Origin of the sequence: Streptosporangium subroseum, assembly GCF_900188345.1 — a bacterium.
GTDB classification, from domain to species: domain Bacteria; phylum Actinomycetota; class Actinomycetes; order Streptosporangiales; family Streptosporangiaceae; genus Streptosporangium; species Streptosporangium subroseum.
Genome location: NZ_FZOD01000065.1, coordinates 1 through 55,354, shown reverse-complemented (window position 1 = coordinate 55,354; position 55,354 = coordinate 1). Strand labels below are relative to the sequence as shown.

Annotated in this window: 54 protein-coding genes and 1 pseudogene; 36 read left to right on the top strand and 19 right to left on the bottom strand. The window is 69.3% G+C overall.

Annotated elements, in window-relative coordinates:
• Positions 1-544 (top strand): LVIVD repeat-containing protein (locus CHC08_RS38960; RefSeq protein ID WP_476718289.1); only part of this gene is annotated, 544 nt, incomplete at its 5' end.
• A gap of 238 nt (positions 545-782) precedes the next feature.
• Here CHC08_RS38960 and CHC08_RS38955 read toward each other — a convergent pair.
• Positions 783-1,883 (bottom strand): RDD family protein, encoded by a 1,101-nt coding sequence (locus tag CHC08_RS38955; RefSeq protein ID WP_089212408.1) that lies wholly within the window; start codon positions 1,881-1,883, stop codon positions 783-785.
• A 91-nt stretch (positions 1,884-1,974) separates the two neighbouring features.
• Between CHC08_RS38955 and CHC08_RS38950 the strand changes: the two genes are divergently transcribed.
• Positions 1,975-2,970: a stage II sporulation protein M gene (locus CHC08_RS38950; RefSeq protein ID WP_089212407.1), complete on the top strand. Its 996-nt coding sequence runs from the start codon at positions 1,975-1,977 to the stop codon at positions 2,968-2,970.
• A gap of 144 nt (positions 2,971-3,114) precedes the next feature.
• Here the strand turns inward: CHC08_RS38950 and CHC08_RS38945 are convergent, their stop codons facing one another.
• The 5 genes from CHC08_RS38945 to CHC08_RS38925 form a co-directional block, all read right to left on the bottom strand.
• Entirely contained in the window at positions 3,115-4,482 is a 1,368-nt protein-coding gene (locus CHC08_RS38945) for a DUF58 domain-containing protein (RefSeq protein WP_089212406.1), read from the bottom strand.
• Positions 4,483-4,485: 3 nt separating this feature from the next.
• Complete coding sequence (locus CHC08_RS38940) at positions 4,486-5,496, bottom strand: AAA family ATPase (RefSeq protein ID WP_089212405.1); 1,011 nt, start codon at positions 5,494-5,496, stop codon at positions 4,486-4,488.
• A 121-nt stretch (positions 5,497-5,617) separates the two neighbouring features.
• Positions 5,618-6,799 carry a DUF4350 domain-containing protein gene (locus CHC08_RS38935; RefSeq protein ID WP_179282465.1) on the bottom strand — a complete coding sequence of 394 codons (1,182 nt, stop codon included), beginning with the start codon at positions 6,797-6,799 and terminating at the stop codon, positions 5,618-5,620.
• Positions 6,796-7,452, bottom strand: coding sequence for a DUF4129 domain-containing protein (locus CHC08_RS38930; RefSeq protein ID WP_245878838.1), 657 nt, complete (start codon positions 7,450-7,452; stop codon positions 6,796-6,798). Before CHC08_RS38930 ends, CHC08_RS38935 begins: the two co-directional genes overlap by 4 nt.
• Positions 7,437-8,804, bottom strand: coding sequence for a DUF7847 domain-containing protein (locus CHC08_RS38925; RefSeq protein ID WP_089212404.1), 1,368 nt, complete (start codon positions 8,802-8,804; stop codon positions 7,437-7,439). The genes CHC08_RS38930 and CHC08_RS38925 overlap by 16 nt, the downstream gene beginning before the upstream one ends.
• A 344-nt stretch (positions 8,805-9,148) precedes the next feature.
• Between CHC08_RS38925 and mtrA the strand changes: the two genes are divergently transcribed.
• The 6 genes from mtrA to CHC08_RS38895 all read left to right on the top strand — a co-directional run bounded on the left by mtrA (position 9,149) and on the right by CHC08_RS38895 (position 16,290).
• A complete protein-coding gene (gene mtrA, locus CHC08_RS38920; RefSeq protein ID WP_030907316.1) occupies positions 9,149-9,826 on the top strand; it encodes an MtrAB system response regulator MtrA in 678 nt (225 codons plus the stop codon).
• Between the two features lie 27 nt (positions 9,827-9,853).
• Positions 9,854-11,587 carry an MtrAB system histidine kinase MtrB gene (mtrB, locus tag CHC08_RS38915; protein ID WP_089212403.1) on the top strand — a complete coding sequence of 578 codons (1,734 nt, stop codon included), beginning with the start codon at positions 9,854-9,856 and terminating at the stop codon, positions 11,585-11,587.
• Between the two features lie 40 nt (positions 11,588-11,627).
• Positions 11,628-13,361: an LpqB family beta-propeller domain-containing protein gene (locus CHC08_RS38910; RefSeq protein ID WP_179282464.1), complete on the top strand. Its 1,734-nt coding sequence runs from the start codon at positions 11,628-11,630 to the stop codon at positions 13,359-13,361.
• A 247-nt stretch (positions 13,362-13,608) separates the two neighbouring features.
• Positions 13,609-14,304, top strand: coding sequence for a ComF family protein (locus tag CHC08_RS38905; protein WP_089212401.1), 696 nt, complete (start codon positions 13,609-13,611; stop codon positions 14,302-14,304).
• Between the two features lie 529 nt (positions 14,305-14,833).
• A complete protein-coding gene (gene hpf, locus CHC08_RS38900; protein WP_089212400.1) occupies positions 14,834-15,490 on the top strand; it encodes a ribosome hibernation-promoting factor, HPF/YfiA family in 657 nt (218 codons plus the stop codon).
• 95 nt (positions 15,491-15,585) lie between these two features.
• Positions 15,586-16,290 (top strand): response regulator, encoded by a 705-nt coding sequence (locus CHC08_RS38895; RefSeq protein ID WP_089212399.1) that lies wholly within the window; start codon positions 15,586-15,588, stop codon positions 16,288-16,290.
• Between the two features lie 51 nt (positions 16,291-16,341).
• On the opposite strand, the gene CHC08_RS38890 is transcribed toward CHC08_RS38895, so the two are convergent.
• A complete protein-coding gene (locus CHC08_RS38890; protein ID WP_089212398.1) occupies positions 16,342-17,541 on the bottom strand; it encodes a winged helix-turn-helix domain-containing protein in 1,200 nt (399 codons plus the stop codon).
• Positions 17,542-17,681: 140 nt separating this feature from the next.
• The gene (locus CHC08_RS38885) at positions 17,682-17,951 is read right to left on the bottom strand and encodes an HGxxPAAW family protein (protein ID WP_089212397.1); all 270 of its coding nucleotides are present in this window, start codon (positions 17,949-17,951) and stop codon (positions 17,682-17,684) included.
• 254 nt (positions 17,952-18,205) lie between these two features.
• On the opposite strand from CHC08_RS38885, the pseudogene secA reads away from it, so the two are divergent.
• Positions 18,206-20,722, top strand: a pseudogene (gene secA, locus CHC08_RS38880) (preprotein translocase subunit SecA); the annotation flags it as partial.
• Between the two features lie 3 nt (positions 20,723-20,725).
• The gene (locus CHC08_RS53070) at positions 20,726-21,037 is read left to right on the top strand and encodes an SEC-C metal-binding domain-containing protein (RefSeq protein ID WP_420823604.1); all 312 of its coding nucleotides are present in this window, start codon (positions 20,726-20,728) and stop codon (positions 21,035-21,037) included.
• 288 nt (positions 21,038-21,325) lie between these two features.
• Here the strand turns inward: CHC08_RS53070 and CHC08_RS38875 are convergent, their stop codons facing one another.
• The 4 genes from CHC08_RS38875 to CHC08_RS38860 form a co-directional block, all read right to left on the bottom strand.
• A complete protein-coding gene (locus CHC08_RS38875; protein ID WP_089212395.1) occupies positions 21,326-21,856 on the bottom strand; it encodes an Rv3235 family protein in 531 nt (176 codons plus the stop codon).
• A 346-nt stretch (positions 21,857-22,202) separates the two neighbouring features.
• On the bottom strand, positions 22,203-23,609 hold the full coding sequence (locus CHC08_RS38870; RefSeq protein WP_089212394.1) for a PTS transporter subunit EIIC: 1,407 nt from the start codon (positions 23,607-23,609) through the stop codon (positions 22,203-22,205).
• 117 nt (positions 23,610-23,726) lie between these two features.
• Positions 23,727-25,199 carry a PTS transporter subunit EIIC gene (locus CHC08_RS38865; protein WP_245878837.1) on the bottom strand — a complete coding sequence of 491 codons (1,473 nt, stop codon included), beginning with the start codon at positions 25,197-25,199 and terminating at the stop codon, positions 23,727-23,729.
• Positions 25,200-25,495: 296 nt separating this feature from the next.
• Positions 25,496-26,236: a GntR family transcriptional regulator gene (locus tag CHC08_RS38860; RefSeq protein ID WP_089212393.1), complete on the bottom strand. Its 741-nt coding sequence runs from the start codon at positions 26,234-26,236 to the stop codon at positions 25,496-25,498.
• 159 nt (positions 26,237-26,395) lie between these two features.
• Between CHC08_RS38860 and CHC08_RS38855 the strand changes: the two genes are divergently transcribed.
• The 10 genes from CHC08_RS38855 (at position 26,396) to CHC08_RS38810 (ending at position 35,052) form a co-directional block, all read left to right on the top strand.
• Positions 26,396-27,430, top strand: a complete 1,035-nt coding sequence (locus tag CHC08_RS38855; protein WP_089212392.1) for an SIS domain-containing protein — start codon at positions 26,396-26,398, stop codon at positions 27,428-27,430.
• A 65-nt stretch (positions 27,431-27,495) separates the two neighbouring features.
• On the top strand, positions 27,496-27,732 hold the full coding sequence (locus tag CHC08_RS38850; protein ID WP_089212391.1) for a PTS sugar transporter subunit IIB: 237 nt from the start codon (positions 27,496-27,498) through the stop codon (positions 27,730-27,732).
• An 87-nt stretch (positions 27,733-27,819) separates the two neighbouring features.
• A complete protein-coding gene (locus CHC08_RS38845) occupies positions 27,820-28,266 on the top strand; it encodes a PTS sugar transporter subunit IIA (RefSeq protein ID WP_089212390.1) in 447 nt (148 codons plus the stop codon).
• Positions 28,267-28,457: 191 nt separating this feature from the next.
• On the top strand, positions 28,458-29,129 hold the full coding sequence (locus CHC08_RS38840; protein WP_245878836.1) for an HAD family hydrolase: 672 nt from the start codon (positions 28,458-28,460) through the stop codon (positions 29,127-29,129).
• Between the two features lie 46 nt (positions 29,130-29,175).
• The gene (locus tag CHC08_RS38835) at positions 29,176-29,433 is read left to right on the top strand and encodes an HPr family phosphocarrier protein (protein WP_089212389.1); all 258 of its coding nucleotides are present in this window, start codon (positions 29,176-29,178) and stop codon (positions 29,431-29,433) included.
• Positions 29,430-31,136 carry a phosphoenolpyruvate--protein phosphotransferase gene (gene ptsP / locus CHC08_RS38830; RefSeq protein WP_089212388.1) on the top strand — a complete coding sequence of 569 codons (1,707 nt, stop codon included), beginning with the start codon at positions 29,430-29,432 and terminating at the stop codon, positions 31,134-31,136. The genes CHC08_RS38835 and ptsP overlap by 4 nt, the downstream gene beginning before the upstream one ends.
• A 142-nt stretch (positions 31,137-31,278) precedes the next feature.
• Positions 31,279-32,607: a beta-N-acetylhexosaminidase gene (gene nagZ, locus CHC08_RS38825; RefSeq protein WP_245878835.1), complete on the top strand. Its 1,329-nt coding sequence runs from the start codon at positions 31,279-31,281 to the stop codon at positions 32,605-32,607.
• 262 nt (positions 32,608-32,869) lie between these two features.
• Positions 32,870-33,514: an HAD family hydrolase gene (locus CHC08_RS38820; protein WP_089212386.1), complete on the top strand. Its 645-nt coding sequence runs from the start codon at positions 32,870-32,872 to the stop codon at positions 33,512-33,514.
• A 269-nt stretch (positions 33,515-33,783) separates the two neighbouring features.
• The gene (locus CHC08_RS38815) at positions 33,784-34,290 is read left to right on the top strand and encodes a DUF6912 family protein (RefSeq protein ID WP_089212385.1); all 507 of its coding nucleotides are present in this window, start codon (positions 33,784-33,786) and stop codon (positions 34,288-34,290) included.
• 108 nt (positions 34,291-34,398) lie between these two features.
• On the top strand, positions 34,399-35,052 hold the full coding sequence (locus tag CHC08_RS38810) for an HAD family hydrolase (protein ID WP_089212384.1): 654 nt from the start codon (positions 34,399-34,401) through the stop codon (positions 35,050-35,052).
• A gap of 254 nt (positions 35,053-35,306) precedes the next feature.
• On the opposite strand, the gene CHC08_RS38805 is transcribed toward CHC08_RS38810, so the two are convergent.
• A complete protein-coding gene (locus tag CHC08_RS38805; RefSeq protein WP_143653522.1) occupies positions 35,307-35,570 on the bottom strand; it encodes a hypothetical protein in 264 nt (87 codons plus the stop codon).
• A gap of 371 nt (positions 35,571-35,941) precedes the next feature.
• Here CHC08_RS38805 and CHC08_RS38800 point away from each other — a divergent pair, with 371 nt between their 5' ends.
• Together CHC08_RS38800 and CHC08_RS50060 are read left to right on the top strand one after the other, a co-directional pair.
• On the top strand, positions 35,942-36,658 hold the full coding sequence (locus CHC08_RS38800) for an HAD family hydrolase (protein WP_089212382.1): 717 nt from the start codon (positions 35,942-35,944) through the stop codon (positions 36,656-36,658).
• A 183-nt stretch (positions 36,659-36,841) separates the two neighbouring features.
• Complete coding sequence (locus tag CHC08_RS50060) at positions 36,842-37,222, top strand: hypothetical protein (protein ID WP_089212381.1); 381 nt, start codon at positions 36,842-36,844, stop codon at positions 37,220-37,222.
• A gap of 370 nt (positions 37,223-37,592) precedes the next feature.
• Here the strand turns inward: CHC08_RS50060 and CHC08_RS52605 are convergent, their stop codons facing one another.
• Both CHC08_RS52605 and CHC08_RS38785 read right to left on the bottom strand, forming a co-directional pair.
• Positions 37,593-38,213 (bottom strand): class F sortase, encoded by a 621-nt coding sequence (locus tag CHC08_RS52605; protein WP_089212410.1) that lies wholly within the window; start codon positions 38,211-38,213, stop codon positions 37,593-37,595.
• Between the two features lie 139 nt (positions 38,214-38,352).
• Positions 38,353-38,703: a hypothetical protein gene (locus tag CHC08_RS38785; protein ID WP_089212380.1), complete on the bottom strand. Its 351-nt coding sequence runs from the start codon at positions 38,701-38,703 to the stop codon at positions 38,353-38,355.
• Positions 38,704-38,889: 186 nt separating this feature from the next.
• On the opposite strand from CHC08_RS38785, the gene CHC08_RS38780 reads away from it, so the two are divergent.
• From CHC08_RS38780 to CHC08_RS38770, 3 genes are all read left to right on the top strand, one after another.
• Positions 38,890-39,585 (top strand): response regulator transcription factor, encoded by a 696-nt coding sequence (locus tag CHC08_RS38780; protein WP_089212379.1) that lies wholly within the window; start codon positions 38,890-38,892, stop codon positions 39,583-39,585.
• Between the two features lie 208 nt (positions 39,586-39,793).
• On the top strand, positions 39,794-41,425 hold the full coding sequence (locus CHC08_RS38775; RefSeq protein WP_245878833.1) for a sensor histidine kinase: 1,632 nt from the start codon (positions 39,794-39,796) through the stop codon (positions 41,423-41,425).
• A complete protein-coding gene (locus tag CHC08_RS38770) occupies positions 41,422-42,024 on the top strand; it encodes a hypothetical protein (protein WP_089212378.1) in 603 nt (200 codons plus the stop codon). Before CHC08_RS38775 ends, CHC08_RS38770 begins: the two co-directional genes overlap by 4 nt.
• Positions 42,025-42,057: 33 nt before the next feature.
• Here CHC08_RS38770 and CHC08_RS38765 read toward each other — a convergent pair whose 3' ends face one another.
• Positions 42,058-43,584 (bottom strand): penicillin-binding transpeptidase domain-containing protein, encoded by a 1,527-nt coding sequence (locus CHC08_RS38765; protein WP_089212377.1) that lies wholly within the window; start codon positions 43,582-43,584, stop codon positions 42,058-42,060.
• A 109-nt stretch (positions 43,585-43,693) separates the two neighbouring features.
• On the opposite strand from CHC08_RS38765, the gene CHC08_RS38760 reads away from it, so the two are divergent.
• The 3 genes from CHC08_RS38760 to CHC08_RS38750 all read left to right on the top strand — a co-directional run bounded on the left by CHC08_RS38760 (position 43,694) and on the right by CHC08_RS38750 (position 47,543).
• Positions 43,694-44,614 (top strand): LysR family transcriptional regulator, encoded by a 921-nt coding sequence (locus tag CHC08_RS38760; RefSeq protein WP_089212376.1) that lies wholly within the window; start codon positions 43,694-43,696, stop codon positions 44,612-44,614.
• Positions 44,611-45,462, top strand: coding sequence for a serine hydrolase (locus tag CHC08_RS38755; RefSeq protein ID WP_089212375.1), 852 nt, complete (start codon positions 44,611-44,613; stop codon positions 45,460-45,462). Before CHC08_RS38760 ends, CHC08_RS38755 begins: the two co-directional genes overlap by 4 nt.
• A 74-nt stretch (positions 45,463-45,536) precedes the next feature.
• On the top strand, positions 45,537-47,543 hold the full coding sequence (locus tag CHC08_RS38750) for an acetoacetate--CoA ligase (RefSeq protein WP_089212374.1): 2,007 nt from the start codon (positions 45,537-45,539) through the stop codon (positions 47,541-47,543).
• Between the two features lie 143 nt (positions 47,544-47,686).
• On the opposite strand, the gene CHC08_RS38745 is transcribed toward CHC08_RS38750, so the two are convergent.
• Positions 47,687-48,091 carry a VOC family protein gene (locus CHC08_RS38745; RefSeq protein WP_089212373.1) on the bottom strand — a complete coding sequence of 135 codons (405 nt, stop codon included), beginning with the start codon at positions 48,089-48,091 and terminating at the stop codon, positions 47,687-47,689.
• Between the two features lie 75 nt (positions 48,092-48,166).
• Positions 48,167-48,469: a hypothetical protein gene (locus tag CHC08_RS38740; RefSeq protein WP_089212372.1), complete on the bottom strand. Its 303-nt coding sequence runs from the start codon at positions 48,467-48,469 to the stop codon at positions 48,167-48,169.
• A 408-nt stretch (positions 48,470-48,877) separates the two neighbouring features.
• On the opposite strand from CHC08_RS38740, the gene CHC08_RS38735 reads away from it, so the two are divergent.
• The 6 genes from CHC08_RS38735 (at position 48,878) to CHC08_RS38710 (ending at position 52,743) form a co-directional block, all read left to right on the top strand.
• A complete protein-coding gene (locus CHC08_RS38735; RefSeq protein WP_089212371.1) occupies positions 48,878-49,720 on the top strand; it encodes a hypothetical protein in 843 nt (280 codons plus the stop codon).
• A 252-nt stretch (positions 49,721-49,972) separates the two neighbouring features.
• Complete coding sequence (locus CHC08_RS50055; protein ID WP_179282463.1) at positions 49,973-50,128, top strand: hypothetical protein; 156 nt, start codon at positions 49,973-49,975, stop codon at positions 50,126-50,128.
• Between the two features lie 76 nt (positions 50,129-50,204).
• Positions 50,205-50,450, top strand: coding sequence for a hypothetical protein (locus CHC08_RS38725; RefSeq protein ID WP_089212369.1), 246 nt, complete (start codon positions 50,205-50,207; stop codon positions 50,448-50,450).
• A gap of 295 nt (positions 50,451-50,745) precedes the next feature.
• Positions 50,746-51,582, top strand: a complete 837-nt coding sequence (locus CHC08_RS38720; RefSeq protein ID WP_089212368.1) for an alpha/beta fold hydrolase — start codon at positions 50,746-50,748, stop codon at positions 51,580-51,582.
• Entirely contained in the window at positions 51,575-52,189 is a 615-nt protein-coding gene (locus tag CHC08_RS38715) for a TetR-like C-terminal domain-containing protein (RefSeq protein ID WP_089212367.1), read from the top strand. Before CHC08_RS38720 ends, CHC08_RS38715 begins: the two co-directional genes overlap by 8 nt.
• A gap of 113 nt (positions 52,190-52,302) precedes the next feature.
• Positions 52,303-52,743 carry an SRPBCC domain-containing protein gene (locus CHC08_RS38710; protein ID WP_089212366.1) on the top strand — a complete coding sequence of 147 codons (441 nt, stop codon included), beginning with the start codon at positions 52,303-52,305 and terminating at the stop codon, positions 52,741-52,743.
• A 59-nt stretch (positions 52,744-52,802) separates the two neighbouring features.
• On the opposite strand, the gene CHC08_RS38705 is transcribed toward CHC08_RS38710, so the two are convergent.
• Positions 52,803-53,072 carry a WCX domain-containing protein gene (locus CHC08_RS38705; RefSeq protein ID WP_245878832.1) on the bottom strand — a complete coding sequence of 90 codons (270 nt, stop codon included), beginning with the start codon at positions 53,070-53,072 and terminating at the stop codon, positions 52,803-52,805.
• 383 nt (positions 53,073-53,455) lie between these two features.
• Here CHC08_RS38705 and CHC08_RS38700 point away from each other — a divergent pair, with 383 nt between their 5' ends.
• Positions 53,456-53,635: a hypothetical protein gene (locus CHC08_RS38700; protein WP_143653520.1), complete on the top strand. Its 180-nt coding sequence runs from the start codon at positions 53,456-53,458 to the stop codon at positions 53,633-53,635.
• A gap of 195 nt (positions 53,636-53,830) precedes the next feature.
• Positions 53,831-55,354, top strand: a 1,524-nt coding sequence (locus tag CHC08_RS38695; protein ID WP_179282462.1) for a tetratricopeptide repeat protein, incomplete at its 3' end; no start/stop codon positions are given.

Below are 55,354 nucleotides of genomic sequence, written 5' to 3'. Positions count from 1 at the left end.
GAACTTCGCGTTCTGGCACTCGGCGACGTTCAACAACGAGGGCACCAAGGTCATCTTCACCGACGAGCTCGGTGGCGGCGGCGCGGCCACCTGCAACGAGGCCACCGGCCCGAACCGCGGCGCCGACGCCATCTACGACCTCAAACGCGGCCGGTTCGTGTTCAAGAGCTACTTCAAGATCCCCCGCTACCAGGCCGACACGGAGAACTGCGTCGCGCACAACGGCTCGCTGGTCCCGGTCAAGGGCAGGGACATCCTGGTCCAGGCGTGGTACCAGGGCGGCGTCTCGGTCGTGGACTTCACCGACTCCGCACATCCGAAGGAGATCGGCTTCTTCGAGCGCGGACCGGAGCCCAACGGCGGCGGGGGCGGCATCTGGTCGGCTTACTACTACAACGGTTACGTCTACGGCAGCGACTTCCACAACGGATTCGACGTCATCAAGATCAATGACAGGCGTACGGATCCGGCCAGGAGCGTCCGCCTAGACCGGCTGAACGTGCAGACCCAGGCCTCCTACGGAGAGCGGGGGCACGGCCACTGATCACCGGCGAAGGGGTGGCGGGTCGTCCCGCCGCCCCTTTTCGTGTCCGTACGGCGTGTCCTCTATCCGAGGAGTCCGTGTCCGTAAGCCGTGCGCTCCATCTGAGGAGTCCGTGTTCGTACGCCGTGCGCTCTATTGGAGGAGTCCGTGTTCGTGCGGTGCCGCCTATCTCGGGTGTCCGTGCCGTGCGGTGTGGCGCTGTCTCAGGCCTCCGTGTCCGTACGGCGTGCGCCTTATCTCAGGCCGGAGGGACGAAGCCGCCGGAGGTGGGGCCGGGCGCCGGCTCGGACGGCCGCGGCGCGGGCGGCGGGGCCGCGGGACCGGGCATCGGGCGGGCGACAGCGGGGGGTGACGGGTGAGAAGGCGGCTGCTGCGGCGCGGGTGGCTGGAACCGCGGCCGCTGGGAGTTCGAGTTCGGATAGGGCTGGGGCGCATGGGGCTGAGACGACGGGTACGGCTGGGGTGCGTAGGGCTGGGATGACGGGTAGGGCTGGGGCGCATAAGGCTGGGACGGGTAGCCCTGAGACGGATAGGTCTGGGGCGCGTAGGGCGGCTGCTGTGCCGGCCACTGCTGGGAGGGCCGGCGCGCACCGGCCTGCTGCGCCAGCCGTACCTCATCCCGGCGGCGGCGCTCGGCCAGGACGGCGGTCAGGTAGGCGAAGGGCGGCACGCCCGGCGGTGAGGGCGGAGACACGAAGGCCGACATCTCGGTGGCGATGCGCACACCCATCTCGTACTGGACGGCAGGAGCCAGGTCGTGCCAGCGCATGAGGTACTGCCTCGCGGTGTCCGCGACCCCCTCGGGCAGCCGCGACAGCTCCAGCGTCGCCGCCCACGTGGCGAGCTGCGGCGGCATGTCCAGTATCGGACCGTAGTTCCGGGGCGCACGCTCGGAGATCACCATGGTGCCCGCGAAGATGTCGCCGAGCCGCTTGCCCTTCTCCGAGATCAGCGAGCTGATCAGCGCGGGGGCGCCGCCGAGCGTCCAGAACTCCAGGATTCCCGCCAGCCCGCGGAACAGGGCCTGCCGGAACCGCTCAGGGCTGCCGTCGTCGCTGACGACCCGGAGCCCGAGGGCGAGTTTGCCCAGGCTGCGGCCGCGCGAGAGCGTTTCGAAGGCCACCGGATAGCCGACGATCACGAGCACGGTGAGCACGAGGTAGATCACCGCTGTCAGGGCCGGATCGGAGGTGAAGGACACGACGCCGACCAGGTAGGACGCGCCGAACAGCGTCACGAGCTGGACCACAATGTCGATCAGCAGCGCCGCGGTCCTGCTGGCCAGCTGAGCGACCCGGACTTCGACGACTACGGCTTCGCCGGTTACGACATCGGACACACTTAGCACCTTACCCATTCGGGACAGATTCCCGTCCTGGCCGCCCACCCATCGTGGGTCCCTGCCGCGATGCAGTGGATACGCTTTCCGCGTGGACATCGACGCTTTTGTCAGCGCGCACCGCCCGGTCTGGGACCGCCTTGAGGACTTGATCCGGCGGCGCAGGTCGCTGGACGGCGCCGAGGTCGACGAGCTGGTGGACCTCTATCAGCGGGTCGCCACGCACCTGTCCCAGGTGCGCTCCGCGTCCGCCGATCCGATCCTGGTGGGCCGTCTGTCGGCGCTGGTCGCCCGTGCCCGTTCGGCGGTGACGGGGGCGCACACCCCGGCCTGGCGGGAGTTCATCCGCTTCTTCACGGTCTCCTTCCCGGTGGTCGCCTACCGGGCCCGCTGGTGGTGGCTCGGTACCACCGCCGTGTTCATCCTGGTCTCCACCGTCGTCGCCGTCTGGGTGGCGAGAGATCCCAGCGTTCAGGCGTCGATCGCCACCCCGGCGGAGATCGACCAGCTCGTCAACCATGACTTCGCCGACTACTACTCGGAGCATCCGGCGGCCTCGTTCGCCGGTCAGGTCTGGACCAACAACGCCTGGATCGCGATGCAGATGATCATCATGGCCATCCTGCTCGGCCTGCCGATCCCGTACATCCTCTGGCAGAACGCGCTCAACGTCGCCGCCTCCGCCGGGCTGATGGCCTCGCACGGCAAGCTCGACGTCTTCTTCGGCCTGATCACCCCGCACGGCCTGCTGGAGCTGACCGCGGTGTTCCTCGCCGGGGCCGTCGGCATGCGCCTCGGCTGGACGGTCGTCGACCCCGGTACGCGCAAGCGCGGCGAGGCCCTCGCCGAGCAGGGCAGGGCCGTGATGAGCGTGGCCCTCGGCCTGGTCGTGGTGCTGTTCGTCTCCGGCCTGATCGAGGGTCTGGTCACCCCTTCGAGCCTGCCCACCTGGGCCCGCATCGGCATCGGGGTGATCGCCGAGGTCGCCTTCCTCGCCTACGTGACCTTCTTCGGCCGCCGGGCCGTGGCCGCCCGGGAGACCGGGGACCTGGAGCGAGCCCCCGACCTCGCCCCGACCGCCGGTTAGGGCACGTCCCGGCTCCGGGAGCCCCCGGATACGGGGTTGTGGTCGATCCCCATTTGGCCGGAGCGTGTCCTGAAAAGAAAACGGGTCCCCGGCGGAAAGGGGTGTCCCCGGCCGGAGCCGGGTCCTCGGCCGGGGACACCGAGGTCAGAGGCGGCCCGCGGCCTTCAGGGCCAGGTAGGCGTCGGCCAGGGCGGGGGCGATCCGCTCGGGAGAGGCGTCCACGACCTCCACGCCCTGGCGGCGCAGCCGGGTGGTGATCCTGCGCCGGTCGGCGTTCTGGTGCTCGGCCGCCGCGGCGTTGTAGACCAGCTCGGAGGTGCCGCGCCCGGCCGCCATCGCGGCCACCTGCGGGTCGGAGACGGCGGCCAGGAGCACCAGGTGCCGTGAGGACAGCTGGGGAAGCACCGGCAGCAGCCCCTCCTCCAGCGACGCCGAGTTGAGATCGGTCAGCACGACGACCAGGCAGCGCCGCCTGGCACGGGTCATGACGGCCGCGACCATGCCGGCCGGGTCCGCCTCGATCAGCTCGGCTTCGATCGGGGCCATGCTGTTGACCAGCGACGACAGCAGTTCCGTACGGTGCGCGCCGGGGAGCCAGGCGCGCACCGTACGGTCGTAGGCCAGGAAGTCGACCCGGTCGCCGGCGCGGGAGGCCAGCGCGGCCAGCAGCAGCGCCGCGTCCATCGACCAGTCCAGGCGGGGCCACCCGGGCACGATCGCCGCTCCGCCGTACGGGCCGGAGCGCCGGGGCGTCTCGCCGGCGAGGGGGATCGGGGCCGTGCCCACCCGGCCGGCCGAGGTGCGGCCGGTGTCCAGGACGATCAGCACCCGCCGGTCGCGCTCGGGCCGCCAGGTGCGGACCACGACGTCGTTGCGGCGCGCGGTGGCCCGCCAGTCGATCGAGCGGACATCGTCGCCGACCACGTACTCGCGCAGTGAGTCGAACTCGGTGCCCTGTCCCCGGACCATCGAGGGATGCTGTCCTTCGAGCTCTCTGAGCCGGGACAGTTTGGCGGGCAGGTGCTTGCGGCTGAGGAAGGGCGGCAGCACCCGGACCGACCACGGCACGCTGTGCGAGCCCTGGCGGGCCGCGATGCCCATCGGACCCAGCGTGCGCACCGTGACCGTGACCGCCTCGCGGTCGCCCCTGCGGGTGGGGGACAGCGTCGTGACGAGGCGGCGGCGCTCTCCCGGGGGCACGTCCAGCGGCAGATGCCGTGGCGTGGCCCCGGCGGAGGGCGGCCAGGAGTCCCTGAGCACGCCCCGGGCCCGGCGGGATCCGGGATTCTCCACGATCAGCTCGACCGTGGCCGATTCGCCGAGCCGTACCAGCCGGTCGCCCGAGCGGGTGAACCGCAGCGGTCGCACGCTCCCCGCCAGCAGCAGGTCGACCGTGACCAGCGCCACGATCAGCAGCGCCACCCCGGCCACGGCCAGCCCCGGCCGGGGGGCGAAGAGCACGACCAGGGTGCCCAGCAGGGCCAGCAGCGCGGCCCGTCCTGTCAGCGCCATGGGTCAGCGGGGGACGGGGACGGAGGCGAGGATGGCGTCGATGAGGCCGTCGGCGGTCGCGCCCTCCAGCTCGGCCTCGGGGCGGAGCTGGATCCGGTGTCTCATGGACGGCCTGGCCAGTGCCTTGACGTCGTCGGGGGTCACATAGGAGCGGCCGGACAGCCAGGCCCAGGCGCGGGCCCCGGCCAGCAGCGCGGTGGCGCCGCGGGGCGAGACACCGAGCTGGAGCGAGGGCGAATGGCGGGTGGCCCTGGCGATGTCCACGATGTAGCCGAGCACCTCGGGGCCGACGTGCACCTGGCTGACCGCCGCACGGCCCGCCGCGAGGTCGTCGACGGTCGCCACGGCCTTGATGTGGGACAGGTCGCGCGGGTCGAATCCCAGTGCGTGCCGTTCGAGCACCGTGATCTCCTGGTCGCGGGGCGGCAGCGGCACGGTCAGCTTGAGCAGGAACCGGTCGAGCTGAGCCTCGGGAAGCTGGTAGGTGCCCTCGTACTCGATCGGGTTCTGGGTGGCGGCCACGATGAACGGGTCGGGCAGGCCGTGCGGCGTGCCGTCCACGCTGACCTGACGCTCCTCCATCGCCTCCAGCAGCGCGGCCTGCGTCTTGGGAGGGGTGCGGTTGATCTCGTCGGCGAGCAGCAGGTTGGTGAAGACCGGCCCCTTGCGGAACTCGAACTCCGACGTCTTCGCGTCGTAGATCAGTGAGCCGGTGATGTCGCCCGGCATCAGGTCGGGCGTGAACTGCACCCGCTTGAAGTCCAGCGAGAGCGCGGCGGCCAGGGTCCTGACGAGCAGGGTCTTGGCGACGCCGGGCACGCCTTCGAGCAGCACGTGGCCCCGGCAGAGCAGTGCGATCACCATCCCGGTGATCACGGCGTCCTGACCGACGACCGCCTTGGAGACCTCGGTGCGCAGCGCTCCCAGTGCCTCCCGCGCGCCGGTCGCGCCGGCTTCGGGTCTGCCGGCGGAGGTCGTCCCCGCGAGCTCGCCGTTCTCCGGTGGTGTGGTCATGAGGTCTCCTTCCCCTGCCTCGGGACCGGAGTGGTTCCGAGGGATCCGCCGGTGCCACAGATGCTGTGGATCCCGGGGAAGCTATGAATTCCGGGGATCCCGAGGGGCCCGGCTCGCTCGCTCACGACTCTCCAACCTGCCTTTCCAACATGTCTAGAAATGCGGCCAAGGCGACCAGCCCGGCCTCGTCGGCCGGCGGCGGGCCGTACAGGGCCGTGCCCACACGAGCGGCCGCCTGGCCGGTTCTCTCGGCGATCGCGTTGACCGTCGCGTCCGGCCCGGCCGCCGAGGGCAGCCCGAGCCGGGGGGTGACCCGGTCGGCGAAACCTCCGCGAAGGGCGGCGGCGGCCCGGTCACGGGCTCGCCTCGCACGGTAGAGCCTGGCACGGCCCTCGACCGTCTCGGCCGCCCTGACCACGACCGGCAGCCGTTCGGCCACCACCGGGCCGAGCCTGCGACCTCTCCAGAGCGCCAGCAGGAACACCGCGACGCCTACCTGCACCACGGCCCATTTGACCCCGTCGGGGATCAGCTCGTAGAGACTCGCCTCGCCCGCGGCCTGCGGGACGGACTCGGGGGCCACCAGCCAGATCAGCATCGGGTGGGCTCCGGCCAGGTTCATCGCCAGCGCGGCGTTGCCGTCCTCGGCGAGCCGCAGGTTGGTCATGAACTCGCCGTCGCCCACGACCGTGACCGTCCGCTCCCCGTCACGCGCGCTGACCAGGGTGGATCCCCCGTCGGCGGGGTAGCAGCCGATCGCCCCCGAGGGCCCGGTGAGGGCCACGCCGCCCATGTAGGCGCTGCCCGCCCTGATCGCGGCCGGGAGCGCGCACTCGGGCTCGCGGGAACGCGACCGGGCCGGCCCGTTGACGGTCACGCCCGGCGCGAGCACGTCCAGATGGGTCGCCTCGCCGACCAGGAGCCGGTCGGCGGGCAGTGTGGTGAGCTGCCGGGCCTCGTCCTCGGTGAGGAAGGAGGTGTCGCCGAGCAGCAGCGTGGCGGCTGCGGGGCCGCCGGTGGCCTCGGGGACGGCCGTACGCGCCTCGGCGACGGAGGTGACCCGCACGACGCGCACGTCCCGCGCTCGCAGCAGCTGGGCCAGGCCTCTGGCGCCCGACAGCGAGGTGCCGTCGGGGTCCAGGGGCTTGCCGCCCTGCTGCGCGCCGCCGAACAGCACGGTGACGACGGCGCCGGCGACCACGAGGAGGGCGATCAGCAGGATGCCCCGGCCGCCGCGCCAGAGGCGTCGCGCGGTCGGCGAGACGGAGGTCGACCCCGACTGCGGGGGTGCGGCGAGACTCAAGACGGGACCGCCCTCGTGTCCTGGCCGAACGTCGGCCGGGCCGTACGCAGGCGGTCGTCGAGGTCGCGCAGTATTCCGTAGGCCTCGGCGGTGCCCGGCACCTCGCCGTAGGTCACGTCGTCGAACACCCGGGCCGCGGTGACGAGCTCGGCGGCGAGGCCGGGTAGGGCGCGCCCCGCCTCGGCGGCGAGCTCGCCGGCGGTACGGCCGGGCGCGGAGTCGACGATGACGCGGTCTTCCAGGTCGCGGGCGACGGCACGGAGCCGCTCGCGGATCGCCTCGGCCCACCGGCTTTCCGCGGCCAGCCGTTCGGCGGCCTCGCGGTGCTCGGAGGCGGTGCGGCGGTGCTCCCCGAAGATCCCCGTCTGGCGTGCGGTGCCTCCCCGGGTGGCCCTGAGCGCGATCATGACGACCGCGACGATCATCGCGATCACGATCGCGATGAGGACGGCCCGCGCCACCACGCTGCCGGCCACGCCCACGGACGCCTGGTCCAGCAGGTCGTCCAGAAACTGGTTCACGGTACGGGTGACCCGGTCGACCAGCGACTCCTTGGCGTACTCGGACTTGAGCAACTCCTGGATCGCCGCGCGCCGGGCCTCGCCGCGACCGATGTCGACGGGGTCGAGGAGGGAGATCAGGAGGGAGACCACGGCGATCCCTGACCGGGATGCCCCGGCTGGACGGGGCCGCCGGGCGTGACGGACGGGTCCCACAGGTCGTCGGCCGTCGCGTGGACCCAGCCCTGGCGCTGCTGCTCGATCGCCGCCGTCTGAAGCACCAGGTCGAACGCCTCGGCGCGCATCCGCCGGTCGGCGTAGAGCAGGCCGTTGACCGCGGCCTGGAACGGGTAGGTGATCATCGCGCCCACGGTGCCGCCGATGGCGAGCAGGATCGCCGTGATGACCTGCGAGCCGGTGGAACCCTCGCCGGTGAAGCCGATGACGGCGGCGGTCAGGGTGAAGGGCAGGGAGATCACCAGGGAGATCAGCCCCGTGATGATCGCGGTGAGGATCAGGATGCCGAACGTCCGCCAGGAACCGCCGGTGACCAGGCGCCAGGACCTGCGCAGGGAGTCGACGACGCCGCGCCGCTCCAGCACCGCGACGGACGCCGAGAGGGCCAGGCGGGTGGTGACGAAGGCGGCGTAGACGAAGAAGCCCACTATTGCCAGCACACCCACGACCGCCACCGCGAGAACGTCCGCCCCGGACAGGCTCAACGCGACGAACAACGCGACGATCAGGCCCAGCGGCACCAGGAAGAGCAGGGCGCTGATGGCCACCAGCCCGAACAGCGTGGGCACCCGGCTCCGGGTCAGCTGCCAGGCCTCGCCGACCGTGATCTTGCCGCCGAAGACCGCGCGGCCCAGTATCCGGGTCAGCACGCCGCTCAGCAGGGTCACCGCGACGAACTGCACGGCGTAGGAGATCAGGCTGCCGCCGTAGTCGGCGAAGAAGCCCACCTCTGGGGCGGTCCCGACCGACGACGGGTCGCCCAGGGGGTCTCTCAGGGGCGAGGGGGTCGAGCCCAGCACGATGGCCTGGCCGATCGCCACGGGGATCGCACCCAGCACGGCGGCGATCGCGGACAGGCCCAGAACGGCCTTCGGGTTGGAACGGATCAGCTTGATCGCGCCGTCGAGGATGTCGCCCACGCCGAGCGGGCGCAGCGGGATGATCCCCGGTCGCATCGCGGGCGGCTGCCAGCGGCCGCCGTACTGCTGGCCGTACTGCTGGCCGTACTGCCCGCCGTGCTGCGCATACGGAGGGCCCTGCGGGTTGTACGGCTGCTGCGGGGGCGGGCCCTGCTGCCCGGGCTGCCCGGGCTGCCCGGGTTGCCCGGGTTGCCCGGGTTGCCCGGAAGGTGGCCCGGCGGGCGGTGGCGCGCCGGGGCTCTCACCCGGCGCGGTCCACGGCGATCCCGGGGCGTCGCCGTACGGCGGAGGTTGGTTGGGCGCCCAGCCGGAAGGCGTACCGGGAGTCGAGCCGTGACCATCTGACATATCCCAATCCTGGCATGTGGACACACCGATCGTGGTGATCGGGAGATCACGTAGAGATTTCACCCCCCTGGAGATCGACGGGAGATGCCAGAGGGATGGCCGAGAGACCACCGTTTACCGCAGACTGGGGATGTGACCACCTTCGCTTGGCGTCCGCAGTCGCTGAGACCGGAGATGGCTGTACGGGGGCACCACAACACGCTTTACGTTGCATGCACCTAAAATTCGTCATTTGGATGTCCGGTCGTCGGAAGGTGTCATCCAGTAGCCGGACAAGGGTAATCTTCGACAACCGAGCGGTTTATCCCAAAAACTCCCAAACTGCGTAAACCGAATGAGGGGCCATGAAAGGACGCGTGCTGGTCGTCGACGACGACGCCGCTCTCGCCGAGATGCTCGGTATCGTGCTGCGCGGAGAGGGTTTCGAGCCTTCCTTCGTCTCTGACGGGGACAAGGCGCTTGACGCCTTCCGTGATACCCGGCCGGATTTGGTCCTGCTTGACCTGATGCTGCCCGGCGCGGACGGCATCGACGTGTGCCGTCGCATCCGGGCCGAGTCCGGTGTGCCCATCGTCATGCTGACCGCCAAGAGCGACACGATCGACGTGGTGCTCGGGCTGGAGTCCGGGGCCGACGACTACATCGTCAAACCGTTCAAGCCCAAGGAGCTCGTCGCCCGGGTCCGCGCGCGGTTGCGCCGCACCGACGAGCCCACGCCGGAGATCCTGCAGATCGGCGACATCACGATCGACGTCGCCGGGCACTCGGTCAAGCGGGAGGAGGAGACCATCAACCTCACCCCGCTCGAATTCGACCTGCTGGTCGCCCTCGCCCGCAAACCGCGCCAGGTCTTCACCCGTGAGGTCCTGCTGGAGCAGGTGTGGGGCTACCGCCACGCGGCCGACACCCGCCTGGTCAACGTGCACGTCCAGCGGCTCCGGGCCAAGATCGAGAAGGATCCCGAGCATCCCGAGATCGTGGTGACGGTCCGCGGGGTGGGCTACAAGGCCGGTCCGGCCTAGGCCGGCGCGACTCGTCTCGGATCCGAGATGTCCTCTCCGCCGAAGAAACGCCGACGTCGCACCCTGCGCCAAGTGGCGCGGGGTGTGCGTCGTCGGGCTCGCCGTGCCGCGGGAGGCGTGCGCAGGGTCTGGCGGCGCTCCCTGCAACTCCGGGTGGTCACCAGCACGATGGTCATCTCCATCGCGGTGGTCGCCGTGCTCGGCGTCTTCCTCATGCAGCAGATCATCTCGACCACGCTGGAGGCCAAGGAACAGGCGGCGAAGAGCGAGGCGCAGTCCGACAGGAACGCGGTGCTCGGATACCTGAGCCGGCCGGACGCCGACCCGGCCAATCAGCCCGCCGACTCCGGTGAGGCGCTCCAGCAGGGCGGCGGAACCCCCCTCAGCCAGGCGCTCGACGCGCTCGCGCAGCGGGCCGGATCCCGATACTCGGTGATCATCCGTAACGAGGACCGGCCGGGCGAGTCCATCGGCACCACGAACATCGATGAGGCCAGCATCCCGCCGAAGCAGCGCGACGAGATGTTCAAGAAAGCGGCCGGCGAGGACAGCATCTGGTACACCAAGCTCTTCTACAAGGGGCAGGAACCGGTGCAGGGCATGATCATCGGTACCCGCCTCGACACCAGCGGGACCGTGCTCGACGGCGCCTACGAGATCTACCACCTCGTTCCGCTGGACAAGGAGGAGCAGACCCTCTCCTCCGTCCAGCAGAAGCTCATCGCCGTCGGCGCCGGCCTGGTGCTGCTGCTGGCCATGATCGCCTCGCTGGTCACCCGTCAGGTGGTCACACCGGTACGGCTGGCACGGCAGGCCGCCGAGCGGCTGGCCGCCGGACGCCTGGACGAGCGGCTGAAGGTCCGCGGTGAGGACGACCTGGCACGTCTGGCCACCTCCTTCAACGAGATGGCCGCCAATCTGGCATTGAAGATCCATCAGCTTGAGGAGCTCTCCCAGGTCCAGCGGCAGTTCGTCTCGGACGTGTCACACGAGTTGCGCACTCCTCTGACGACCGTGCGGATGGCGGCCGACCTGCTCTACGACGCCCGCGAGGACTTCGACCCGATGGCCTCGCGGTCCGCCGAGCTGATGCAGAACCAGCTGAACCGCTTCGAGTCGATGCTCGCCGACCTGCTGGAGATCAGCCGCTACGACGCGGGCGCGGCCGACCTGGACGTCGACTCCGTGGACGTCAGAGACGTGGTGCTCCGCGCGGTCGCCGACTCCGAGGCACTGGCCGAGCGTCACTCCACCCGTTTCGACCTGCGCCTGCCGGGCGAGCCCTGCATGGCGGAGATGGACAGCCGCAGGGTCGAGCGCATCCTTCGCAACCTGCTGTTCAACGCGATAGAGCACGGGGAGGGCCGCGAGGTCATCGTCTCGGTCGGCGCGGACAGGGACGCGGTGGCGGTGGCCGTACGAGATCACGGGGTGGGGTTGAAGCCGGGCGAGGAGAACATGGTCTTCGACCGGTTCTGGCGGGCCGATCCGTCCCGCGCGCGGACCATCGGCGGCACCGGGCTGGGGCTGGCGATCTCCCGCGAGGACGCGATCCTGCACGGCGGCTGGCTGCAGGCATGGGGAGTGCAGGGGGAGGGGTCGCAGTTCCGTCTCTCGCTGCCCCGGGTGTCCGGAACCGCGCTGAGAGGCTCGCCGTTGCCGCTGGTCCCGCCGGAGGTGGAGATGCGGCGGACATGGCGAGGGCACATGACGCCGATGCTGTTGCCGGCGCTGGCCGACGGGGGACGCGATGTGGACTAGGCGGATCAGCTGGATCGGGCCCGGGCGCGGAGTGGGAACGGTGAGCCTGATCATCGTGCTGACCTGGGCGGGAACGGCCTGCGCTGTCATTCCCACGGGAAACAAGCCCATCGCCGTCGCGGACGCGCGCAAGGGCAATCCGCTGGGTGATCCGTACGCGCGGGTCATCGCCATGCCGCCGAAGGACGGCTGGTCGCCGGAGAAGGTCGTCACCGGATTCCGGGCCGCGATGGCGAGCCCGGACGACCCCGAGCGTGAGATCGCGCGCCGGTATCTCACCGACGCCTTCGCCAAGCAGTGGAACCCGAAGGGTGATGTGACGGTCTACGAGCACGGCGAGTACGAGAAGTTCTCGTCCGTGCAAGAGGACGAAGGCAAAGCCAGGGTTACCCTTAAAGGCGACATTACGGCATATATCGGCCAAGACGGTCGATATAAACCCAGTGGCGGGCCGCTGAACATGCCCTTCAGCCTCGTCAAGGGGCCGAACGGATGGAGGATCAGCGGAGGACCAGAAGGACTGGTGCTGTCGGAGTCCGACGTCGATCACGGCTATCGCCCGGTGGACCTGTACTTCCTGGACTCCGAGTGGAAGGGCCTGGTGATCGACCAGGTCCGGGTGCCGATCGACCCCACCGCGAACTCCGCCAAGACGGCGGTCGAGCGATTGCTCCAGGGACCGAGCAGCCTGCTCAAGGGCGCGGTGAAGACCGCCTTCGAGCCGGACACCAAGCTCATCGACGTCACCACCGAGGACAACCGCGTCATCATCGACCTGAACAAGCGCGTGGCCTCCGACCTCATCGGCCCGATGGCCGCCCAGCTCGCCGGGACGCTCTCCACGCTCACCAAGGGGGGCTGGGGCTTCAGGGTGGAGGTGAACGGCGAGTCCTACTACTCCGACTCCTCGCTCCAGATCGAGGCACAGGAGCAGTCGGCCTTCGACCACTGGATGACCCCCCGCGACATCGCCCCGTTCTACATGTCCGATGGGGGCCTGAGGCTGCTGACAAGTGAGAAGATCGGGCAGCCGGTGCCGGGCAGGGCGGGTGAGAAGGATGAGACCCGTACCTATCCGGCGATCAGCGACGAGAAACCCGCGCGGGTGGCGGCGCTCTCGAAGGGCGGTAAGAGCATCTCGGTGGCGTCGATCTCCGCGGGAGGCGAGTGGCAGGAATGGGCCACGGGGGAGTCCCTTACGCCGCCGTCCTGGGACCGCTACGACACCCTGTGGACGGTGAACCGGCCCAACGACCACACCTCGGTGGTGATCCGGCACGACCGCTACAACAGGCAGCAGTATCGGGTGACGGCCCCCGAGCTGGACACGGTCTACGTCAAGTCGCTCAAGATCGCACGGGACGGCGTGCACGTCGCGGTGGTCGTCAAGGACGGGGCGGAGGAGCAGGTGAAGATCGGCACGGTCGTCGGCCAGGGGAGCGCGACGCGTATCGACAACCTCCAGTCCGTGGTGCAGGGCAAGGCGATCAAGGATATCGCCTGGAACGACGGCAAGAGCCTCTACGTGCTCACCGAAAAGTCCGAGCTGCTGGAGGCCTCGGTCGCCGCGGAGGCCAAGCCGCTGCCCCCCGACCCCCGGATCCAGAGCATCACCGCGCTGGACGGCTCGCTGCTGGCCGGCGCGAAGGACGACGGCAAACTGCAGATCCTCTACCGGACCTCCGCCAAGTGGGAGGAGCTGGTCAAGGACGAGGCCGGAAAGCCGGACTTCGTCGAGAACGGTCCAACCTCCCCGGTCTACCCCCTGGGCTGAGGGGGTTCTCCGGAACGCGGGCCGCCCGCCCGGGCCGGGACCTTCTCGGAGTTCCCGGGGGAATTTCCGTAGAATTCCCGCGGACCCGGCGTCCTCTCCCACGGCCCCGGTGGGCCGGCTCCCCGTGCCCCGGCGTCCTTTCCGGGGCCTCGGCGGGCCGAGCGCCCCTCTCCAGGACTCCGGCGCACCCGCGGAGCTGGGTTTTCCGGCTGGGGTTTCTGTCGGTGGGGCCTGACATCGTGAATGCGTGCCGACCGCTCTGCTCGACCTGCTCCTGCCGCCTCGTTGCGCCGGATGCGACGCACCTGGCGCCCTCGTCTGCTCCCGCTGTGCGGCGGAGCTGCACGGGGAGCCCGCGCACCGGATGCCCGTGCCCTCCCCTCCCGGCCTCCCCGAATGCTGGTCGGCGGCCGAATACACGGGCGCCGCGCGCCGGGCGATCATCGCCTACAAGGAGCGCGGCCGTACGGCTCTCGCCCATCCGCTGGCCGGGGCCCTGGCTCTGACGATCGCCACCGCGGCAGGCGAGCGGCCGGTCACGCTCGTGCCGGTGCCGAGCGCCCGCTCGGCCCTGCGCCGCCGCGGTCACGACCCGGTGACCCGGCTCGCGGACCTGGCGGCCGGATATCTTCGCGCGGCCGGTTGGCCCGTGTCCGTGGAGAAGATCCTCACCCAGCGCCGCCGCATCGCCGACCAGGCGGGGCTGAGCTCGCTCCAGCGAGCCGCGAACCTGTCCTGGGCGTTCACGGTGGCGCCCGGCCGCAACGTGTCTCAGTCGGATCACAGGGGCGCTTCGGGGCCGATCGTGCTGGTCGACGACATCGTCACCACCGGTGCGACGCTCGTCGAGGCCGCCAGGGCGCTGCGGGAGACGGGTGTGCCGGTTCCGCTCGCCGCGACCGTCGCCGCGACACGCCGGAGAGATCAAAATAAGCGATCGTGACGGAGGGTGATCGACAAGTGGGTGAACGGCCTCACCGCCAGGACACAAGTCCCTGTCTTGATCATGGTCTTGCGGCTGTTCAACGGATGCGAGCAGCTCTCGGATATGGGGTGTGGGCTTCCAAAGTATCTACCTCCACCCTTCGAAGACCTCACTGAGAATTACGCAAAGTGATCCTTTGGCGGCTCTCCAGGCTGACATTCGGCCTGGATACGGATAGCGTCTGAGCCATGGCACCCGCTCGGGTCCGTGGTTGCGCCGGACCGACTCCCGCAAGGGGGCCGGCCTGGCTAGCCGATGCCAGCCGCAGGCCAAACGGTCCACGTAAGACGACTTTTTGTCGCTCGATCACGGTGCGGCTTAGAGGTAAGTCCTGCCTTCCCGGGGAGCCAGATGTTCCTCGCCAGAAGAGAAGGGCATGTAGTGGCAAAGAGCTGCGAAACCCTCAGCAGGCGGATGTGGGGACGAAGACCAGGTCGGCCGAGCGGGTGTCGTAGTACCACCGTCGAGATTCGAAGGGGGGCTGTGCATGGAGATCATCGTCAAGGGTCGGCACACCGGAGTGAGTGACCGATTCCGAGACCACGTGAACACCAAGCTGGCCAGGATCGAGCGTTTGGACCATAAGCTCATTCGCGTTGACGTGGAGGTATCCAAAGAAAGCAATCCGCGCATCGTCGACCAACGTGAACGGGTCGAACTCACCATCCACTCACGAGGGCCCGCCGTGCGGGCCGAGGCCTCGGCGGACGATCGTTTCGCCGCTCTTGACATAGCGCTCGGAAAGCTGGAAGGCAGACTTCGCCGTCTCGCCGACCGGCGGAAGATCCACCATGGCAACCACTGCCCCCCGTCGGTCGCCGAACTGACGGCCACCGCGTTGGCGGAGTCCTTCGAGGCCTCCGCCCCTCTGCCTCGCACCGCGTCTCAGGCGGATCAGGAGGTCGACCACGACCTTCCGGAAGACAAGGCGATCATCCCGATCCAGATGGACGGCGACGGGCCGTTGATGATCAGGGAAAAATTCCATGAAGCCGACCCGATAACCATCGACCAGGCGCTCCTCGAGATGGAGCTTGTCGGGCACGACTTCTACTTGTTCCGTGACAAGGAGAGCGGGCAGCCCAGTGTCGTATATCTACGACAAGGCTACAGCTATGGCGTATTGCGACTCGTCGAACCTTGACGGAAGCGTTCGAAGATCCTCTCCGACCAACCCGCGGACCATGAAACCCGTGTAATCATGGCGGTCCAACGGCTCTGGCCCCCCGAGGAGGAGGCGTGACGGAACCCGACGATGCAACCAGCTCCACCGGACGCGGTGACCCCATCCGCGTGTTGATCGTTGACGATCATGCGCTGATCCGCCGCAGCCTGGAAATGGCGCTGGCAGCGGAGGCGGACATCGAGGTGGTCGGTGAGGCGAGCGACGGTCAGGAGGCGGTCGAGCTCGCCGACCGCCTCACCCCCGATGTCATGCTCATGGATGTCCGGATGCCCCGCAGGAGCGGTATCGAGGCCACACGCGCGATCAAGGCCTCGGTGCCGAGCACGCGGATCATCATGCTGACGGTGAGCGACGAGGAGGAAGACCTCTTCGAGGCGATCAAGGCGGGTGCCACCGGTTACCTGCTGAAGAACGTTCAGCTCGACGAGGTCCCGCAGGCCGTGCGCGGTGTTCACGAAGGGCAGTCGCTGATCAATCCGGCGATGGCCGCCAAGCTCATCACCGAGTTCGCGAACATGAGCCGCAAGGAGGCCGAGCGGCCTCCGCAGCTTCCCGTCCCCCGCTTGACAGAGCGGGAGATGGAGGTGCTCCGCCTGGTTGCCAAGGGAATGAACAATCGAGAGATCGCCAAGCAGTTGTTCATCTCCGAGAACACCGTGAAGAACCACGTCCGCAACATCCTGGACAAGCTTCAGCTCCACTCCCGGATGGAAGCGGTCGTCTACGCGGTCCGCGAGCGGATGCTCGAGATCACCTGACAGGCCCGGTGCGGTGACCCTTTTCCGGTCACCGCACCCGGGGCCGGAGGGTCAGCGGGCCAGAGCCTGCTGCAGCGACACCGACAGATGAGGGTCCACCCGGTCCACGCGGACGCTGTCACAGCCGACCCAGGCGGCGGCCTCCCAGAGGGCGTCGGCCAGTGACTCGGCGCCCCGGCGCTGGTTGACGCCGGCCTCGAGGCTGACCTGGCGGGCGACGAGGGTGGAGCCCTCGCGGGCCGGATCGACCCTGCCGATCAGCCGGCCCCCGGCCAGGACCGGCATGGTGAAGTAACCGTGGACGCGCTTCTCCTTGGGGACGTACGCCTCAAGGCGGTGGTTGAACCCGAACACGCGGGCGGTGCGGGCACGGTCCCAGACCAGGGAGTCGAACGGGGAGAGCAGGGTCGTGCGGTGACGGCCCCGGGGCTCGGTCTCCAGCGCGGCGGGATCGGCCCAGGCTGTGGCTCCGGCGGCGCCGTTGGCTCCGCGGTCGGGCCATCCGGAGACCTGGACGGGGACGAGTCCGCCGGTGCCCTCGAGCAGGCACTGGTCGAGCAGAAGTGCCTGGGGGGCCTTCAGCCGGAGGAAGTCGACGAGGTCGGCGCGGGTGGCCACGCCGAGGGCGCGCCCGGCGATCCGGATGAGGCGGATGACGCACTCGGCGTCGGAGAGCTCTTCGGCCAGGAGATGCTCGGGGACCGCGCGCTCGGCCAGGTCGTAGACGCGGCGCCAGCCGACGCGGCGGGTGCAGACGACATCACCGGTGTCCAGCAGCCACTCGATGGCGATCTTCGCGTCGGACCAGTCCCACCAGGGACCGCCCTTCTTGGCGCCGCCGATGTCGGCGGTGGTGATGGGGCCGCTCTCCCGGACCTGCTCCAGGATCTTGTCGACGCTGTCGGGCAGGTCGTGCCAGCGATATTTCCTGTCGCGGAAATGCCTGCGCCTGAAGGCGTACAGGGGCCAGTCGTCGATCGGCAGGATGCAGGCGGCGTGACACCAGTATTCGAAGGCGGCGGCCGGGTCGTCCCAATATGCCCGCTCGATCTTCTCCCTGCCGACGGCGCCGAGGCGGGCGTACGCGACGAGCTCGTGGGAGCGGGCCAGGACGGAGATCGTGTCGAGCTGGACGGCGCCCAGGCGGCGCAGGGTCGCGGGCGCGCCGCCGCGGCGGGCCTCGGCGCCCAGAAATCCCTGGGCGCGCAGGACGATGCGGCGGGCCTCGTCGGCGGAGAGGGTGAGCGTCATGACCGCCTCGGGAGGAAACAGAACATCTGCATGACGCCGAGGCTAACGCGCCACACCGACAAAAACGCTATGCAGGTGTGCGGGCGTCGGGTCTCGACTGCCTAGATGAGGTAAATATCACGATTCGTCACTCTTCTGGGCTATTGGTCGAGTATGCCCCCGTGGCTCTTGCTGTACGGCGCTCGGGGAGCGTCGAGGACGACATCATGGAAGACCCGGAAGGCCAGAAGGAGGATCCCGCCCAGGGCGCAGATGATCGCGCCCATCCAGAACAGGAACCAGTTGGGGCCCAGGCAGAGGGCGACCCCTCCGATGGTGAAGCCCATCAGGATCACGGTCACCGCCAGCCAGGACGAGGCCCTGCCCCCGTGGCCGGCCTGCTGTGTGTCGTCGTAAGTGTCGTCGGCCACGACGGCGTCTCCTCCTCGGCACAGCGACACGCCCGTGTGTCGATTTCATCGCGGGCGTGATAAAGGAGGCATACCCCCTGAATCTGCCCGTACTCTCTCAAAGAAGAGGGCAAGGAACTCTATGGACGGCAAGAGCGTCTTTCAGGGTGGCTGTGTCTGGTGGCGGAACCGCCTACGATGGCAGCGGAGAACCATGTCTCGTCCTCAACCGGGCCCGTCCGGCCGTGGAAGACCTGCGAGGAGCTTTACCTAAAGTGCCAGCCTTTCTCGATAAGATTCTTCGCGCAGGCGAAGGCAAGCTTCTGCGTAAGCTCAAGCGGATCGCCGACCAGGTCAACTCCATTGAAGACGACTTCACGAGCCTGACCGACGCCGAGCTCCGCGCGCTCACCGCCGAATACAAGCAGCGTTACGCCGACGGCGAGTCCCTCGACGACCTGCTTCCCGAGGCCTTCGCCACCGTTCGCGAGGCCTCCCGGCGCGTGCTGAGCAAGCGCCCCTACGACGTGCAGATCATGGGTGGGGCCAACCTGCACATGGGCAACATCGCCGAGATGCGCACCGGTGAGGGCAAGACCCTCACGTGCACGTTGCCCACCTACCTCAACGCCCTCACCGGCAAGGGCGTCCATGTCATCACGACAAACGACTACCTCGCCAAGCGTGACGGCGACGACATGGGCCGGATCCACCGCTTCCTCGGTCTCGAGGTCGGCGTGATCCTGGCGAACATGCCGCCCGACGAGCGCCGCAAGCAGTACAACGCGGACATCACCTACGGCACGAACAACGAGTTCGGCTTCGACTACCTGCGCGACAACATGGCCTGGTCGCTGGAGGAGTGCGTCCAGCGCGGCCATCACTTCGCCGTCGTCGACGAGGTCGACTCGATCCTCATCGACGAGGCCAGGACGCCGCTGATCATCTCCGGTCCCGGCGAGCAGTCCGGCAAGTGGTACGCCGAGTTCGCCAAGATCGTCCCCCGTCTCCGCAAGGGCACCGAGGGCAAGGACGGCGAGGAGAACACCGGCGACTACGTCGTCGACGAGAAGAAGCGCACCGTCGGCATCTTCGAAACGGGTGTGGAGAAGGTCGAGGACTGGCTCGGCATCGACAACCTCTACAAGCCCGAGCACACCCACCTGGTCGGCTACCTCAACAACGCGTTGAAGGCCAAGGAGCTCTACAAGAAGGACAAGGACTACATCGTCGTCGACGGCGAGGTCCTGATCGTCGACGAGTTCACCGGTCGAGTCCTGCACGGGCGCCGTTACAACGAGGGCATGCACCAGGCCATCGAGGCGAAGGAAGCCGTCAAGATCAAGGACGAGAACCAGACTCTCGCCACGATCACGCTCCAGAACTACTTCCGCCTCTACGAGACGCTCTCCGGCATGACCGGTACGGCGGCCACCGAGGCCAACGAGTTCCACCAGACCTACAAGCTGGGCGTCGTCCCGATCCCGACCAACATGCCGATGATCCGCAAGGACCAGGCCGATGTGGTCTACAAGAGCGAGGACGCCAAGTTCCAGGCGGTCGCCCAGGACATCAAGGAGCGCTACGACCGGGGCCAGCCGGTCCTGATCGGCACCACGAGCGTGGCGAAGTCCGAGCGCCTGTCCAAGGAGCTCAAGCGCAGGGGCATCCAGCACGAGGTCCTCAACGCCAAGAACCACGCGCGTGAGGCGACGATCATCGCCGAGGCGGGCCGCAAGCACGCGGTCACCGTGGCCACCAACATGGCCGGTCGAGGCACCGACATCATGCTCGGCGGAAACCCCGACTTCCGTGCCGACCTGGAGCTGCGCGGTCGCGGTCTTGATCCGACCGAGACTCCGGAGGAGTACGACAAGGCCTGGGGCGAGGCGCTCGAGAAGGCCCGCGCGGCGGTGCAGGCCGAGCACGACGAGGTCACCGAACTCGGCGGCCTCTACGTCCTGGGCACCGAGCGGCACGAGTCGCGGCGCATCGACAACCAGCTCCGCGGCCGGTCCGGACGCCAGGGTGACCCGGGCGAGTCGCGTTTCTACCTCTCGCTCGAAGACGACCTCATGCGCCTGTTCAACTCGGCCAGGGTCGAGATGATCATGACGCGTCTGAACATCCCGGATGACGTCCCGATCGAGTCGGGCATCGTCTCCAAGGCCATCGCCTCCGCCCAGCACCAGGTCGAGCAGCAGAACTTCGAGATCCGCAAGAACGTTCTGAAGTACGACGAGGTCATGAACCGCCAGCGCAAGGTGATCTACGCCGAGCGTCACCAGGTGCTGGAGGGCGCGGACCTGCACGAGCAGATCCGCGGCTTCATCAACGACGTGATCGACGAATACGTCGCGGGTGCCACGGCCGAGGGCTTCGCCGAGGAGTGGGATCTCGACAAGCTGTGGAAGGCGCTCGGCCTGCTCTACCCGATCACCCTCACCGTCGACGGGCTCGTCGAGGAGGCCGGCAGCCGCGAGGAGCTCACCGCCGAGATGCTCGGCGAGCGGGTGAAGGCCGACGCGATGGCCGCCTACGACCATCGCGAGGAGGAGCTCGGCGCCGAGGCCATGCGCGAGCTGGAGCGCAGGGTCATCCTGTCGGTCCTGGACCGCAAGTGGCGCGAGCACCTCTACGAGATGGACTATCTCCAGGAGGGCATCGGCCTGCGCGCGATGGCGCAGCGCGACCCGCTGATCGAATATCAGCGCGAGGGCTTCGAGATGTTCGCCCAGATGCTCGAGGGCATCAAGGAGGAGTCGGTCGGCTATCTGTTCAACCTTGAGGTCGAGGTGCAGAGCAACCCGATCGTCGAGGAGCATGACCACGCCCACGACCACGACCACGACCACGCGCACCCCCACGAGGACGCGTCGATCGCGGAGACCCGTTCGATCATCGCCCGCGGCCTGCGCGGCCCGGATCGTCCCGCCGAGCTGCAGTACACCGCACCCGGTGAGAGCGGCGAGGTGGAGCACACCCGGGTGAGCACCAAGGCCGAGCGCGACGCGTACGGCAACGTCGAGCGCAACGCCCCGTGCCCCTGCGGCTCGGGTAAGAAGTACAAGCGCTGCCACGGCGACCCCAAGCACGTCGAGGTCTGATCGCTGACCGGAGGGCCCGCACAACGTGCGGGCCCTCCGGCTTTTCACGAGGGTCTCCATCCGGCGGCCGATCCGGTCTTCGCCCGGCGTGACGTCCGTCCGGCGCGGGCCGGCACGGCGTCCGTTCGGTGCGATCCGGTACGGCACGGCGTCCGCCCGGTACGGTCCGGTACGGCATCGGGACCGGTGCGATTCGATCCGATGCGTGGTCGGGTGCTGATCCGGTCCGGCGTGTGATCCGGTCCGGTGTGCGGTCCGGCACGGTGTGCGGTCCGGCACGGTGTGCGGTCAGGGCCGGCGCGGCGTGCGGTCGGGTGTCGTCTCGAAGTCGGTGCACAGCCACTGCACGCCCCGGCGCTCCAGCCTCAGCGCCAGCACCCTCGACCGGTCGTCGCCGTGCACCAGGACGCACATCTCCACCACTCCGTCCTCGGGCTGCGACACGTGGAGCCTGCCGGCCCGCAGGGGGTGCGCGGAGTTGATGATCTTCCCGCTCCGTACCAGCTCGGCATGGGCTCGGTTGGTCATGTGGCAGGAGACGCTCGAAGGCGGGCGCCTGCCGGACAGGATCTCGGCGACGGCCTGCGCGAGAGCCCGTAGCCGCCGCTCGTCGGGGACCGCGCCCGGCGGTCCCCAGATCAACGGGCGCTGAACCTGGGGCTCGCTCGGCTCAGGCTCGAAGGCGAGGGCGAGCGCCCCCTGGATGTACGGCGGAGCGGCGGGGACGTCCCTGGCCGGACGGTCGTCGTCGTAGGGCGGCTCGGTCGAGGGGAACGGCGCGATCCGGGGGAGCGGTAACGGCCGTGGAAGGGGCGACATGGCAACTCCGATGGTGGTCGGCGAAATCTGACACCTCTAGGAGTTTCCGGCTCCCTGTCCAGATACGTCGCCCGCCAACTTCCTCGAATTTCCGGCCGCTTCGCCCGGTTTGGAGGGGAAAGTGACCTCGGGTTGGAGCGGTTCGCATCCGTGGGGGAACGGGTTCCGGCCTGAGCCGTGGTCTCCGGCGGACAGCCGAAATATCGCTCAGGAGCCGGAGAGCCCGTTGCCGGGAGCATGTTCAGGAGCCGGGGCGGCCCGATGTCCGGCTCGTCTTCGGGAGCCGGGGCGAGGTCCTCTGCCCGGATCGTGCTCGGGGTCGGCCAGCCCGATGCCTGAATTGCGCTCAGGAGCCGGGTGGCCCGGTGCCGGGGCCGCCTCCCCTGTCGTTTTCCGATCTTTCGGATCTCCTCCGTAGACCGGTGGGCGGTCCGCCGGCGCCGGCCGTGCCGGACGAGGTGCCGGTCTCCTCGGGTTCGCGACCGGGGGTGGCGAGGTTCAGCTTCCTGATCAGGATCGTGAAGACCAGGTAGTAGACGACGAAGTAGACCAGCCCGAAGCCGATGATCAGGCCGAGTCCGTGGGTGTTGGATTTGCCCGCGTTGAGCAGCATGTCGATGGCGCCCCCGGAGAAGGTGAACCCGAGCCGGGCTCCCAGCTCCGCCATCAGGGCCATCGACAGCCCGGTGAGCAGGGCGTGCACCGCCAGTAGCACGGGTGCCACGAAGATGAAGGCGAACTCGATCGGCTCGGTGATGCCGGTGACGAAGGAGGTGAGACCGGCCGAGAGCATGAGGCCGCCGACGGTCGTGCGCCTGTGGGGCGGGGCGGCCCGCCAGATCGCGAGGGCGGCCCCGACCAGGCCGAACATCATCACGGGGAAGAAGCCGGTCATGAAGATGCCGGCGCCGTCCTGGCCCGCGAAGTAGCAGTTCAGGTCACCCGTGGCGTCTCTGGTGGCACCGTCGACACCGGCCCTGCACGCGGGGAGGGTGAACCAGACGATCGTGTTCAGGAAGTGGTGCAGGCCGATCGGGATGAGCAGGCGGTTGGCCACGCCGTAGACGCCCGCGCCGACGGTGCCGTGGAGGGACAGCCAGTCGCCCATCGTGACCAGCCAGTCTCCGATCGGCCGCCAGACCAGGCCGAAGACCACGCCGAGGAGTAGCGCGACGACGGCGGTGATGATCGGGACGAACCTGCGGCCGCCGAAGAAGGCGAGCCAGGAGGGAAGCCTGATCCGGTGGTACCGCCCCCAGAGCAGGGCGGTGACGATGCCGATGACGATGCCCCCCAGGACCCCCGTGGGGTTCTGCGTGCCGAGGTCGAGGTAGGGGGTGGGTTTCCCGCCGGGACCCACGACGGTCAGCGCGACCTTCCTGTAGACCGCGGAACCGGCCGGGGCGGCGAAGAACAGGGTCCTGGCGACCCGGTCGAAGACGAGGTAGCCGACCAGCGCGGCGAGCGCGGTGGAGCCGTCGGACCTGCGGGCGAACCCGATCGCGACGCCGATCGCGAACAGCAGCGGCAGGTTGTCGAACAGGGCGCCGCCCGCGGCGGCGAAGACGCTCGCCACCTGGTCGAGGAAGGCGTTGTCGGTCCGGCCGAGCAGGTCCTCCTGGCCGACTCTGAGCAGGAGCCCGGCGGCGGGCAGCACCGCGATCGGCATCGTCAGGGAGCGCCCGACGCGCTGGAGAACCCCGAAGACCGACGACCACGCGGACGGCCCGCGCCCTGCCGCTGCCGTGCTCATCCCGGGGCCCCCGCTTGTCGTCAGGCGCGGGGGATGGATGGGTGTCTATCACCCGGCGTGACGGATGCACAAGCACACGGGGATGGCGGCGAGGCGGCCTCCTGCCGCGCGAGCCGTTCAGGCCGGTGTGACGGGCGGAGCGGTGGCCGGCGTGACAGGCGGTGTGACGGGCGGAGCGGTGGCCGGCGTGACAGGCGGTGTGACGGTCGATGCGGCGGGCGAAGCGGTGGCCGGCGTGGTGGGCGGAGGGGCCGTCGGTGCTGCGGACGGAGGGGTGGCCGACGTGCCGGACTCGACGTCGGGCTCGGGTTCCCGGCCGGGGGTCATGATGTTCAGCTTCCTGATCAGGAAGCTGAACCCGGCGTAGTAGATCACCGAGTAGATCAGACCCATCACGATGATGATCGGAACACCCTGGGCGTTGGGGGCGGTGCCGTACAGGACGAGGTCGATCAGTCCCGAGGAGAAGCTGAAGGCGAGCTTGGCGCCCAGGGCGGAGGCGATCGCGAGGGAGATGCCGGTCAGGACGATGTGGACCACGAACAGCATCGGGGCCACGAAGATGAAGGCGAACTCGATCGGCTCGGTGATCCCGGTGAGGAACGCGGTGAGCGCGGCGGAGATCATGATCGAGCCGACCGCGGTGCGGCGGTGCGGCGGCGCGGCCCGCCAGATGGCGATGGCCGCGGCGGGCAGGCCGAACATGAGGACCGGGTACAGTCCCGCCTCGAAACCTCCGTAGCCCATGGCGCCGTGGTTGAAGCAGACCAGGTCGCCGGCGAGCTGCTTGCCGTCGACCACGCACTCGGGCACCTGGGTCCAGATCACGTTATTGACGATGTGATGCAGGCCCAGCGGGAGCAGCGCGCGGTTGACCATGCCGTAGATCCCGGCGCCGACGACGCTGTTCTCGGCGAGCCAGGTGCCGAAGGCGCGGAGCCAGCCACCGATGATCGGCCAGATGAAGCCGAAGATCACGCCGAGGACCAGCCCGGTGAAGGCGGTGAGGATCGGCACGAGGCGGCGGCCGCTGAAGAAGGCCAGCCAGGTCGGCAGTTTGGTGCGGTAGAACCGCTGCCAGAGCATCGCGGAGACGAGGCCCATGACGATGCCGCCGAGCACCCGCGTCGGGTTCTGCGCCCCGAGGTTGAGCACCACGTCGGGAACGCCGGGGTGAGCCGCGTTGAACACCTCCGTGGTGATCGACTTCTTCAACTTGTCGTCGAACAGGTTGAAGAACATGGTCATGCTGACGGCGTGGAAGACCAGGTAACCGGCGAGCGCGGCGAGCGCGGTGGAGCCGTCGGCCTTGCGGGCGAACCCGATCGCCACACCGATCGCGAACAGGATGGGGAGGTTGTCGAAGAGCGTGCCCCCCGCCGTGCCGAGGACGTGGGCCACGTTGTCGAGCAGGGCGTTGTCGGTCCGGCCCACGAGGTCGTCCTGGCCGAGCCGGAGCAGCAGGCCCGCGGCGGGCAGGACCGCGATCGGCAGCATGAGGGAGCGTCCCAGACGCTGGAGCACGCTCATCACGGCGAATCCAGGCGGGGACGCGGCGGGAAGACCCGCGTCCGCTGAGGGGGGACTCATCGGACTTTCCTCCAGTGGGTGGGGGAGGGAGGAGGTCAGGTGCCTTCGAAGGTGGGAGAAGGATAGGCCAGGCGCCCTCGGGGGAGCGAGGCCAGGTGCCCTCTGAGGGTGAGAAGGCCCGATTGGGGGCGGGGGCCGACGCCTTCGGGGGATGGAAGGCCTGGTCGGGAGGGGCCGATGGGGAGGAGGTCGATGCCTTCGAGGGGTGGAAGGTCCGGTTTGGGCGGGGGCCGATGTCTTTGAGGGGTGGGAAGGTCCGGTCGGGGTTCGAGGCTTTCGACGGCGGTGGGGAAGGATCAGGTGCGGCGGGTCGGTATCTCCAGGATCGTACGGAGCTGGTAGCGGTCGGCGCGGTAGGTGGAGACCCCGAGTTCCGCGCAGACGCCTCCGGCGAACGAACGCCGCTGGAGCAGCAGCACCGCTCCGCCACGCGACAGCTTCAGCAGGTCGGCGTCGCCGGGATCGGCGATGCCGCCGTCGATGGTGAGCTCACCCGCGTCGAGCACCAGGCCGTAGCGGGTCTCGAGCAGGGCGTACAGGGAACGGCCCGTCAGGTCGTGGGTGTCGAGGTCGGGCGCGAGGGAGACGGGGATGTGGGCCCGCTCGATGCACATGGGCTCGTCGGCCGCGGTCCGCAGCCGTTCGATGAAGTGCACCTCGTCCCCGGGCTGGATGCCGAGCTCCCTGGCGAGGTGCGCGCTGGCCCTGACCACCCGGCGGTCCAGGTCGCGGGAGCCGGGCTCCATGCCCCGGGCGCGCATCTCGTCGCTGAAGGAGGTCAGCCGCAGGGCCATCTCTATCTTGGGGCGGGCCACGAAGGTGCCCTTGCCCGCGACGCGCTGCAGCCGACCCTCGGAGACCAGGTGGTCGACCGCCTGGCGTACCGTCATACGGGACAGGCCGAAGCGCTGGCAGAGTTCGCGCTCGGACGGGATCGCGGTGCCGATCGTCAGCTCGTTGCTCTCGATGAGGTCGAGCAGGATCTCCCGAAGCTGGAAGTACTTCGGCACCGGACTGTCCGGATCGATCTGGGCCACGGGATCCTCTCCTCTCGATCTGAGATGTACTGATGAGTTATGGTTCGTACTGGTCTAGTCCGGACTAGACCACAGGCCGGAAAAGAGTGTCAATGTACGGACCGGCGACGGATCGATAACGGCCCGGTCTCGTCCGTTCGAACCAAAGGATGAGCCCAGATGACGACCAAGATGCGCAGCGAGATCGCCGAGCAGCCTGCTGCGTTGCGAGCCACGCTGGACGCCCTTCTTCCCAGGGTCGGGGAGGTGGAGCGGCTCGCGGGGCAGACTCGTCAGCTGTTGTTCATCGCCCGTGGCACCTCTGACAACGCCGCAGTCTACGGCCGCTACCTGGCTGAGGCCCACACGGGCCGCCTCTCCACCCTCGCCGCCCCCTCCATCGCCACGACGTACAGGCGCAGGCTGGACCTCGACGGCGTGCTGGCCGTCGCGCTCTCCCAGTCGGGCAGGACCGAGGAGATCGTCGAGACCCTCGCCTGGGCCAAGGACTGCGGGGCCAAGACCGTGGCGATCACCAACGGCGGCGAGCAGAGTCCTCTGGCGCAGGTCGCGGACCTCGCCCTGTGCACGCTCGCGGGGGAGGAGAAGGCCGTTCCGGCCACCAAGACCTACACCACCCAGCTCGCCGCGCTGGCCGTACTCGGCCTCGGCCTGGGTGCGGACGTCAACGCCGACGACCTGCAGCGCGTGCCGGACGCCGTCGAGAAGCTGATCACAGACCCGGGTGACCTGGAGGCGATCGTCGAGGGGCTGGCGGACAAGCCGGGCGTCGTGGTCTCCGGCCGCGGCCTGGCCTTCTCCACCGCGCTCGAAGTCGCGCTCAAGCTCAAGGAGGCGTGCTACCTGCACGCCATGGGCCTGTCCTACGCGGACCTCCTGCACGGCCCGATCGCCGTGGTCGACGCCGACACCCCGGCCATCCTGGTCGCGGCCGGTGAGGGCCCGACCCTGGCCGGCACCGTGGCGCTCGCCGAGCGGGTCACCGGTGCGGGCGCCTCCGCCTTCACCGTCGGCGGCGGCCCCGCGCTCTCCAGGGTCTCCACCGCCGCGCTGAACGGCCCCGACCTCCCCGAATGGGTCGCCCCGCTGGGCCTCATCGTCCCCGGGCAGCTGCTGACCGAGGCCCTCGCCCGCAGGCTGGGCATCGACCCCGACGCGCCCCGAGGTCTCAACAAGGTGACTCAGACCGACTGATCGTCCGGAGTCGTTTAGCCTGGTCGTGGCTCTGCGAACATGACCGATTACGACTGGAGGCCGACATGGCGGCTGATGCTGACGCGATCATCGCTGGACTCGGTGGTGCGAACAACATCATTGAGATCGAACCGTGCATCACCCGGCTCCGCACCGAGGTGCGCGACGCCTCCAAGGTCGATCAGGCGGCGCTCAAGGCAGCCGGTGCGCACGGTGTGATGGCCGCGGGCAACGTCGTCCAGGTGGTGGTCGGCCCCGAGGCGGACACAATCGCCAGCGACATCGAGGACATCATCGGCTGAGCCGGCCACGGCCGTCCCCGTCCGCGCGGACGGGGACGGCCGTGGGACGAAGACGACCAGGGGGCGAGGACATGCCAAGGGGGTGCGATGACCACAGTTCTGGCCCCGGTGGCGGGGGCGGCCATGGGGCTCAGGTCGGTGCCCGACCCGGTGTTCTCGGAAGGTCTGGTCGGGCCCGGGATGGCGATCGAACCGGACAGGGAGCCGGGCCGGGTGATCTCTCCCATCGCGGGCACGATCGTCAAGCTGCATCCGCACGCGTTTGTCGTCGTCGGCGATGACGGCAGGGGAGTCCTCGTCCACCTGGGTATCGACACGGTGCAGCTCAAAGGCGAGGGCTTCGAGCTGCTGGCGGCCGAGGGGGATCGGGTGAGCGCTGGTCAGCCCGTGGTGGCCTGGGATCCCGCGGGGATCGAGGCGGGCGGACGCTCCCCGGTCTGCCCGGTCGTGGCGCTGGACGCGGTCGCCGGAGCGGTGATCGGGGTCGCCGAGGGCGCGGTGAAGGCGGGGGACGAGCTTTTCGAGTGGGCATGACTTTCGGACGGGCATTTCCAGCGGGTGTTTCGAGTTGGAAGGGGCGCGAGACGAGACCGGGCCCGTAAGGCAACCCGCGGGACCGGCCGGATTTCCGGGGCTAGTACGGTGTGGAACTCCGAGGCGAGCACCGGATTCGACGGTGAGGCCCGGTGGGGCGCCGGGGCATGGCGGGACGGACGGGACGTGACGTGAGCGGCGAGGACCTGGAAGCGGGCGCGACCATGAAGGCGGCGCTTTTCGATCTCGACGGGACGCTGATCAACAGTGAGCGGCGGAGCCTGGCCATGTGGGCGATGCTGCTCGACAGTCACGGGGTCGCTCACGACGATGTCGTGCTGCGCGGGTTCATGGGACGGCGCGGGCGGGACGTCCTGGCCGAGAGGGCACACCTCTTTCCCGGTAAGCGGATCTCCGATCTGATCACCGAGGTCTTCTCCTTCCAGGACCATCCGGACCTGCCCGACATCGTGCCGGTGCCGGGCGCCGCCGACCTGGTCCGCAGGGTCTCGGCGTACGGCTCGCCGATAGCGGTCGTCACCTCCGCCTCCCGGGACTGGGCGGAGGAACGCCTCGCTCAGATCGGGATCCGTGACCTGATCATGACGGTGGTGTCCGCCGAGGACGTGACCGTGGGAAAGCCGGACCCGGAGGGGTTCCTGCTGGCCGCGGCCCGTTTTCTGCTCGATCCGGCGCACTGTGTGGTTTTTGAAGATTCGATCGCCGGGATCACGGCGGCCAAGGCGGCCGGTATGGCGTGCGTAGGTGTGGCAACCACCCACGCGGGCACCGAGCTGACTGAGGCCGATCTCGTGGTTGCGGACCTGACGGGGGTCGAGTGGCCTCCGTTGACCAGCAAATGAGCCTGGCGGTCTAGACCGCCAGGTCGATTTTTCGCAGGAGGAACACGTGGCCGAGCGCCAAGTAATCGTCAAGGCCGAAGTCGGCCTGCACGCCCGCCCCGCGGCGACGTTCGTACAGACCGCGGCCAAGGCGTCGCTGGACGTCACCATCGCGAAGGGCAGCGGCCAGCCGGTGAACGGCAAGAGCATTCTCGCGGTCCTGGCACTCGACGTCCGGCAGGGCGACAGCGTGGTGATCAGGGCCGAGGGCGAAGGGGCCGACGAACTTCTGGACCAGCTCGCCGGCATCGCATCCGCTCCGTGAACACGCTTACGGGGGTAGGCGTGAGCCCGGGGATCGGTTTCGGCCCCGCCTACGTCCTCGCCGTCCAGGAGAGCCTCGTTCCCGCGCCGGACGCCCGCCACGGCGGGGACGCCGGGGCGGAGCGGGACAGGGCGACGCGGGCGCTGGAGCAGGTCGCCGCCGACCTGGAGGAACGGGGGATCCGGACGGGCGGCGAGGCCCGGGAGATCCTGAACGCCCAGGCCATGATGGCGCGCGATCCCGGCCTGGCCGTCGAGGTGGCCGTACTGATCGACGACTCGGGCGCCACCGCCGCCCGCGCGGTCTACGAGGCGTTCGGCAGGTACCGGGAGTTGCTCGCCGGGGCCGGGGGGTATCTCGGCGAGCGCGTCGCCGACCTGGACGACGTCAGGGACCGGGCCGTCGCGGTGCTCGAAGGCCTGCGGATGCCGGGCGTGCCCGACCACCCCGATCACGCCGACCACACGGCGCGGCCGTACGTTCTCATCGCCCGCGACCTGGCGCCCGCCGACACCGCGACGCTGTCCAGAGACGTGGTGTCGGCCTTTGTCATCGAGCAGGGCGGGCCGACCAGCCACACCGCGATCCTCGCCCGCGCGATGGGCGTGCCGGCCGTCGTCGCCTGCCCGGGGGCCACCTCAATCGAGCCGGGCACGCCGGTGCTGGTGGACGGGTCCTCCGGTCTCGTACGGCCCGCGCCCTCGGAGGCCGAGGTGGCCGAGGCGACAAACGCCGCCGCGGCGAGGAAGGCCGTCCTGGCGGCCGCCAGTGGCCCGGGAGCGACCTCCGACGGGCACGCGGTGCCGCTGCTGGCCAACATCGGCGGACCGGGTGACGTGGCCTCCGCGCTCGAACACGGGGCGGAGGGGATCGGGCTCTACCGGACCGAGTTCCTCTTCCTCGACCGGGCCACGGCGCCTTCCGGGCAGGAGCAGGAGAGCGCCTACCTGGAGGTGCTGAACGCCTTCCCCGGCGGCCGGGTGATCGTGCGGACCCTCGACGCGGGAGCGGACAAGCCGCTCGCCTTCCTGCCGCCGAGGGGGGAGGAGCCGAATCCCGCACTGGGGGAGCGCGGCTTACGACTTTTCAAGATAAATCCGGAAATCATGAACGAGCAGCTCGGCGCCCTGGCCAGGGCCGCGGCGCAGTCGTCGGCCAAGCTCCAGGTGATGGCGCCGATGGTGGCCACCGCCGAGGAGGCCGCCTGGTTCGTGGCCGCGTGCGGTGACGCGGGGCTGCCGTCGGCGGGCGTGATGATCGAGATCCCGTCGGCCGCCCTGCGCGCCTCCGACCTGGCCGCCGAGGCGGACTTCCTCTCCATCGGCACCAACGACCTGGCCCAGTACACCTTCGCCGCCGACCGCCAGCTGGGAGCGCTGACCATGCTGCAGGACGCCTGGCAGCCGGCCCTGCTCGACCTGATCGCGCTGGCCGCGGCGGGGGCGGTCGGGCGCGGCAAGTCCTGCGGGGTGTGCGGCGAGGCCGCGGGCGACCCGGTCCTCGCCTGCGTGCTGGTCGGGCTCGGCGTCACCTCGCTGTCGATGGCCCCTCCCGCGCTGCCCGCCGTACGGGCCGCGCTGTCGCGTCACGACCGCGAGCAGTGCGTGCTCGCCGCCCAGGCCGCTCGGGCCGCGATCTCCCCGCAGGAGGCACGCACCGCGGCGCGTTCGCACCTGCCCGGACTGGCGGGCCTGGCTCTCTGAGGCCGGTGTCCCGGTCGCCGTCACCGTGAAGATCGGACCCGGCGGGTCCGGCTCTCCGCGGTCGTGGCATTGGTCACCATCACGGTGAAGATCGCAGCATTGGGCCCGTTGCGCGGATAGCGTTAGGGCCATGGCTCGGTGCATGCGTACGACTGGTCTCGCAGTGATCGTGGTGGCAGCATCGGCGATAGCCGGTTGCGCCGGGCCGGGGGCGGCGGCCCCCGCTCCCGTCTCGCCGGTCGGAGGCCAGGCCGGCGCCCCCGCAAGCGCCGCCCCGGATGTGCCCGCGGCGGACGCGACCCCCAAGCCCTCCGGGGTCAAGGGGGCCGTGGAAGGGGCGCTCGCAGGGCTGAGCATGGAGGAGAAGGTCGGGCAGCTCTTCATGCCCGTGCTGTACGGCCCGGCGTCCGACACGGTGTCGGGGGAGAACCAGGCGCGGTACGGCGTGGGCACGCCGGCCAAGATGATCGCGAAATACCGGCCGGGCGGGGTGATCCTGTTCCCCTGGGCGGACAACGTCAAGAACGTCAAGCAGATCGTCGAGCTGACCAACGGGCTGCAGAAGGCGTCGCCGGAGATTCCGCTCCTGATCGGCGCCGACCAGGAGAATGGCCAGGTCTCCCGGCTCGCGCCACTGGTCACCAAGCTTCCCGGAGCCTCGACCATCGGCTCCACCGGCGACCTATCGCTGGCCCGCAAGGCCGCCAAGGTGACGGGCACCGAGCTGCTCGCCCTCGGCATCAACCTCGACTTCGCCCCGGTCGCCGACGTGAACATCAACCCGCGCAACCCGGTGATCGGGCCCCGGGCGTACGGCTCGAACCCGCAGAAGGTCTCATCGATGGTCGCCGCCGCGGTCAGCGGTTTCCACGACGCCGGGATCGCCGCCACGGCCAAGCACTTCCCCGGGCACGGCGACACCAACGTGGACAGCCACACCGGCCTGCCGGTGATCCAGCACTCCCGGTCCCAGTGGAACAAGCTGGACGCGCCGCCGTTCGCCGCGGCCATCGACAAGGGCGTAGACGCGATCATGAGCGCGCACGTTGTCATGCCCAAGCTCGACCCGTCGGGTGACCCGGCCACGCTCTCCAAGCCGATCCTGACCGGGCTGCTCCGCGACAAGCTCGGATTCGACGGGGTCGTCTCGACCGACGCGCTGGACATGGCGGGTGTGCGCAAGAAGTACAGCGACGGGGAGATCGCCGTGCGGGCCATCCAGGCCGGGGTGGACCTGCTGCTGATGCCGCCGGACTATCCCGAGGCCTACCAGGCGGTGCTGGCCGCGGTGAGGTCCGGGAAGATCTCCGACGAGCGGCTCGACCAGTCCGTCCGGCGGCTGCTGAAGCTGAAGGCCACCCGAGGTCTGCTGGAGAAGGCCCCGGTCGCCGACCCGGCCGAGGCCGCGCGGGTGCTGCGCTCGGCCGAGCACCAAAAGGTCGCCCAGCTCATCACCGCGCGAGCCCGCTGAGCTCCGTACGGCTGCCGTCCGTACGAGCCGGGACGGATTCGCCCGGCTCATCACCGCGCGAGCCCGCCGAGTTCCGTACGGCTGCCGCCCGGGCAGGCGGCAGCCGTACGGACTGGGACGATTGCCCAGCTCATCCCCGTAGAGGCTCGTTGAGTCCCGTGCCCCTTTTCGGCTGTTCGTCGGCTACGCCTAACCTAGAACGGGTTTCAGCGGGAGGCAGACGGTTCAGGGCCGCGGAAGCGGGTTCGGGCGAGGAGACGAGATGCTCAAGGGTGTGCTCATCGACTGGGGTGGCGTGCTCACCACCGGTCTGTCCGATGCGATCGCGGAGTGGGTCGTGGCCGAACGGCTCGACGCCGATCACTACCGGACCGTGATGCGGGATCTCATCATGCAGGCCTACGGGGGTTCCGCGAACGGTGAGAACGCGATCCACGCGCTGGAGCGGGGCGAGATCTCCGGGTTCGACTTCGAACGGAGTCTGGCCGCCCGGCTGGTCACGACGGACGGGGTGCCACCGGTCGCCGAGGGGCTGCTGACCAGGATGTTCGCCGGGTTCCGACGGGTCGAGCCGATGTACGCCATGCTTCGCGAGGCCCGTGCCGCCGGGCTGCGGACCTGCCTGCTCTCCAACTCCTGGGGGAACGAGTATCCCCGGCAGGACTGGGAGGACTTCTTCGACGAGGTCGTCATCTCCGGGGAGATCGGCATGCGGAAGCCGGAGCCGAGGATCTTCGAGCACGCGCTCGGCAAGATCGGCCTGGCCGGGCAGGAGTGCGTGTTCATCGACGACATCGAGGCCAACATCACGGCCGCCCGCGAACTCGGCATCGTCGGCGTGCACCACAGGGACCCCGAGCTGACCATCGCCGAGCTGGAGACGCTCTTCGGCGTCTCCCTGCGCTGACGACGTGAAGATCTCCTCCCGCCGAGGGTCGCCCCTGTGCCGAGGGTCACTCCTGGGGTGTCACCGGCGTCCCACGGCTCGGTGAGCTTCAGAAGCCGGTCGAGGGCCACTCCTGGGTCGAGGGTTGCCCCCGCTCTGGCGGCCGTGTTCGGACCGGCTCGCGTGGCTTCGCGCCTCCAAGCTCGCGACCACGTCTCCGGGACTGGCACACTCGATGCGTGATCGGCGCCGAACCGGCGCCGATGTGGAAGAGATAGATCGAGGCATGGATGCGCGTCTACCTGCCGTGTACGCTCCCGGCGCTGGCCCGTGTGGTCACCGTGGGGGAGCTCGGCCCGGCCCCGCTGACCGGCTACGCGGTGACCCCCGCCCTGACCGAGTGGTACGCCTCGGGTGACACCGAGGAATTGGAGTACGTCGCCCTGACCGAGGCGGCCAGAGCGTCCCTGCGGATGCTCGCCGCCGATCGCGCGGACGGGCTGGACGTGGCCGCGCGCCGAGTGGTCATCGCCGTCGACGTGCCGGAGAGCGATGTGAGCATGGGCGCCGAGCTGGAAGAGCGCGCCCGGGTACGGCTCGCGGCGGCCGTCCCGCTGGCGGAGATCGCCGCGGCTCACGTGGACGATCTGTCGGCGGTGGAGGACGTCGAGGCGGCCATCGCCGCGCTGCCGGCGGCCGATGGCGGTGACGACGACGCCCGCTTCGTCGTGGACGGCGCCGAGGCGAACGATCTCCTGTGGTACGCCACCCAGGAGATTCCCGAACTGGTCGCCTGAGAGATCCTCCGGAGGACCCACCCGCTCTCCCTGGCCCCCGCCCCTCGCCTGAGTGCCCAATATCCCCTTTGCGGCGATTCTCTGCGTTTGGCTACCCTTGGAGGCAATATGAGACACATTATTTGGGACTGGAACGGCACACTTTTTCACGACATCGACGCCGTGGTCGGCGCGACGAACGCGGTGTTCGAGCCCTACGGGCTGGGCTCCTATGACGCGGACGGCTTCCGCGCGGTCTACACGCGCCCGATCTGGAAAGCCTACGAGCGCATGCTCGGCCGCTCGCTCTTCGAGGGCGAGTGGGAGAAGCTCGACCTCGGTTTCCATGAGAACTACCACCGGCTGATGCTGGAGTGCGGCCTCGCGGCGGACGCGCTCTCCACGCTGCAGAGCTGGGAGAGAGCGGGCGGCAGGCAGTCGCTGCTGTCCATGTGGATGCACGACCGGCTGGTGGTCAAGATCGCCGAGCTCGGCATCGACCGGCACTTCGCCCGGATCGACGGGCTACGCGCCGCGCTCGACGGGCAGCCCGCCCCGTCAGGCGGGCACAAGGCCGAGTCGATGGTGGCCCATATCGCGGCGCTCGGCGTGGACCCGGCCGACATCCTCGTGATCGGTGACAGCGTGGACGACGCGCTCGCCGCCCAGCACGTCGGGGCGCGAGCCGTGCTCTACACCGGGGGCATGACCAGCCGGGTCGACCTGGAGGCGTTCGGCGTCCCGGTCGTCGACACCCTCGCGAATGCGATCGACCACGCCTGAGAGCGCCGTCCGGAGGTCGGCGGATCGACCGGAGGGCGGCCCGAAGGCCAGCAGGTCGGAAGAGCCGGAAAGTCAGCAAGCCGGCCGAAGGGTCACCGGAGAACCGGCGGATCGGCCGGGAGGCGACCCGAAGGTCGGAGGGGCGGTTGAAGGGCCATCAGGGAACCTGAGGATCGGTCGGAAGGCGGCCGGGAGGTCGGCGGGCCGGTTGAAGGGCCACCGGAGAGCGGGCTCGACCGGTGGCCCTTTCACGATCAGGATTCGAGCTGAACCCCACCTCCCTCGGGAGGTTCGGGCTCCGGGCGTCCGATCAACAGTGTGAGGACCTTGAGCGCTCGTTCGCCGTGGATCTCCGAGAACGTCGCCACGCAGGCAATGACCGCGGTCAGGACCACCAGCACGGCGGTGGCGCCGAGGGTGATCGCGATGATCGGTGTTGCGAGCGTCTGGGTGGCCAGCACTGCCGAGCCGACACCAGCCGCCACGCCCGTGGTGGGCATCCCCCACCTCAGGCTCACAGAACCATGATCGTGCTCCTCCGATCTGGCGCTCCTCTGTGCGTCCCTCGACGCACATCACCCCGGGATCGCCGGTCTTACCTCTTGTATAACCCGCCGGGGGCGCGCTTGCGAGGCCCCAACCGCGTCGGAGGTCCCGAGGGGGCGGCCAAACCGTCGCGCCCTTCGAGATGTCCGGGACCCGTCGGGGCAGGAGGCCGGGCAGGTCCCCTGGTGACTCCCGTCCCTCCACACCGCCCTGGGCTGCGTGCATCGGCCTGAGCCTGTTCCGCTCTGACGGATAGCTGGTTCTGTACCGATCCCGCATACAGCAACAATCAAGACAATTTGAGCCCTAACCTGGGCATCCGCACTCATTCCGGGAGGCCACGATGAGCCGCCTCGTTCTCTGGAACATCGATCTCACCCTGGTCGACGTGTCCATCGTCGCCCGTGAGGCATACGCGGAGGCCTTCCACAAGGTGACCGGACGGCCCCTGGTGAAGCTGAGCCAGCACAACGGCCGCCCGGACTCCGAGATCGTCTACGAGATGCTCGCCATCAACGGGATCGTCGCCGACGACGACCACCTCCCGAGGTTCCTGGACGCGCTGGCCGAGGCCTTCGCCGCCCGGCGCAAGCGATTGCCCAAGGACGGGCGCATGATGGCCGGGGCCCGGGACGCGTTGAAGGCCGTGGCGAGACTCGACGGCGTGGTCCAGTCGGTGCTCACCGGCACGATCAGGAGCAATGCCGTACACAAGCTGACCGCCTTCGGCCTGGACAAGCACGTGGACTTCGAGATCGGCGGCTACGGCGAGGAGGTCTACCCCAAGGCCACCCTTCTCCAGGTCGCACAGGGCAGGGCCCGGCAGAAGTACGGCGGGATCTTCGACGGCGGCAACACCGTGATGATCGGTGACTCGGCCAGGGACGTCCAGGCCGCCAGGATCGCCGGGGCCGCGATGATCGGGGTCGCCTCCGGGCGTTCCCTCCCGGCCGAGCTTCACGAGGCCGGCGCCGACGTGGTCCTGCCCGACCTGTCCAACGCGTCGGAGGTCGTCGCCGCCGTGGCCGGGCTCACCTCCCCGGCTCGCAAAGCCGGCTGATGATCAGGGGCCTCCGGTAACCGCCCCCCTCAACGTCGCTGAGGCACGAGGAAAAGGGCCATTTATGTGTCATAGTGCGCATTAGCGCTTATATGTGACTTTGTACGCAGAAAAGGACATTTCGCCCATCTAGCTTGAGGGTGCGCGTTGAGAACGGCGCGCACCACTCAAGGGGGAAATGACATGAAGAAGATCACACGGAGCCTGGCGACGGCGGCCGCGACGCTGGCGATCGTCGGCGGCATCATCGCCTCCACCGGCGGAGCCGCCTCGGCCGCCACCACGACCACCGCGGCCGCCCCGGTCACCGCGTCCGCCTCGGTCACCGCGCATCAGACCGTAGCGGTGAGCGTGTCCAACCGCGGCGAGCGCTACCGCTTCGACGGTCACCGTTTCTACCGGTGGTTCAACGGCGGCTGGAGGGCCGTCTCCTTCGACTACGCCCGTTCCCACCACTACGACCGCAACCACCGCGACCGCGACTACGACCGCGACCACAACCGCCGCGACCACGACCGGCGTGACCATGACCGTCGTGACCACGACCGCCGCGACAGGCACTAAGAATTGTCGCGACAGGCATTAAGAACCAAGGGCGGGCCCGGTGCTACCACCGGGCCCGCCCTCACGTCGTCCGGCGGTGGGCGCGGTGCTACCACCGGGTCCGCCCTCATGCTCTTCGGCAGCGGGCGCGGTGCTACCACTGGGCCCGTCCTCATGTTCTCCGGCAGTGGGTGCGGCGATCGCTCCAACGGACTCTGGAGTAAGACCAGGCTTCGATGTTCCTGATTCGCGGTCTCCTGCCAGAGCCCTCGTCGGCAAGGACCTGCAAAGCCCTCCGCATCGGCATGCAGACCCTCTTCCGCGACCTCGGTATCACCGCCGACGTCGTTGCGGCGTAGACAACCTTCTGCCGATCCCGATTCTCAAGCTTCTAGGCGAGACGTGCGTAGACGATGACGTTGTTCGTGTAGTGGCCGCGCTGCTGGTCGAACGCGCCACCGCAGGTCACCAGGCGCAGGCCCGCGTGGTCGAGCGGTCCGTACACGCGCTGGGAGGGAAAGCTGCTCTTGGCCACCGACTCGACCGACTCGACCACAAACGTGGCGACCGAGCCGTCCGCGCGGCCGACGGAGACGGTGTCCCCACGGCGCATCCGTCCGAGATCGTAGAAGACGCCCCTGCGGCCCCCGCCGTCGACGTGCCCGAGGATGACCGCCGCTCCACGCTCTCCGGGCGTCACCCCGCGCGAGTACCAGCCTGCCTGCTCGGGCCGTTCGACCGGGGGGACCTGCACCGTGCCGTCCGCGTTGAGGCCGAGCCGGCCGAGGGGCACGTGGACACCGATCTTCGATATGTCCAGGTGAAGCGGCTCGGACCGTACGAGAGCGGGGCCGGTTGGGGAGACATGGGACCGAGCGGCGTCATCCGGACCGGAGCGAGCCGAAGAGGACCGAGCCGAAGGAGAACGAGCCGAAGGAGAACGGGTCGAGGAGGAACGAGCGGGAGGGGAAAGGTCCGCCAGGGGAGAGCTCGTCTGCGCGGCCTCCGCCATGCCTTGCGCGGCCGCGGGCGGCGGAGCCGGTGGGCCTTCCCGGGGCAGGAGCCCACAGCCCACGAACACCGCGCCGGTCAGAGCGGCGGCGGCCGCCACGCCCAGAGCGTGGCGGCCGCCGAGTCGTACTCCAGGCATGTCAGGCTCGGGTGCCCGCACGGCGGCGCAGCACCAGAACGCCCATCCCGGCCCCCGTGGCGAGAAGGGCTCCGCCCAACGGAACCAGCGGGCTCCCGCCGGGACCTCCACCGGTCTCCGGAGCGCCCCTGGGGATGTCCTGGGCCGGTGCCGGGCCGGCCTCGGCGGGAACCGGAGCCGGAGCCGGGCTGCTGGACCGGGCGGGGGCCGGCACCGGACTGGGCTTGGCGGTGGCCGACACCTGACGGGGCGTGGCGGCGGGCTTCGTGTCGTCGGCCATGGCCGGTCCGGCCATGGTGAGCATGGCGACGCCGAGCGCCGTCACGGTCAGGGCGGTACGGATGAACCGCATACATTCTCCTCAGTGGCGGCATCGCGGAGACGGTTCGGCGATGCGCGCCGGGCACAGAAGTCATCGGTTGGGAACGGCCTCGACGCTCCCAGGGCAATGTCCGCTGGTCATGACCGGAATGTCATGAGCGTGTAATGAATATCCGGATCGTAAGGAAGTGGTCTGGCCACAGCGGATACTCGAACGGTGGCCAGAGTGATGCTGATCGAGGACGATTCGTCCGTACGGGAAGGATTGCGCCTGTCGCTCAGCAGGCACGGGCACGAGGTCGACGTCGCGCGGACGGGTGAGGACGGACTGAGGCGGTTGCTCACCGCTCCCGCGGACATCGTCGTGCTCGACCTGATGCTCCCCGGAATCGACGGGTTCGAGGTGTGCCGCCGGATCCGGGCCGGCGGACCCACGCCCATCGTCATGCTCACCGCCCGCGGCGACGATCTTGATGTCGTCAGCGGTCTCGAAGCGGGGGCGGACGACTACGTGATCAAGCCGGTACGGCCACGCGTACTGGAAGCACGGATCCGCGCGGTGCTGCGGCGCGGAGGCCCGGCGACCGAGACCGAGCCGGGGTCCGCGACCGGGCAGGAGGTCCACGGCGACCTGACGATCGATCGCGGCGCCCTCACCGTGTCCAAAGGCGACGTCCCGATCACCCTGCCACCGATGGAGCTGCGGCTGCTGCTGGAGCTGTCGGCGGCCTACCGCCAGGTGTTCAGCCGCCAGCAACTCCTGGAGTCGGTCTGGGAGCTCGACTTCCTGGGTGACTCCCGACTGGTGGACGCGTGCGTTCAGCGGTTGCGGACGAAAATCGAGGATGTCCCGTCCAAGCCCCGGTACATACAGACCGTGCGCGGGTTCGGATACCGGTTCGGACCTCTATGAACCGTTCGCGGTGCGAGACGACGTGATGCACGGTGATCGAATGATCCCGGGCGATGCCGGCGGAGGGCGGCCAGGAACCGACGGAGGACGGTCCGCGACCGGCGGGGAGTCGCCCGGAATCGACGGCGGGCAGCTCAGCGCCGGCGGAGAGCAGCCCAGAACCAGAGGTGAGCGGTCCAGAAGATGGAGGCCGCGACTTCCGATCTGGGTGCGCGGATTGAGGGCCCGGCTGGTGATCGTCTGCGTGCTCCTCGCCGGACTCAGCGCCCTGACCGCCGCCGGGTTGATCTACCGCCAGGCGCGCGACCTCATGCTGACGCGTACGGAGGGGTCGGTCGTCAACGAGTTCCGGCTGCGCGTCGCGACCCTCACCGAGAACATGCAGCACCCGCCGGACCGTGCGGCGCTGCAGCAACTGGCCAACGGGGTCGCGCCCTCGTTCCTGGAGGCGACCGGCGCCGCCGCCTACCGCGACTCGGGGCTGATCGCCTCGGGGGACGACACCGGCCCGATCACCTCCGCGCTGCGCCGTACCGTCGTCGAGCGGAACCGCCTGTTCTACCAGCGCGTCGTCCGCTCCGGCATCCCGTACCTCGTGGTCGGCACGCCGGTGATGCTGGGCAAGCAGGCGGCTCCGTCGGGCGTGGAGGCCTATCTCGTGACCCCGCTCAGCAAGGAGGAGGGGGACGAGGCCGCGCTGGTGACGGCGGCCCAGAACGGGGCGATTCCCGTCGTGCTGCTGGCCGTGGTGCTCGCCCTCGTGGCGGCGAGAGGTGTGCTGCGCCCGGTGCGCGATCTCGACCGGGCCGCCCGCAGGCTCGGCACGGGTGAGCTGGACACGCGCCTGAAGGTGAGCGGCGGCGACGAACTGGCCAGGCTGGTGAAGACCTTCAACAACACGGCCGCCGCCCTGGAGACCAACGTGTCCGAGCTGCGCGGCATGGAGGTCAAGGCCCGCCGGTTCGTCGCCGACGTGTCCCATGAGCTGCGCACTCCCCTGGCGTCCATCCTGGTGATGGCCGACATGTTCGAGGAGGAGGCCGGTCGCCTCGAAGGCGATCTGGGACAGGCGGCCCGCCTGATGAACCTTGAGGTGGGCCGGCTGGTGAGGCTCGTCGAGGACCTCATGGAGATCTCACGGTTCGACGCCGGAGCGGCGACGCTCATCCTGGACGAGGTCGACGCGGCGGACGCGGTCCGCGCCTGCCTGCGCACCCGGGGCTGGACCGGCCGTGTCGACCTGGATCTTCCCCTGGGCATCCGAATCCTTCTGGACCCGCGCCGCTTCGACGTGATCGTGGCCAATCTCGTGGGCAACGCGCTCGACCACGGCGCGCCCCCAGTCACCGTACGGCTGCGCGCGGACGGTCCGGGCGGAGCGGGTGACGTTGTCATCGAGGTCCGGGACGCGGGCAAAGGGGTGGACCCGCGGATCCTTCCGCACGTATTCGACCGTTTCTCCAAGGCGGACGCGGCACGGGTGAGGTCGGAGGGCAGCGGTCTCGGCCTGGCCATCGCCCTTGAGAACGCACGCTTGCACGGCGGCTCGATCGAGGTGGCCAATCGGGTGGGCGGAGGAGCCGTGTTCACGCTCTCCCTGCCGCGCCGCGCGGAGGCCGGTGGTTCGTTGCGAGACATGGAAGCCGGTGGATCGTCTCGAAGCATGGGGACAGGTGAAGCTCCTCAGGACGTGGTGGTCAATGAACCGGGTCGGAACGCGGAGGCCGGTGGATCGTCCCGAGGCATGGAGACAGGTGAACCGTCTCGGGATGCGGAGGCCGGTGGGCTGCCTCGGGACTCGGAGACGGGCGGACCGTCTCGGGATGCGGAGGCCGGATGACGATCGCTCGCGCGTGCCGAGCGCCGGTGGTCCTCGCATTGGTGCTCGCGTCGCTGGCGGCCGGTTGCGGGATCACCCCGACGGGCGTCAGGGACGGAGGTGACCCCGCCGTCGGGTTCCGCCCCAGCACCCGGCTCTACTTCGTGTCGGGCGCCCGGTTGCAGGCCGTGATCCGCCCCATTCCGTGGCCCCCGCTGAAGGAGACGCTCACCCTGTTGATGGACGGACCCAGCGCCGCCGAGCGTGGGAGAGGGCTCCGCAGCGAGCTCCGGCCTGGCGCGGAGACACCGATCAAGGTCACCTCGGGTCAGGCGAAGGTTCGCATCTCACTGCCCCGGCCCGAGCCGTCGGAGGTTTCGGGGCCCGCACCCGTACCTGTACCGGCACCTGCATCGGGGACGGCCCGGCCGGTCCCGATGCAGGCATCGCTCACGCCTCGTTCGACACTGTGGATGGGTCAGCTCACCTGTACGGCCGCGAGCGCCCTGGCCGCGCGGACGAACATCGACCCCGACGCCGTCACTGTCACCATCCAACGGGCGGGCGTCGCCCGGACCGAGTCCTTCCGGTGTTCGGAGTTCCCGCGCGGATCGGACTGACGTCCGCCCTCGTGCGGGGAACGTCCGTTCCGGTCAGGGTTTCGCGAGGGCGGTGAGGAACCGGCTCGCGATGGGCGCGGCTGCCTTGGCGCCCGCGCCGCCGCCCTCCACGATGACCGAGAACGCCAGGTCGCCCCGGTAGCCGATGAACCAGGCGTGCGACGGCGGTTTCTCACCCGAGCCGAACTCGGCGGTTCCGGTCTTGCCCGCCGTACCGGAGGGGAAGGCGACCTCGCTCGCGGTGCCCTCCACCACGACCGCGGGCATCAGCGTGCGCAACGCCCGCACCACCGCGGGCTCCAGCTTCCTCGGCTGGGCCGCCGGCAGCAGGGCCGCGTCCACCAGCCGGGGCGGGCGCCAGGAGCCGTCGGCGATCGCCGCGGCGACGGTGGCCATGTTCAACGGGCTCGTCAGGACGCGCCCCTGCCCGATCGAGGCCGACGCGAGGTCGGTGTCATCCTCGGTGTCGGGAAACTGCGCCCGTACGGCGGGCACACCGGGGTCCACCGGACCCCCGAACCCGAAGCCGGTGGCCACGGAGGCCAGCCGCCTGCCACCGAGCCGGTCCACGCTCAGCTTCCCGAACGTGGTGTTGCACGAGTGCGCGAACGCCTCCCGCAACGGGATCGTGCCGTAGTCCTCGAACCCGGCGTTGTGGAAGGCGAAGCCACCGATGTTCTGCTCGGCCGGGCAGGGCACGCTCTCGCCGGCGGTCATGCCGCCGGCGACCAGGGCCGACGCCGTGACCACCTTGAAGGTGGAGCCCGGAGGGTAGTGGCCCAGCAGGGCCCGGTTGAACCCGCCGGGTTTGTTGACCACGGCCAGGATCTCGCCGGTCGAGGGCCGGAGCGCGACCAGGGAGGTGGGCTTGTCCACCGCGTCCAGGGCCGCCGCCGCGGCGCGGTGGACCCGCAGGTCGATGGTGGTCCGCAGTTCCTTGCCCGCCTTCGCGCCGCCGGTGGCGAGCGTGGCGACTCGCTCGGTTCCCTGGAGAAGGTCCACCCGTGCCGAGGAGGTGCCGGTGAGGTGGGAGCCGTACCTCTCCTTGAGTCCCTCGACGAGCTGCTGCACCGAGCCCGGCGCGTCCGCGGTGTCGATCCGGGTCCCGTCGGCGGCCAGGATCGGCGCCTGCTCGGCCTTGACCAGCACGGTTTTGATTCTCATGCCCGGCTTGAGCCGGGGGTGGACGGCCGCGGGGCTCCATTTCACCCGCCAGGCCCGATCATGCTCGACCAGCGTCAGCGAGCCGTCGTAGGACCAGTTCACCGGCCCGTCCAGCGTCGCGTGGAAGGCGACCTCGGAATCCGTGCTCCCGGTCACCTCGAAGCCGGCCTTTGACAGCTTCAGGTCGGTCCGGAACCGCGTGTACCAGCGGTCGAAGTCGCCCGGCGGCTCGACCGTGAGCGCCCGCATCGCCGGGTAGTCCTGCCGGGTCCAGGCGGCCAGGAAGTCGCGAGCCGTCTCCTCTGCGGATCCGGGAGTGTGCAGCGCCCACATGCCCGCGCCGACCGCCGCGACCGGCACCAGCACTGCCACCACTGCCAGGTGTTTGCGTTTCACGAGTCGTCCCCCTTGTCGTCTCGCGGTCGAGAAGACCAGAAGGATGGCGTTTATGTCCAATATTGATATCTAAAAGAGGTTGATATCCGAATTGATATAGTCGCTGCTCATGGACCTGGTACGGCATCTGCGCTACTTCACCGTCGTCGCCGAGGAGCTTCATTTCGGCAACGCGGCGATCCGGCTCGGCATGGCCCAGCCGCCGCTCAGCCAGCGCATCCGGCGGCTGGAGGAGGAGCTCGGCGTGCGGCTGTTCGACCGCTCCAGCCGTCAGGTCCGGCTCACCGAGGCGGGACGGCTGCTGCTGGCCGAGGCCCGCGAGATCGTCGCGAGGGTGGACCGGCTGCGTGACCTGGCCGGGCGCGGGGAGAGCGCGGTGCTGCGGGTGGGGATCCCGCCCGACCTGGGATCCTCGGTGATCGCGGCGCTGATCGCCGGATTCCGAGAACGCATGCCCGAGGTACGGCCGGCGCCGGCCGAGATGTGGAGCGCCGACCAGGTCGTGGCGCTCACCGGCGGCGCCCTGGACGTGGGCGTGGTACGCCACCCGGTGGCCGCCCCCGGGTTGAGCTTCGGCCCGGTGCTCGTCCAGCGCCCCGGCGTGGTGCTGGACGAGACTGACCCGCTCGCGGCGCTGTCGTCGGTGCATCTCGCCGACCTGGACGGGCGGCAGCTCGTGCTCTTCCCCCGGGAGCCGGGACTGCACGAGGAGACACTCGCCGAGTGCCGCCGCCACGGGTTCGTCCCCGACGAGGTGCACGAGGCGCAGACCCTCGGACTGGTCCTGGCCGGTACGGCCGTCGCCTTCGGGCCCCGGGTCGATCTGCCGGGACTGTCCTGGCGGCCGCTGCTGGGAAGCCCGCTCGCCTGGCGGGTGTCGACCGCCTGGCGGGGAGAGGCCGGGGACGCTGCCGTAACCTTCGGGGCGGTGGCCGTACGAGTGCTGAGGGAGAACGCGGGGATGACCGACGACGAGGCGGTTCCGCCGCGGAGGGTGCGGGCCAGACCGGCCTCCGGATTCCTCGCATGACCGCCATCGAGGGTCTGTTCCGCACGGCCGGGGTGACCGGGTCCCTGCACGTGATGGACATCGACACCGGCGCCGAGGTCGCCTACGACGCCGACGGGTCCGTGGTCGTCGCCTCGGTGTTCAAGGTGGCGCTGCTGGTGGAGCTCTTCCGGCAGGCGGATCGGGGAGTGCTGGATCCGGCCGAGCGGGTCACGGTTATGGCGGACCGCCACACTGCCGGGTCCACCGGAGTGTCGGTCATGGCCGACGACGTGACGATGTCGCTGCGCGACCTGGCCTACCTGATGATCGCGGTGAGTGACAACACCGCCGCCGACGCCGTGATCGACAGGGTCGGTCTGCCCGCGGTCAACACCATGCTGGCCGCCTTCGGGCTGGACCGCACGTGGATCGAGCACGACTGCCGGGAGCTGTTCTCCAGCATGGTCGAGGACGCCGGGCAGGAGGAGATGTCCACCGACCCCGCCCTGATCTCCCGGCTCCGGGCGCTCGATCCGGCACGCACGAACCGGAGCACCCCGCGCGACATGACCCGGCTGCTCAGCATGATCTGGCGCGACGAGGCGGCCTCTCCGGAGTCGTGCGCCTCGATGCGCAGGCTGCTCGGCCTTCAGGTCTGGCCGCACCGGCTCGCCGCCGGGTTCCCCTACGACGACGTCGCGGTCAGCGGCAAGACCGGCACACTGCCCACGATCCGGAACGAGATCGGCGTGGTGGAGTACCCCGACGGCGGGCGTTACGCCGTCGCCGTCTTCACTCGCTCGTACGGCACCGCCCAGAACCAACCCCGCGCCGACGCGGTGATCGGCACCGCCGCGCGGGCCGCCGTGGAACGGTTACGTGGCTGAACCACACCGCACGCCCCGGGGGTATGTGCACCCCCGGGGATGACATTCCGCCCGCCCGCCGAGAGGATGGGGCCATGGTTGAGGAAGGTGCGCTGCTCTGGGAACCCACCCCGGAGGTCGTGAGGGACGCCAAGGTCACCCGCTACATGGAGTGGCTCGGCCGTCCCGGTGACTACGAGTCCCTGTGGCGGTGGTCGGTGGATGCCCCGGCCGAGTTCTGGACGTCGGTCTGGGACTACTTCGAGGTCGTGGGCGAGCGGGGTGACGGGCCCGTCATCTCCGGCACGATGCCCGGCGTCGAGTGGTTCGCGGGATCGACGCTGAACTACGCGGCCAATGCGCTGCGCAGGGCCGCCACCGAACCCGACCGGCCGGCCGTGGTGTTCCGCGACGAGGCGGGCGGGCGGCGGACGCTCACCCTGGGAGAGCTGGCCGGGGAGGTCGCGCGGGTGCGCACCGGCCTGGCCGCGCTGGGCGTCGGCCGGGGGGATCGGGTCGCGGCATACGCGCCGAACATCCCCGAGACGCTGGTGGCCTTCCTCGCCACCGCCTCCCTGGGCGCCATCTGGTCCTCGTGCTCCCCGGACTTCGGCGCGCCGAGCGTGATCGACCGCTTCACGCAGATCGAGCCGAAGGTGCTCATCGCGGTGGACGGCTACGACTACAACGGCAGGCGGTTCGACCGCTCCCAGGTCGTTTCCGACATCGCCGCCAAACTGCCGACCCTGGTCGCGCGAGTACGGATATCCGCGCCGAACGACATCTCGGGCGGGACGCCTGGCGCGGAGAGGCCGGGCACGAACGAGACGTCAGGTACGGAGACGCCGGGCGGGGGTGATCCGGCCTCCGGAGACGGCAGGCATGAGCTGAGCTGGGCGGACCTCCGGGCCTCCGCCGGACCGCTGTCCTTCGAGCCGGTGCCGTTCGACCACCCGCTCTGGATCGTCTACTCCTCCGGCACCACCGGGCTGCCCAAGCCGATCGTGCACGGTCACGGCGGCATCGTGCTGGAGCACCTCAAGGCGCTCTCCTTCCACCAGGACCTGGGCGAGGACGACACCTTCTTCTGGTACACCACCACCGGCTGGATGATGTGGAACTACCTCATCGGCGGCCTGCTCGTCGGCTCGACGGTGCTGCTCTACGACGGGTCGGCCACCTACCCGGAGACCGGCGCGCTGTGGCGGCTGTCCGCCGAGGAGGGGGTCACCTACTTCGGCACCGGCGCGCCGTACGTGATCGCGTCCATGAAGGCGGACCTCAAGCCCGAGGGGCTGGACAGGCTGCGGGGCCTCGGTTCCACCGGTTCGCCGTTGCCGCCCGAGGGGTTCGCCTGGGTGCACGAGGCGCTGCCGGACGTGCAGCTCGGCTCGTTCTCCGGTGGCACCGACGTGTGCACCGGCTTCGTCGGCGCCGTCCCGCTGCTCCCGGTCCGCGCGGGCGTGATCCCCTGCTCCGGCCTGGGGGCGAAGGTGGAGTCCTTCGACCCGTCGGGCGCGCCGGTGATCGGCGAGGTCGGCGAGCTTGTGGTGACCCAGCCGATGCCGTCGATGCCGGTGATGTTCTGGAACGACCCCGACGGATCGCGCTACCGGGAGAGCTACTTCGCCGACTACCCCGGCGTCTGGCGGCACGGCGACTGGATCAAGATCCTCCCCGACGGAGGATGCGTGATCTACGGTCGGTCCGACTCCACCCTGAACCGGGGCGGTGTCAGGATGGGCACCAGCGAGTTCTACCGCGTGGTCGAGCGCTTCGAGGAGATCGCCGACAGCCTGGTGATCGACACCGGTCAGCTCGGGCAGGAGGGTCGCCTGCTGCTCTACGTCGCCATGGTCGAAGGCTCGGTCCTGAGCGATGACCTGGTCACGCGCCTGCGCGGGGACCTCAGGGAGGCGCTCTCCCCCCGCCACGTGCCGAACGAGATCATCGAGGTCCCCGGCATCCCCAGGACCCTCAGCGGCAAGAAGCTGGAGGTCCCCATCCGCAAGATCCTCCTCGGCGTCCCCCCGGAGAAGGCCGCCAACCTCGACGCCATGGCCAACCCCGAGGTCCTGCGGCACTTCATCCCGACCGTCTGAGCCGGCCCAGCGGCTCAACCGTGAGTTGCCGCGCCACAGTGAGGACTGAGAGACCCGCGCTGCGCGGGTCTCTCTCCTTGCTCATGCCGATTTAATCGGTGATGCCCGCCGGTGCGGAGTGAAGTGGTTTGTCGCCCCCGTGGTCAGTGACGTCGGGCCGCGCTGCTTCGGATGAGGCAGAACGGGTGCCCGGCCGGGTCGAGCATGACTACCAGATGAGGATCGTCCGGGTCCTGGTGCTGCGCCAGACTGGCTCCCAGCGGCAACAGCTGCTGGGCGACGGCGTCGGGATCCTCGACGACATACTCGAAGTGCGAGTGCAGCGGCACCTCGGGCGAGGGCCACGTCGGAGGTTTGTAGTCCGGCGCGGCCCGAAAGTTGAGCAACCGGCCCGCAACGTCCACATTTGCCCCATCAGGAGTCTGACGGGTGACCTTTCCGCCGAGCAGGGTGGCGTAGAACTGCGCCATGACGTTCGGTTCCGGGCAGTCGATCGTCAGAGCCATCCACTCGACCAGCCCTGACCGCTGCGCTTGATCCTCAGTCATGGCGGCCATCCTGGCATAACCGGAGATTGTGTATGCGACGGCACGGGAGGTGGGCTCTCCGTGCAGCCGCGCTGTTCATGAGATGAAGTGATTCGTGATGGGGCAGTTGTGCTGCCGTTTCTCCTGTGCTGCCAGCGCGGAGGTGAGTGCTTCGGCGGAGGAGCGCATGAATGTCTGACGATTGCCGGCCACTTTCTGCCCCTCGGTGAGAGTGGTGCGCAGAATGGCATACCAAATGGGCTGGTCGAGGTCGCTCACGCAGGCGATCTTCCAGTCAGGGTATATCTGTTGGAGCGTGGCGAGTTGGTGCACTGCCTGTTCCGCCTCTGCCTCTGAGAACCACGGTTGTTGCAGGGCGTGTTCCTCCGGGGGTGTCATCGCGGAACCTCCTGTCGAGTCTGAGTCGCCCGTTCGGACTCGTCGAGTTGTCGGCACAGTCCGCTCGGAGTCGGGGCGTGCAGGGTGCGAGAGCAGACGCAGTCCGGGGCCGGGCAGGGGCCGGTCGCGTACCAGATGTTGTTGGCTCGCCAGATCATCCAGGGTGGGAACGCGTGGCTGATATCTGTGGCGAGCGCGTCGGCCTGATCTTCGGCTAGTTGGATGGGTGAGTGCTCAACGGTGGCCGATGGCGCGGTGGTGGGTGCGGGGGGAGAGAGTTCGTCGCCGCACCCGCTCATGGGTGCGGCGTTCGACGGCGGATCATCGGCTCTCCAGCAGCACAGGCCACGCGACCGAGAACGGTGTGAACGACTGGGAGAGCAGACCGCGTGGGATTACGCACAAGGCGTGTGGACCGAACCATCAGGCTCCAGAATCGCCGAACTGGCAGGTGACATCCGCGACCTGAACCACGTCCTGACCCATACCCAGGTCTCGACCGAGCGCGCCACCTTGTTGCGCGTCTACGCGCAGTTGGCGGCGTTCATGGCGTTCGATCTGGCCGAGAGCTCCAGCGCTCGCGCCTGCTGGCGTTCATGGCGTGCGGCTCGCTTGGCCGCCGATGCCTCCGGGGATCGCGAGCTGAGTGTGTGGGTACGCGCTGGTGAAGCCTCCCAGTCGTTCTACCTGCGCCGTCTCGGGCCGGCCGCGGAGACTCTGGTTGAGGAGGCGGTGCATCTCGCCGATGGCCGCCCCTGCCTTGGCCTGGCGGAGGCGTTGAAAACTCGCGGTCGCATCCTCGCCACGCATGGACGGGTCGACCTCGCCCGCGAAGCCCTGGACGGTTTCAGGGACGTCTACGAGCGTCTTCCCGCCTCTGTGACCAACGATCACATCTCCGTGTGGGGCATGCCCCTGGAAGGAGTTCAGTACGCCGAAGCCTTCGTACTCACCATGATGGGAGACGGGGGAGCGGCGGCACCCATGCTGGAGCATGCCCTGGCATCCTGCCCGCAGGAGAAGGCCGGAGGAAGGGCCAACATCGGCCTCCTCCAAGCATGGGGGCTGGTCCAAGGCCGCGAAGTGAGCGAAGGGCTCGGCCACGCTCTCGACATCACGGCCTCTCTTCCCGTCACAGCCGCTCGACGCAAGATCGTGCGGGAGATCGTGACCGCGCTTCCCGAGAAGGCCCGGACGCTACCCGCCGCCCGCGAGCTTCACGCACTGACGGCCGGCGACCGGCCAACCTGATCCTTTGGTATCGCCGGTTCCATTCTCCGGCCTTGTCTGGGCTTGAGCAACAACGGAACGGTCAGCGGCGTTAGCGGGCCCACGCAGGCTGAACACTTGATCGAGTGGATCTTTACGCTGCATGCGCCTGCCTGAACGACTTCACCGCCCCGCTCCTCGCAGCCGGCCACGCCGCTCATGTTGCGCGAGCCCCGGCCTGCCAGGTGGTGGATTGTCCTGGCCGCGATACTGGTCGGTGGGACCGTCTACGCCGTGGCCTGGTGGTTGTTGAGAAGCCTGCCTCCGTTGCCGACGGTCGCGGATGAGGTGACCGCCCGGCAAGGCGCGATCCAGACCGCGCTGGCGGTCGGTGCCGGGATTGGCGCCGCCATCACCGTGATGCTAACCTTCCGCCGCCTGCGCCACTAGGACCGGGTGCTCGGGCATCTGCCCGTGTAATCGCAGAGCGTCCCCACGGTGCCGCTGGCTGCTGTAGAACGAGGGCATGGACGACTCTGCGAACGCGACTCCGCCCCTTCTGCTCGGTCGGGACGCCAACCGTGTGTTCAATGAGCTGTATGGGCGATGGATCGACGAGCACGGCGTCGACCCCGACGAGGACCCAGAGTTTCTTCGCTCTTGGCGGCGCGCGACTGGATGTGACCCCGAGACCGGCCTGCCGATGAATCCCGCTGAGTTCACAGCATTACTCGGCGGCTCGACCCACGATCGGGAGAAGCCCGCCGAGTAGGCCCGTTTCGCCTCGTGTCCCTTCGCGTCATTTCTCTTCGCCATCCATCTCACACAATGCTAATTCTGTGCCACATAGCGCGGAGGGCAGAGCCAGGGCCAGCGCACCGGCCACCACATCGGCTGGGGAGGAACCGAAAGTCCCGCTGGGAAGCCCAGGCCTGAAGGCGCTCAGCGGGACTTCCGTTCCCGATGTTCAACTCCCGATCGAGCGCGGCTGGGTGCGGTGTTGACCTTCGCTGCTAACGTGACTAGTCTAAAGCTAATCAAATTAGCCAGTACTTGTGGAGGACGGCATGACCGAACACCTGAGAATCGGTAAGAACACCATCGCCTTCGATGTGGCCGGGGAGGGTCCCCTGGTCGTGCTGGCGCACGGTATCGGTGACAGTCGGCACTCCTACCGTTTCCTCGTTCCCGGCCTGGTGGCCGCCGGTTACCGGGTCGCGAACGTCGACATCCGCGGGTGCGGTGAGTCCAGCCTCGGCTGGGACGGTTACAGCCGCACGGACATCGCCGGCGATCTGGTAGCCGTCGTGCGTCATCTCGGCGGCCCGGCCGTGATCATCGGGCAGTCGATCAGTGGCGGCGCCGCGACCATCGCGGCCGCCACGGCGCCTGAGGTGGTCAGTGGTGTGATCGAGCTGGCCCCGTTCACCCGTGCGCAGCCGGTCGACCTGGGTGGGCTGATCCGGGTCAAGCGCTTCCGGACCGGGTACACGCGGATGGCGCAGGTCATCGTCCGGGGACGCCTGGCAGACTGGAAGAAGTACCTCGACGTGGCCTACCCGGCCAAGCCCGCCGACTGGAACGGTGAGCTGGCCCGCATCGAGGCCAAGCTGAGCGAGCCCGGCCGGATGAAGGCCCTGCAGGACATGTGCAAGTCCAAGCCCACCGACGCCGGCGCCCAGCTGGCCCGCGTCACCTGCCCGGTCCTGATCGTCGAAGGCAGCCTCGACCCCGACTGGGCCGACCCCCGCGCTGAAGGGGAAAAGATCATCGCCGACCTGCCCGCCGGCCTCGGAGAGCTGGCCGTGATCGACGGCGCCGGACACTACCCGCACGCCCAGACCCCTGATCAGGTCCTCGCGCTGGCCGTGCCGTTCCTGGCCAAGACGGCCGCCAGTGCCTAGGGCCGGGCTCACCGCCGCGGCGGTCACCGAGGCCGCCGCCGCCCTGGTCGACGAGGTCGGGTTCGACCAGCTCGGCATGGGCCTGGTCGCCGAACGGCTCGGGGTCAAGACCCCGTCGCTGTACAAGCACGTCACCGGCCAGACCGACCTCGCCCACCGGATCGCCATCCTGGCCATGAACCAGTGCGCCGACGCCATCCGCGACGCGACCCAGGGCCGGGCCGGCACCGAAGCCCTGGCGCGCGGCGCGCAAGCGATGCGGACGTTCGTGAAAGCACACCCCGGCCGATACGCCGCAGCCAACGCCGCCCGCCCGACCGGGCCCGACGACCCCCTCATCGACGCCCTCAACCGGGTGGTCGACTCCTGGGCGGCCATGCTGCACGGCTACCGGATCGACCCCGACCAGCAGATCCACGCGCTGCGGATGCTGCGCACCGTCCTACACGGATTCGCATCTTTGGAAGTGGCCGGCGGATTCCAGTTCGCCACGGATATCGACGACAGCTTCACCTGGATGATCGACTTCATCGACCACGGCCTGCAGGAGACCACGGCCACCCCCACCACCAGCGCCCTCTCTCCCGCAGGGCCTCACCGGGCGTGACGCTCTGACCGCTGCGGACTGCGCTCCACGCCGGTCCCACCGACCACCGGTAGACCACGCGCTCGCCGAACCCCACCCCCTCCCGCCCGCACCAGCCAGAAGTGGAACCCACCGTGAAGCCAGTCCTCACCGCCGTCATCGACATCGACGCCACCCCGCAGGCGGTGTGGGACGTCCTCACCGACTTCGCCGCCTACGGAGAGTGGAGCACCTTCTCCGCAGCCGAGGGAACCGCTCAGGTGGGAAACAGGCTCACGATGCGCATGCCGGGCATGACCTTCAGGCCCACGGTCACCGTCGCGACGCCTGGCCGGGAACTGCGGTGGGTCGGCACGCTCGGCGTGAAGCAGCTGTTCCACGGCCAGCACTCCTTCGTCCTTTCTCCCAACCACGACGGCACCACCCGCCTGACCAACCACGAGGAATTTTCCGGTGCCCTGGTCACCCTGATCCGGCCCTTCCTCAGAACACCCAAGAATGACGGGTACGCCGCGTTCAACAAGGGCCTCAAGCAGCGGGTGGAAGGCCGCACCGAGCTCGGGCCCGGTGTGTGAGGTGCCGTCGCTCCCGCACCGGCTAAGGTGTGCCATCTCATGACATTCGTTCCTCGCTGTCAGGCTTGGCGGGCGTAGGACGCGAGGCGATCGGCGAGCGCGATAACGAGGTCGCGCAGTTCATCGGGGCGCTCGATGACGAACGGCCGGTCGAGTGAGGCGAGTGCCGGAGGCAACCAGTCGAGCCGCTGCGCCCGTAACTCGACGCGCAGCCAGCGCTCGGTCGCCCGGTCCTGGCCTGCCGTGGGCGCGTGCTCCTCCAGGCTCGCGACGCTGGCGGGAAGGTGGGCGCGGATCTGCTCAACGGTCCCGTAGATCCGCAAGGTCACCTCGTGCCGGTACTCAGCCGTGGCGAACCCTGACAACACGTGCGCAGGCGCGCGCGACTCGATCCGGGGAACCTCGGCAGGCCGACCGGGCCGGGTGATCGCGCCGATCTTGTCGGTTAGTGTCGACTGGAGTCAGCCCTCTTCCGTTCCCATCGCGCCTCTGACTCCAGATAATCTTTCTTCTCCGGAGCCAGAATCGATCGTGTTCGCCGCTACGTGTTCGACATCGCATGAAGTCGTGGGGTAACGGGTTTGCGACATTGTGGTGCGATGTTGGCCGTGGATATCAGGCTAGGAAGGTGTCGCTCCCTTCCTCTGCGGATCCCGCTGCTACGTCGCGTTCAGGAGGCCGTCTGCGTCGGGTGATGTTCGCTGTCCCTCGGATGCTGCTTGTCGCCTTCATGGTGGTTGGGGTGATGTTGCTGATCTTTGGGTTGGTCGTGTTCTTCGTTGACCCGGTGCACGTTCCCGACAAGCTACTGGAGGTGCTGGACAGACGGGCCAGTGTGGTCAGCATGTTCGTCGGCATGATGAGCCTGCTGGTGGCCGGGGCGGCGTTGTGAGTGCAACTGCACCAGCCGCCGTCACCGACCGGTGCTTCGTCGTCGGGGCCGGGCTCGCCCGTGGTCGGCGGATCCATGTCGGGCGGCATGATGGTCGGTCAAGTTTCTGGCGGTGGTCGGGTGATCGGCCCCGGCGGGGCGTCGGCCGAGGGCGTGGATGCGGTCGCGATCGGCCGCGACAACCATGGCGTTGTCATGACTGGAGACATTGCCGCCTCCTTCACCGTGACCTCACCGGGATCGGCCGAGCCCCGGCCGATGTTGCCCGCGATCACTGTGGTGTCCGTGCCGGCGGCCGGGATGATCGGGTTGCCGAGTCGTGCGTCGACGGTGTTTGTTGGCCGCGATAAGGACCTGGAGGTGCTGGGGCGGACGCTGTCGGCGGGGCCGGGGGTGATCACGCAGGCGGTGGTCGGGCTGGGCGGCATCGGCAAAAGCGAGCTGGCCCTGCAGTACGCCCACCACCACAGCGGCACCTATCGGCTGGTGTGGTGGGTGGCGGCAGAGAAGCCCGAGCAGATCCAGGCCGCTCTGGCCGCTCTGTGCCGGGCGTTGTGCGCCGGGACCGCGCCGGCGGCCGCGGCGCAGGCCACCGTGGAAGAGGCCGGGGCCTGGGCGCTGGCCTGGCTGGCCGCGAGTGAGGGCTGGCTGGTGGTTTTCGACAACGTCGAGGAGATCGATCACCTTCAGCCGTATCTGGGCCGCCTGACCAGTGGGCATGTGCTCATCACTAGCCGGCGTGACATCGGCTGGCAGGAGCTGGGCACCGTGCTGCGACTGAAGGTTTTGTCACGGCCGGCCGCGGTCGCGCTGCTGCTGCAGACCATTGGCGCCCCGGCCGCCCCAGATCCGGCCCTGGCCGAGGAGTTGGCGCAGGAGTTGGGGGAGTTGCCGCTGGCGCTCAAGCAGGCTGGCGCCTACATCGTCCGCACCCCCGGTATGGATCTGGCCAGCTATCTGCGGCTACTGCGCACCGCACCCCGGCAGGCGCTAGCCGCCGACCCCGACCGGCGTAGCGAGGTCGGCCAGGTTGTTGCCCGGGTGTGGGCGGTGACCGGGGCACGAATCGCGCAGGTGAATCCCCTGGCGGTACAGTTGCTGGAGCTACTGGCCTGCTACGCCCCCGATGATCTGCCGTGCGAGGTGCTGTACGGGCTGGACGGCATCGAAGAGGCAGCCGTCATCGAGGCATTGGGGCTGCTGGCCTCCTACAGCATGATCAACCAATCGCCGAACGGGCTGCGGGTGAGTGTGCACCGCTTGGTCCAAGCCGTCACCCTGGCCGGCCTCACCGACACCGAACACGCCGCCACCCGCGCCACCGCCGCTGAGCTGCTGCAGGCCGCGCTGCCCCAGAATCCGGAACGCATCTCTTCGTGGCCGCGCTATGCGTGGTTGCTGCCACACGCCCGCACGGTCCTGGCACCCGACTCTCCTGGCATGATCTCCGTCATCGGCTATCTGGTCGCCAGTGGCGACTACCGCACCGCCCACACCTTGCAACAGCGGTGCGTCACTGCCCTGCATGACAAGCTCGGCCCCGAGCACCCGAACACGTTGAGAGCCCGCGCCAACCTCGCCTACTGGAGCGGGGAGGCGGGGGACGCGGCGGGCGCCCGGGATCAGTACGCGGCGCTGGTGCCGGTACGCGAGCGGGTGTCGGGCTCCGAGCACCCGGACACGTTGAGAGCCCGCGCCAACCTCGCCTACTGGAGCGGG

Excerpts from the sequence above, each read along its gene's own strand:
- CHC08_RS38945 (WP_089212406.1), bottom strand. The coding sequence starts at position 4,482 with ATGGCGCTGACAGGACGGGCCGCGCTGCTGGCCCTGCTGGGCACCCTG.
- CHC08_RS38940 (WP_089212405.1), bottom strand. The coding sequence starts at position 5,496 with ATGACCACACCACCGGAGAACGGCGAGCTCGCGGGGACGACCTCCGCC.
- CHC08_RS38925 (WP_089212404.1), bottom strand. The coding sequence starts at position 8,804 with ATGTCAGATGGTCACGGCTCGACTCCCGGTACGCCTTCCGGCTGGGCG.
- mtrA (WP_030907316.1), top strand. The coding sequence starts at position 9,149 with ATGAAAGGACGCGTGCTGGTCGTCGACGACGACGCCGCTCTCGCCGAG.
- mtrB (WP_089212403.1), top strand. The coding sequence starts at position 9,854 with ATGTCCTCTCCGCCGAAGAAACGCCGACGTCGCACCCTGCGCCAAGTG.
- hpf (WP_089212400.1), top strand. The coding sequence starts at position 14,834 with ATGGAGATCATCGTCAAGGGTCGGCACACCGGAGTGAGTGACCGATTC.
- CHC08_RS38890 (WP_089212398.1), bottom strand. The coding sequence starts at position 17,541 with ATGACGCTCACCCTCTCCGCCGACGAGGCCCGCCGCATCGTCCTGCGC.
- CHC08_RS38875 (WP_089212395.1), bottom strand. The coding sequence starts at position 21,856 with ATGTCGCCCCTTCCACGGCCGTTACCGCTCCCCCGGATCGCGCCGTTC.
- CHC08_RS38870 (WP_089212394.1), bottom strand. The coding sequence starts at position 23,609 with ATGAGCACGGCAGCGGCAGGGCGCGGGCCGTCCGCGTGGTCGTCGGTC.
- CHC08_RS38865 (WP_245878837.1), bottom strand. The coding sequence starts at position 25,199 with ATGAGTCCCCCCTCAGCGGACGCGGGTCTTCCCGCCGCGTCCCCGCCT.
- CHC08_RS38855 (WP_089212392.1), top strand. The coding sequence starts at position 26,396 with ATGACGACCAAGATGCGCAGCGAGATCGCCGAGCAGCCTGCTGCGTTG.
- CHC08_RS38850 (WP_089212391.1), top strand. The coding sequence starts at position 27,496 with ATGGCGGCTGATGCTGACGCGATCATCGCTGGACTCGGTGGTGCGAAC.
- CHC08_RS38845 (WP_089212390.1), top strand. The coding sequence starts at position 27,820 with ATGACCACAGTTCTGGCCCCGGTGGCGGGGGCGGCCATGGGGCTCAGG.
- nagZ (WP_245878835.1), top strand. The coding sequence starts at position 31,279 with ATGCGTACGACTGGTCTCGCAGTGATCGTGGTGGCAGCATCGGCGATA.
- CHC08_RS38820 (WP_089212386.1), top strand. The coding sequence starts at position 32,870 with ATGCTCAAGGGTGTGCTCATCGACTGGGGTGGCGTGCTCACCACCGGT.
- CHC08_RS38815 (WP_089212385.1), top strand. The coding sequence starts at position 33,784 with ATGCGCGTCTACCTGCCGTGTACGCTCCCGGCGCTGGCCCGTGTGGTC.
- CHC08_RS38810 (WP_089212384.1), top strand. The coding sequence starts at position 34,399 with ATGAGACACATTATTTGGGACTGGAACGGCACACTTTTTCACGACATC.
- CHC08_RS38800 (WP_089212382.1), top strand. The coding sequence starts at position 35,942 with ATGAGCCGCCTCGTTCTCTGGAACATCGATCTCACCCTGGTCGACGTG.
- CHC08_RS50060 (WP_089212381.1), top strand. The coding sequence starts at position 36,842 with ATGAAGAAGATCACACGGAGCCTGGCGACGGCGGCCGCGACGCTGGCG.
- CHC08_RS52605 (WP_089212410.1), bottom strand. The coding sequence starts at position 38,213 with ATGGCGGAGGCCGCGCAGACGAGCTCTCCCCTGGCGGACCTTTCCCCT.
- CHC08_RS38785 (WP_089212380.1), bottom strand. The coding sequence starts at position 38,703 with ATGCGGTTCATCCGTACCGCCCTGACCGTGACGGCGCTCGGCGTCGCC.
- CHC08_RS38770 (WP_089212378.1), top strand. The coding sequence starts at position 41,422 with ATGACGATCGCTCGCGCGTGCCGAGCGCCGGTGGTCCTCGCATTGGTG.
- CHC08_RS38760 (WP_089212376.1), top strand. The coding sequence starts at position 43,694 with ATGGACCTGGTACGGCATCTGCGCTACTTCACCGTCGTCGCCGAGGAG.
- CHC08_RS38755 (WP_089212375.1), top strand. The coding sequence starts at position 44,611 with ATGACCGCCATCGAGGGTCTGTTCCGCACGGCCGGGGTGACCGGGTCC.
- CHC08_RS38750 (WP_089212374.1), top strand. The coding sequence starts at position 45,537 with ATGGTTGAGGAAGGTGCGCTGCTCTGGGAACCCACCCCGGAGGTCGTG.
- CHC08_RS38745 (WP_089212373.1), bottom strand. The coding sequence starts at position 48,091 with ATGACTGAGGATCAAGCGCAGCGGTCAGGGCTGGTCGAGTGGATGGCT.
- CHC08_RS38740 (WP_089212372.1), bottom strand. The coding sequence starts at position 48,469 with ATGACACCCCCGGAGGAACACGCCCTGCAACAACCGTGGTTCTCAGAG.
- CHC08_RS38725 (WP_089212369.1), top strand. The coding sequence starts at position 50,205 with ATGGACGACTCTGCGAACGCGACTCCGCCCCTTCTGCTCGGTCGGGAC.
- CHC08_RS38720 (WP_089212368.1), top strand. The coding sequence starts at position 50,746 with ATGACCGAACACCTGAGAATCGGTAAGAACACCATCGCCTTCGATGTG.
- CHC08_RS38700 (WP_143653520.1), top strand. The coding sequence starts at position 53,456 with ATGCTGCTTGTCGCCTTCATGGTGGTTGGGGTGATGTTGCTGATCTTT.